The organism is Arthrobacter sp. AOP36-F1-5, assembly GCF_058137995.1.
On the sequence record NZ_CM176892.1, the window covers coordinates 512,248 to 568,404 of the forward strand.

Genomic DNA, 56,157 nt, shown 5'->3' on the forward strand with positions numbered 1-56,157 from the left:
GGACTGGGACGCCTGGCAGGAAATCTCCCGGGTGTTCAGCCGTCTGGCGGAACCGCACCTGGGCAAGCAGACCGACGTCGTCGCGGCGCCGCTGACCCATGACACCCCCGATGCGATGGTTTCCCCACATGGGAAGGTCAGGGACTGGAAATACGGCGAATGTGAGCCCGAGCCCGGGGTCACCATGCCCAAGATCATCGAAGTCGAACGCGACTACACGAAGATCGGCGACATGATGCGCTCGATCGGACCCCTGATGGACACGCTCGGGGCCACGACCAAGGGCATCACCTTTGACGTGAGCCGGGAAATCGAAGAACTAAAGATCAAGAACGGAACCGTGAGGGGAGGTGCGGGCCATGGGCGCCCCGACATCCTCAAGGACTACCAGGCCTGCGAGATGATCCTGACCCTCTCCGGCACCACCAACGGACATTTGGCGACCCAGGGTTTCAAAACGCTGGAGAAACGCACCGGCACCTTGCTGCACGACTTGTCCTCGGAGAACGAAGGCCACCGGGTGACGTTCGCCGATACACAAAACGGTCCGGCGCCGGTGATCACCTCACCCGAATGGTCAGGTTCTGAAACCGGCGGCCGGCGGTACTCCCCGTTTACCATCAACGTTGAACGACTCAAACCGTGGCATACCCTGACCGGCCGGATGCACTTTTATCTGGACCACGACTGGATGACCGAACTGGGTGAGGGATTGCCGATCTTCCGGCCACCGCTGGACATGACGGCGCTATTCGATGAACCGGCCATCGGTTCCACCTCCTCCAAGGGCGTGTCCGTCAGGTACCTGACCCCGCATAATAAGTGGTCCATCCACTCCGAATACCAGGACAACCTGTTCATGCTCTCGCTGTTCAGGGGTGGTCCGGGAATCTGGATGAGTCCGCTGGACGCCGAGAAGATCGGGGTCAAGGACAACGAGTGGATCGAGGCGGTCAACCGCAACGGCACGACCACGGCACGAGCCATCGTCTCGCACCGGATGCCCGAGGGCACCGTGTTCATGTATCACTCGCAGGACCGGCTGATCGATATGCCGCTCTCCGAGACCAGCGGCCAGCGCGGTGGCAACCACAACTCGCTCACCCGCCTGATGATCAAGCCCACGCACATGATCGGCGGTTACGCCCAGCAGACCTACGCCTTCAACTACATGGGGCCGACGGGAAACCAACGCGACGAAGTCACGGTCATTCGCCGCCGCAACCAGGAGGTGACGTACTAATGCGTGTCATGGCTCAAATGGCAATGGTGATGAACCTGGACAAGTGCATCGGTTGCCACACGTGTTCGGTCACGTGCAAGCAGGTCTGGACGAACCGTTCCGGTGCCGAACACATCTGGTTCAACAACGTGGAGACCCGGCCCGGTCTGGGCTATCCGCGTACCTATGAGGACCAGGAGAAGTGGAAGGGCGGCTGGACGCTGACCAAGCGTGGTCGGCTCAAGCTCAAGGCCGGTGGCCGGCTGAAGAACCTGATGACCATCTTCGCCGCACCCAATCTGCCAGGCATCAAGGACTACTACGAGCCGTGGACCTACGACTACGAGAACCTGACCACGGCTCCCGCCCAGGACCATATGCCGGTAGCCCGGCCCAAATCGTTACTCACCGGGCAGGACACCACCGTCACCTGGTCGTCCAACTGGGACGACGACCTGGCCGGGTCCGTGGAGAACACCCACCACGACCCGATCCTGCAGAAGGTCGGGGACAAGATCAAATTCGAATATGAGCAGACGTTCATGTTCTACCTGCCCCGCATCTGCGAACACTGCCTGAACCCCTCCTGTGTTTCCTCCTGCCCCACCGGCGCCATCTACAAGCGCGAAGAGGACGGCATCGTGCTGGTGGACCAGGACCGCTGCCGCGGCTGGCGGCAGTGCGTGGGCGGTTGCCCGTATAAGAAGATGTACTTCAACCACAAGACCGGCAAGGTCGAGAAGTGCACGTTCTGCTATCCGCGCATCGAGATCGGCCAACCCACGATCTGCTCGGAGACCTGCGTGGGTCGTCTGCGCTACCTCGGCCTGATGCTCTATGACGCCGACCGGGTCCTCGAGGCCGCATCCACCCCGGACGAGCACGGCCTGTATGAAGCCCAGCGCGAGGTGTTCCTGGATCCGAACGATCCCGAGGTCATGCGTGAGGCGCTCAAGGCCGGCATCCCCGAGGACTGGGTGGAAGCGGCCCAGCGGTCGCCGATCTACGCGCTGATCAACAAATACAAGGTGGCCCTGCCGCTGCACCCCGAATACCGCACCATGCCGATGGTCTGGTACATTCCGCCGCTCTCCCCGGTGGTGGATGCGGTCAGCGACACCGGCGAGGACGCCGAAAAGCAGGACAACCTGTTCGCGGCCATCGACAAGCTCCGGATTCCCATCGAGTACCTGGCCGGGCTCTTCACGGCCGGGGACACCAAGCCGGTGGATCTGGTGCTGCATAAGCTGGCGGCCATGCGCTCCTACATGCGCGATATCAATATGGGGTGGGAACCCCAGGAGTCCATTGCCGAATCGGTGGGGATGACCGGCCAGGAGGTCCAGGACATGTACCGTCTGTTGGCCATCGCCAAATATGAAGAACGCTATGTCATCCCCTCCGCCCACTACGAAGACGCCCACAAACTGGAGAACATCGCCACCGAGTGCTCGCTCGACGTCGACGGCGGTCCGGGTATGGGCGGCATGGGCGGGATGGACGGCTCCTTCGCCCAGGATCCGGATATGGGCAAGGACCCGGGCCTGGGATCCCCCGATGTGCCGGGACGTCCCGAAGGAGTGCGCATCAACCTGTTGAACTGGGACGGCCAAGGCACCCCCGAGGGGTTGTTCCCCGAATCGTCGTCGGACTCGGCGGCTTCGCCGCAGGGAGGATCCTCCTCATGACACCCCCCAAGGCCCCCGCGCTCAAATACTCCACCGAACAGCTCACCGGGATCTGGCAATCCGCGTCCATCCTGCTGGACTACCCCGATGAGGAACTGTTCTCCCGGCTGGAACTACTCAGTGAAGTGGCCGCCGGCCTGCCCACGAAGGTCGGGGCGGGATTGCAGAAGACCATCCAGCACCTGCAGCAGGGGACGTTGCGCGAGATCCAGAGCGAATATGTCGACACCTTCGACACCCGGCGTCGGGGATGCCTGTTCCTGACGTACTTCTCCAACGGGGAGACCCGGAAACGGGGTCTGGCGCTCCTGCGCATCAAGCAGGTCTATGTGAAGGCCGGACTGACCTTGACCGAGGACCAGCTCCCGGATCATCTGTGCGTGGTCCTGGAGTTCGGGGCCCTGACCGACGTCAAGGCGGGGCTGAAGATCATCTTGGACAACCGTGCGGGTCTGGAGCTGCTGCGGATCCATCTGCGCGAAGTCGAATCCCCCTGGTTCGGGGCCATCGATTCCGTCTGCGCCACCTTGCCAGCACTGAAGGGCAAGGACCATGAGGCCGTGCAACGGCTGATCGCCGAAGGCCCCGAAGAAGAGGAAGTCGGCTTGGACACCTATGGAACGCCGGATCTGGCGCCGATGCCGGGAGGCATGTAATGGACGACCCGTTGAATGTCTTTTTGTGGCTGATCTTTCCCTATATCTGTCTGACCATCTTCATCCTCGGGCACATCTGGCGGTATCGCTATGACAAGTTCGGGTGGACCTCACGGTCGAGCCAGATGTACGAGAGCAGCATCCTGCGCTGGGCGAACCCGATGTTCCACTTCGGGATCCTGGCGGTCTTCCTCGGCCACGTCATGGGTCTGGGGATCCCCCAGGCCTGGACCGATGCCGTCGGGATCTCCGAAGGGATGTACCACTTCATGGCGATCTCGGTCGGAGCCATCGCGGGGGTCTTCACGATCGTCGGATTCATCGGGCTGCTGTATCGGCGACGCTTCACCAAGGCCGTACTGGGCGCCACCACCAAGATGGACAAGACGATGTACTTCACCCTCGGGCTGGTCATCGTGGCAGGACTGGCCAATACCGTTTCGGGCGTGGCTGGAGCCTATAACTACCGCGAAGGCGTTTCCATCTGGTTCCGCAGCATCTTCTATTTCAACCCGCAGCCCGATTTGATGGTCGATGCCCCGTTCACGTTCCAGTTCCACGCCCTGATCGCCATCTTCCTCTTCGCGCTGTGGCCCTTCACCCGCCTGGTGCACGTCTTCACGGCGCCAGTGGGGTACATCTTCCGCCCCTACGTCCTCTACCGCAGCCGTGATGCCCATGCGGGATCGCGGGACGTCCGGCGCGGCTGGGAGAAGGTCGACACCATTCCCAAACGTCGTCCCGACTGATCGGAAAAGGACAACAGCAGATACTCCTCCCGGCGAGGGGGTGCCACGTGCACCCCCTCGCTGTGCTGTCCTATCGCCCCGGACCACTGTCCGGGCACCCACGTCAAGCGCACTTCCGCAGGCAAATCCCTGTTTTCATGCTCTTGAGCCTCGAGGGGCCGGCATTTCCCGCGGGAGTATTTCAGGGACGATTATAGAGTTCGGTACTTCGAACTAGATACTACGAAGCCACGTAGACAAGTGTTTCAATGAGGTGCTATTACTAGATGTAGGCCATGAGGGGTCAACTGACCACAACATCTAGATCCGCCGTCAGGGCGGGAGTCAAGGAGCCTTGCGCATGAAGACGACTGAATCGGGGCGTTTGGACGGGGCCGGGCGCACGGCGTCCACCCCGCTCGACACGGACACCTCGCCGGAGGTGGTGTATTTTTCCAGCGTCTCAGGAAACACCCGACGCTTCATTGAACGGCTGGACCTGCCCGCGGTGCGGATTCCCTTGCGCCCCCGGATCGAGGGAGAGCTGCAGGTCTCCCGCCCGTTCGTCCTGGTGGTGCCCACCTACGGGGGAGGCCACCGTTCCACGGCAGTGCCCAAACAAGTGATCGGCTTCCTCAACGATCCGGTCAACCGTGGCCTACTGCGCGGGGTGATCACCGCCGGGAACACGAACTTCGGCGAGGACTACTGCCTGGCCGGGACGGTCATTTCCGATAAATGCCAGGTGCCCGAACTGTATCGGTTCGAACTGCTGGGCACCGAACGCGATGTACACCGGGTCCGCGAGGGCCTCTCCACCTTCTGGCACGACCACCACGCCACCACACCACTCGAGGAGTACGCATGACCACCGACATCATGGAGCCCACCACCGACGGCATCGGGGCCCGCAAGGACTACCACGCGCTGAACGCGCAATTGAACCTCTTCGCCGCCGATGGTTCGATCCAACTGGGCAAGGACCATGAAGCGGTCGAGGCCTATCTCGCGGGCCACGTCGAACCGCGGATGATCCGCTTCGACGACCTGGAAGCGAAGATCGACTACCTCATCGCCAATGAGTACTACGAGGAAGCGCCGATCCGCGCCTACCCCTGGGCGTTCGTGAAGGAGCTGTATCGCAGTGCCTACGCCCATGGGTACCGCTTTTCGACCTTCCTGGGCGCCTTCAAGTTCCATGCCGGCTACAGCCTGAAGACCTTCGACGGGGACCATTACCTGGAAACCTTCGAGGACCGCGTGGTGTCCACCGCATTGTTCCTGGGCCGCGGGGACGAGGAGCTGGCCGGCAGGCTGGTTCAGGAGATGCTCAGTGGACGGTTCCAGCCGGCCACCCCGACGTTCCTGAATGCCGGAAAGACCCAGCGCGGTGAACTCGTGTCCTGCTTCCTGCTGCGCATCGAGGACAATCTCGAATCCATCGGCCGCAGCGTCAACTCCGCCTTGCAGCTCTCCAAGCGCGGCGGCGGCGTCGCACTGCTGCTGACGAACCTGCGCGAGCAGGGCGCACCGATCAAGAAGATCGAGAACCAGGCCTCCGGCGTCGTCCCGGTCATGAAGATCCTGGAGGACTCCTTCTCCTACGCCAACCAGCTCGGGGCCCGCCAAGGCGCCGGCGCCGCCTACCTGCACGTCCATCACCCCGACATCCTGGCGTTCCTGGACACCAAACGGGAGAACGCCGATGAAAAGATCCGGATCAAGACCCTCTCGCTGGGTGTGGTGATCCCCGATGTGACCTTCGAGCTGGCCAAGCGGGGGGAGGACATGCACCTGTTCTCGCCCTATGACGTCCAGCGGGAGTACGGCACGGCCCTTTCGGATCTGTCGGTGACCGAGCACTATGACGAGATGGTCGCGAACCCGCGGATCGGCAAGAAGACCCTCAGCGCCCGGGCCTTCTTCAGGACCATCGCCGAACTGCAATTCGAATCGGGCTACCCGTACGTGATGTTCGAAGACACGGTCAATGCCGCCAACCCGCTGAAGGGGTGGATCAACATGTCGAACCTGTGCTCGGAGATCCTGCAGGTGAACACCGCGTCGGACTACGACAACGCCATCGGATACCAGCAGGTCGGCCGGGACATCTCCTGCAACCTCGGATCGCTGAACATCGCCGCGGCCATGGCCTCCGGTGACCTGGCGAGCACGGTCGACACCGCGGTACGCGGGCTGACCAGTGTCTCCGAGCTTTCGGACATCGACGCGGTCCCCTCCATCGCCCACGGCAACGAGCTCTCCCATGCGATCGGCCTGGGGCAGATGAACCTGCACGGCTACCTGGCGTCCCAGCGCATCCACTACGGCAGCGAGGAGGGCGTGGATTTCACGAACATGTACTTCTACACGGTCACCTACCACGCACTGCGCGCCTCGAACCGGATCTCGATCCACCGCGGACAGGCCTTCGGGGACTTCGAGAACAGTTCCTATGCCGACGGCTCCTACTTCGAGAAATACACCGAAAGGGTCTGGGAGCCGGCCACGGCGCGGGTGCGTGAGGTCTTCCGTGAAGCCGGCGTGGACATCCCGACCCGGCAGGACTGGCAGGAACTAAGCGAATCCGTGCAGAAGCACGGGATCTACAACGCCTACCTGCAGGCGGTGCCCCCGACCGGATCGATCAGCTACATCAACAACGCCACCGCGTCGATCCACCCCATCGCCTCGAAGATCGAGATCCGCAAGGAAGGCAAGCTCGGACGCGTGTACTTCCCGGCGCCGCATATGGACAACGAGAACCTGGAGTTCTTCAAGGACTCCTACGAGATCGGCTACGAGAAGATCATCGACACCTACGCAGCGGCCACGCAACACGTGGACCAGGGACTGTCCTGCACGTTGTTCTTCCGCGACACCGCCACCACCCGCGACATCAACAAGGCGCAGATCCATGCCTGGCGCCAGGGCATCAAGACGCTCTACTACATCCGGTTGCGGCAGATGGCCCTGACCGGCACCGAAGTCGAGAACTGCGTTTCCTGCGAACTCTGACCCTCCACCCCCGACGAAGGAAGACCCCATACCCATGAGCTTGTCCCCAGAGGCCCCGGTCGCCGAGCACCTGCTGCGCGACTCAGTCACCCCTCCCTCCTACCGGATCGACCCCGCCGCCCGGTTGCGGCCGATCAACTGGAACCGCGTCACCGATGAGAAGGACCTGGAGGTCTGGAACCGTTTGACGGCCAACTTCTGGCTGCCCGAGAAGGTCCCTCTCTCCAACGACATCCCGGCCTGGCAGCGGATGTCCCAGGAGGAACGAACCCTGACCATGCGGGTCTTCACCGGGTTGACCATGCTGGACACCGTCCAGGCGACCGTCGGGGAGATCAGCCAGATCCAGGATGCGCGGACCGAACACGAAGAGGCCGTCTACACCAACATCGCCTTCATGCAGGCCGTGCACGCCCGCTCGTATTCCTCGGTCTTCTCGACGCTGACCAGCACCCGGGAAATCGATGAGGCCTACGCCTGGGCCGTGGGCAACGACCAGCTGCAGGAACGGTGCAAGAAGGTCCTGCACCACTACTACGGGGATGATCCGCTCAAACGCAAGGTCGCCTCCACGTTGCTGTCCTCGCTGCTGCTGTATGCGGGCTTCTATCTGCCCCTGCACTTCTCGGTGCACGCGACGCTGACGAACACCGCGGACATGATCCGCCTGATCCTGCGGGACAAGGCGGTGCACGGGTACTACTCCGGCTATAAGTTCCAGCGCGGGCTGGAAACCCGCAGTCGGGAGGAACAAGAAGAGATCCGCGTGTTCACGTACGAGCTGCTCGAGGAACTCTACGAGTTGGAACTGGACTACTCCGGGGCGCTCTACGAGCCGCTGGGGCTGATGGAGGACGTGGCCGTCTTCGTGCGGTACAACGCCAATAAGGCGCTCATGAACCTGGGCTATCCCGCACGGTTCCCGGCCGAGGAAACCGAGGTCAACCCGGAGATCCTGGCCGCCCTGTCCCCGGGGGCCGATGAGAACCATGACTTCTTCTCCGGCTCAGGTTCCTCCTATGTCATCGGCAAGGGGGAGGACACCACCGACTCCGACTGGGCCTTCTGAGCCAACCATCACGAAGATGCCGGCACCCCTGGAGAGATGGGGGTAGGGGGTGCCGGTCCCGCACCTCAGCGGGGACCGGGCCGCTCCTGCAGGTACTGCGCGAAGGTCTGGTCCCCGTAGGGTTCTCCGGGGACCAGGTTCGCCCCGGCGTCGAGCCCCTTGAAGATCTGGAGGAAGGGCAGGCGCACCTGGAGCGAGGGGCGTCTGCCCCCGCGGGCCGTGCGCCATTGCCGGTACAGCTCACCGATGCCCAGTCGTTCGGGGCCGCCGATGTCAGCCACCCTGCCTTGGGGGACGCCGGCAGCCCAATGCGCCAGCCGGCCGGCCACCTCGGGCACGGCGATGGTCTGGAACCGTGCGGCCGGGGCCAACACGACCGGTAGGTGGCGTTGGGCGGTGAAGAGCCCGTCGATCAATGAGTGGAACTGGGTGGCCCGTTGCACGGTGAACGGCACCCCGGAGGCCTGCACGACCCTTTCGATCGCGAGCCGCTGGTTGTAGTAGGACAGCGGGATGTCCTCGATGCCGACGATCGAGATGAGCACCAGATGTCCGATGCCGGCCCGCTGGACGGCAGCCACCAGGTTCCGGGCGAGCCTCAGATCCCGGGCACCCCCGGTATGGGCGCAATGCACAACCGTCTCCACCCCGCGCAGGGCCTCGTTGAGACCTGCTCCGGTGAACAGGTCGGCCGGGAGCAGGCCGACCCGCCCGGAACTGGAGGTCCCCACGGCCTCGTGGCCGGCGGCCTCCACCGCGGCAAACGTCGGGGCCCCGAGTTGTCCCCCGGCCCCGGTGATCAGGATCTTCATCGTGCGCCCCTTTCCGGCGGGACCAGTGCGTGCACCAGACCCGCGTTGGATCGTGGAACCAGTCTGCCCCGCCGGGCCGGCGAAGGACAGGTGGGCGCCCACCCAACTCCGGGGAAGGGGGGCGTCGGTCAGACTGGAGGCATGACCATCACGAAATCCATCGTCCTCTTCGCCCTGGCAGCCGTCGCCGAAATCGGTGGCGCCTGGCTGATCTGGCAGGCCGTACGCGAGGACCGGGCCTGGTGGCTCGCCGGCCTCGGGGTCATGGCCCTCGGTGTCTACGGGTTCGTGGCGACCTTGCAGCCCGAGGCGAACTTCGGGCGGATCCTGGCTGCTTATGGCGGAGTGTTCGTCGCCGGTTCCCTGCTCTGGGGGATGGCCTTCGACGGGTTCCGTCCCGATCGGTGGGACCTCGTGGGGGCGGCGATCTGCCTGGTGGGCGTCGCGGTCATCATGTTCGTTCCGCGCACGGGAAACTAGGAGGCCCCCGGGGCCTGGCCGAGGCCGCTCCCGACCGCCGGGAACACCGGTCCCCGGGTGACCTCCCGTGACGGCGGAAGACCGAAGGTGACACCCGAGGGGCGTGGTGGCGGGCCGGTGACCGGGGAGGGGCGCCATGTTTCGTCACGGGAGGTCACCGACCGTCAAGCCTGTCGGGGACCGAGGGACGGACGGATAGCTTCGGTCGGGAGGCCCCGATCGCGGGCTTCCGAATCGTTCCCCCCGGCGCCGCCTGGCGCCCGATCCGCAGGAGGGCCCATGAGCCAGCAGACCGTTAAACCCACCGCCGCAGCGGCAGGACAGCCCACCTTCGCCGAACCGGGGCGCCCCGCGGCGGTCATCCACCCCGTAGCCCGACTCGAAACGACCCTGCCGCAGTACCAACAGCTGGCCGCCCGTTTCCGACCGCTCTTCGCTGGGATCGCCGCGGAATCCTCTGCCCGTGAAAAGGACCACCAGCTCCCGGTGGCGCAGATCCGGGAACTGGCCGCGGCCGGGTTCGGGGCCCTGCGGGTGGCCGTGGAGGACGGCGGCTTCGGAGCCAGCCTGCCGCAACTCTTCGCCCTGTTGACCGAACTGGCGGCCGCCGACTCGAACATCCCCCAGGCCCTGCGCGCCCACTTCGCCTTCGTCGAGGACCGGATCCTGGCCGAGCCCGGTGAAGCCCGTGATCGATGGTTGCGCCGTTTCGTGCGCGGTGAACTGGTCGGCAACGCCTGGACCGAGGTCGGAGCCGTCGAAGTCGGGCAGGTCCAGACCACCGTGGACCCGGCCCCCGAGCTGGGCCCCGGCCTCTTCCGGGTCAACGGGACCAAGTACTACTCGACCGGCAGCATCTTCGCCGACTGGATCGATGTCTACTCCGAACGCACCGACACCGGCCGTCGGGTCATCGCCGCCGTCGATGCCCACCAGGCTGGGGTGCGCCACCACGATGACTGGGATGGTTTCGGCCAGCAGACCACCGGCTCGGGAACCTCGATCTTCGTCGACGCCGTCGTGCGCCAGGAGAGCCTGATCGATTTTGAAACCCGCTTCAAATACCAGACGGCGTTCTACCAGACGGTGTTGCTGGCCGTGCAGGCCGGCAGCATCCGTGCCGCCGAACGGGAGTTCGCCGCCGAGGTCCATCGCCGTACCCGCACCTTCAGCCATGCCGCTGCACCGGTCTGGCGCGAAGACCCGCAGATCCTGCAGATCGTCGGGGAGGTCTCCGCCGCAGGGTTCGCGGGGGAGTCCATCGTCGAACGGGTGGCCGCCTCCCTGCAGGAAGCCCACGATGCCGCAGCGGACCTCAGGGCCGGACGGATCGACACCGATCGCGAGGAAGAGCTGAACGACGGCGCCGAACTGGCCTCCGCACAGGGCCAGGTGGCGCTGACCCCGCTTTCGGTGGACGCCCTTTCGCACGCCTTCGACGCGCTGGCGGCCTCGGCCACCTCCACGGTGAAGAACCTGGACCGGCATTGGCGCAATGCCCGCACCGCGGGGAACCACAACCCGGCGGTCTTCAAGGCCCGCCTGATCGGGGACCTGACCGTGAACGGCACCGCCTTGCCCCGGGTGTGGGCCATCGGCAAGTCGAAGAAGCCATGATCACCACCGGATCATTGATTACGCATCATCTTTACAGCCTAATCAAGTAAGGCTAGGCTAATTCTGCTTGGTTGAAGGTGATGCCCGATGGCCGCAGACTCGTCGCAGTAGTCTGCGGCCATCGGTCTGCCAGGGGGCGCCGGTGGTGCAGGCCACCCTTCGTCCGGCATTCCGCCCCGCCACCCACCATGGGCGCCTCGAGCGATCGTCGTCCACCGGATGGTTCCGGGGGCGGCGTGGAACGGAGTTTCTTGACGTGGGCCTCGGTTTCATTACACACTGATGTGACATATCCCACGAGTCGAGGAGCGGCAATGTTCGCCACCCTGTCAGTTGCCGCCATCGTCGCGGAATCCGCCCAACGCTTCGGCGACCGCCCGGCCATGACGTTGGCGGGGGAAACCGTGAGCTATGCGCAGCTATGGGACCAGACCCGCGCCTACGCCGGTGCGCTGCGTGATCGTGGCATCGGCCCCGGCTCCCGGGTGGCCGTATTGATCCCCAACGTCATCGACTTCGCCCGCACCTACTATGCGGTGCTGGCCCTGGGCGCGACCGTCGTGCCCGTGCACGCCCTCTTGAAGCGCCACGAAATCGAATACATCCTCAACGACGCCGAGGCCTCCCTGCTGGTCTGTGCGGCCCCGCTGCTCGGTGAAGGTGCGAAGGCCGCCGCGGCATCCGACGTCGATGTGGTGACCGTTCTCGCCCCGGAAGGCGAGGGGCCGGACCGCCTCGAAGACCTCGCGGGTCAGGCAACACCCATCGACACCTACCTGCCGATGCGCCCCGACGACAACGCGACGATCCTCTACACCTCGGGCACCACCGGCAAACCCAAGGGGGCATTGGGCTGCCACTTCGCCCTCCTGGAGCAGGTCAATGTGCTGCTGACCAGCACCTTCGACTACCGCGAGGGGGACCGCGTCTTCGGCGGATTGCCGCTGTTTCACACCTTCGGACAGACCGTGGTGCTCAATGCCGGGCTCCGCGCCGGAGCGGAGATCATGCTGCTGCCCAAGTTCACCCCGGCCGCCGCCTTGGATCTGCTGCTGGACAACGACGTGGATATCTTCTGCGGGGTGCCCACCATGTACATGGGACTGCTCCAGGCTCATCGGGACCGCCCGGAGAAGCCGGCCAAACTGCGTTACGCAGTGTCCGGCGGCTCCGCGTTGTCGGTGGCAGCACTGCACAACTTCGAGGAGGCCTTCGGCGCACCGGTCCATGAGGGCTGGGGGCTGACCGAGACCTCACCGGTGGCCGCCTTCAACCACGTGGGCGACGTGCCGGTTCCCGGCAGTGTCGGCAAGGCCATCTGGGGTGTGGATATCGAGGTCGCCCGTCCCGAGGTGGCCGAATCCATCGAATTCCTGCCCCGCGGAGAGCTGGGCGAGTTCGTGGTCCGCGGACACAACCTCTTTTCCGGCTACCTCAACCGCCCCGAGGCCACCGCAGAAGCGGTCGTCGACGGCTGGTTCCGTACCGGAGACCTGGGGACCAAGGACGACGACGGCATCCTGCGGATCATGGACCGCAAGAAGGAAATGATCCTGCGCAACGGCTACAACGTGTATCCACGCGAGGTGGAGGAGTTCCTGATGGAACATCCAGACATCGACAGCGTTGCCGTCTTCGGCGTGGAGGATGCAACCCACGGCCAGGAGGTCGCGGCAGCGGTCTCGTTGGTCCCGGGTAGCAAGCTCACCGCCGACGACATCCGCGCCTACGCCAAGGACGGGGTGGCAGCCTATAAGTACCCGCGGATAGTGCAGATCGTCTCCGAGTTCCCGGTCGGACCCAGCGGCAAGATCCTCAAACGCGAACTCGTCGCCCAATACTCCAAGGAGTAAGGACGCAGCGAACGACCGGTGGGGCAGGGGTACAGCGGGTTACCTGTTCCGTCCGGGGTTTTTGGCTATCCACGCCCGACGAACCCGGGCCAGGAGGCCGGTGGCCAAGCTCATCGGCGGGGCAGCCAACCGGGCCTGGACATCCTCGAGTGCCGCGTCGCGTAGCGCCTCGGAATAGGTCGGATACGGATGGATCGTCCCGGCAACCTCCGAGGCACTCAGTCTGGAGTGCACCGCCAAGGTCAGCTCGGCCAGGGTGTCCCCGGCCCGGGGCCCCACGATGGTCCCTCCGACGAGCTTGCCCCGCCGATCCACGACGACCTGCGTATAACCCTGCGTCTGGCCGGCGGTGATGGCCCGATCGAGTTCGCCATGCCAGCTGGTATGCACCCGGTCACCGGGTTGGGACGCGGCGCCGCGTCCGACGGCTGCGACTTCGGGTGAGGTGAAGGTGACGCGGGGCACGACGGCGGGGATCCTGCGGCGCAGGCCCAGCGCCGCATTGGAGGCAGCGACGCTCCCGTGCAAGCCCGCCACGTGGGTGAAGTCCTCGTAGGCGGTGATATCGCCCGCGGCACGAATGAGCGGGTTCGAGGTGCGCAAGGTGGCATCGGTGAGAACGTGTCCGCGCGTATCCAGCTTCACGCCGATGGTTTCCAGCCCGAGTCCGGAGGTCCGGGGGCTGCGGCCGGTGGCCAGGAGCACCAGGTGGGCGACGACGTCTTCTCCGGTGTCCAAATGCAAAGTGGCATCGTCGGGACCACCGGTGGCTTCGGTGATGGCCGCCTCCTCCAGGATCCGTGTCCCGTCGTCCTGCAGGCTCCGGCGCAGGATATCCGCTGCCTCGAGGTCTTCCTTGGGCAGCAGGCGCGAGCGGACCACCAGGGTCACGGCAGATCCGAGTCGGGCGAAGGCCTGACCGATTTCACAAGCGATGGGTCCGCCTCCCACGACGACCAACCGATCCGGCAGCTCGGTGACATCCCAGATGCTGTCAGAGGTCACTGTCAGGCACGGATCGAGGCCCGGAATCAGCGGAGCGGAAGGCGCGCTGCCGGTGGCCAGTAGGGCCTGCCGAAAGCGGATGGTTCGCCCATCGACGTCGGCCCGGCCGGGACCGCGGAACACCAGTGTTCCCTGCATGACCTCGACGCCCGCGGCCCCCAATGCCTCCGGGGTATCTCCCGGTTCGATCGTGGCGATTGCCGCAGCGATCCGTTCGCGCGCCGTGCCGAATTCCAGGCGCTGCCCGCCCGAGCGGTGGCCCTGCACCGATTCCTCGGCAGAGGAAAGCAAGGTCTTCGAGGGGACACATCCGGTGTACAGGCAGTCTCCTCCGGGACGCGCACGCTCCACGAGGAGCGTTTTGACGCCGAAACCGGCAGCGGTCTTCGCGCCGACGATCCCCGCCGAGCCTCCACCAACCACCAGGAACTCGATGGTTCGATCCTTGGGTGACATATCCAGATTTTCGAAGCGTTCCATGATTGGAATAGTACGGCCGCCGGTGCCTGAACCAGCAGGAATCCGGTAGCGGGCCTGCAGCATGACGTTGTGTAGTCCAGTTCACTGAACACCACGGTCCGCGGCGTCTAGCGTGAGGCAATCGAGGACGCACCAACGACTCCGAGAATGGATGGACCCCATGCGGGCAACAGCGCCAGAACGTCAGGGCAGAGCCTCAGCGCCTTGCGGGCGCCTCCTGCTGACTGACACCGCGGGGCAATCCCCGGACGCTGACATCAACCCCCGCGTTGCCGGGCGTTCGTTCGAGGTGCGACCATGACCGATAACTGCTCGCTCGAAATGACGGCAGCCGTTCCGGGCGATCTGCGCCCGTGGGCACCACGCCAACGAGAGGCCGAACCACTAGTGCCCGAGCTCTACGAACACTTCAGTTGCCTGCGCGAGGTCGATCTCTTCGCCGACCTTTCGGCCGCTGAAATTGCTGCCATGGACCGCATGCTTCCCCCACGGACCTATGATCGGGGCACAGTGCTGTTCAGCCCCGGTGAACCGGCGATGGAGCTCTTCGTGCTCAAATCCGGTCGGGTGAGGATCTTCCGCGTCGCCGAGGACGGCAAGGCGCTGACGATGGCCATCCTGGAACCAGGCGCGGTGTTCGGTGAAATGCTGCTGGTGGGCCAGCGCATGTATGACAACTACGCGGAAGCAATCGAGACCTCGAAGGTCTGCACGCTCAGCGTCGGCCAGGTCGAGGGACAACTGCTGGCTGACCCCCGCATCGCCGTCCGCGTATCACGTTTGCTCGGCGAACAGGTGGCCAGACTGGAGCAACGGCTCACCGATCTGGCACTGCTGCCGCTCTCGGCACAAGTGGCCTCCACGCTGCTCAAACTCGACGACGCCACCGGGCCACCGCGTTTCGGCCAGCACCGGACCATTCGTTTGACACACGAACAACTGGCTGGATTGCTCGGTGCCTCCCGGGAGGCGACCAGCAAGATCATGTCCGAATTCGCCGCCGGCGGGATTCTGCGCCAGGGACGGGGGCGGCTGAGCCTTCTTGACCGACCCCGGCTGGACCGTGCCGCCCGCGGCGTGATGTAGACGCCGGACCGCAAGCCCGCCCACCGTGCCCCATCCGAAAAGGACAGCTGCTCCGAATGAAAGACATGAGCTCCTGGAGCCGCCGAAAGTTTCTGGCCGCCGCCGTTATGACCGGTACCGTCGCCGGGCTCTCGGCCTGCTCTGGCGCCGCTCCCACGGCCCGGACGTTCGACGATTGGGCCCAGGTCAGTGACCAGGCACGTGGCCAGACCGTGAAGTTGTGGATGTACGGCGGTGATCAGCAGGGCAACACCTACATCGACCAGCATCTGGTCCCAGCGGCCGCCGAAGTCGGCGTGAAGCTCGAGCGGGTACCGGTGGCGGACACCAAGGACGCCATGAACCGGGTGCTCAGCGAGGTCCAGGCTGGTACCACTGACGGGGCCGTTGACCTGGTGTGGGTCAATGGCGATAACTTCGGCACCGGCAAACAGGCAGGGGCTTGGGCCTGCGGGTGGACCTCGCTGCTGCCGAACATGGCACTGACGGCGCCCCAGGACCCGCTGCTGACGAACGATTTCGGCACCCCGGTCGAAGACTGCGAGGCACCGTGGAACAAGGCCCAGTTCACGGTGGTCTACAACGCGGCCACCGTCGAGCGCCCGCCGGGATCCATCGCAGAGCTGTTGCAATGGGCGCGAAAGAACCCCGGACGATTCACGTATCCGGCACCTCCCGATTTCACCGGATCGGTCTTCACCCGCCAGGTCCTCAACTCGGTCTCCGGAGGATATGAGAACGTGCCCCTGGCCTTCGACCGCTCCGCCTATGAGGACCTCACTCCCGCGCTCTTCGACGCGATGTCGGAAGTGGCCCCCGCGTTATGGCGCGAGGGACGGACCTACCCCAAAAGCGGGGAGGAACTCAATGCGCTCTTCGCCGACGGACAAGTCGACTTCACCATGACCTACGGCCCCGCAACGCTGACGAAGCTGGTCAAGGACGGTACCTACCCGCCGCAAACCACGGTGTTGGAACTCGACGGCGGCACCCTGGGCAACGCCAGCTTCCTGGCCGTCCCCGCCACCTCGGGGAACCAGGCAGGCGCCATGGTGGTCGCCAATATCGCCCTCTCGGCCGAGCAACAGGCCACCAAGGCGGACCCGCGCATCTGGGGCCAGTTCCCCGTCGTCTCCGCGGAGAGGTTGGACCATCGGCAGCAGCAGCTCTTCGAGGCGCTGCCCACCTCGAGTGTGGTTCCTGCCTACGAGGTCCTCTCCCGCAAGGCCAACCCCGAATTATCTGCCGAGTGGGTCAGCGAACTTGACCAGGGATGGCGCCGGGAGCTGCTCGGTGGGAAATAGAAAGGCGACCCTGCTGGTGCTTCCGGCAACGGTGATCAGCTTCTTCGTCGTGGTCGGCGGTCTACTGGCGGCCCTGATGCAAAGCCTGGGCTTGCTGCCCTTTGCGGGGCCGCCCACGCTGAACTCCAGCGCCTATCTCACGGTGGCCCCCGACCTGCCATCGGCCGTCGCACTGTCCTTCGGCATCGCCGCAGCTTCGACACTGATCGCCGTGATCTTCGGTTTCGTCACGGCCATGTTGGTGATGCGCGGACGTTTCGGCGGGCGCCTGATCGCCATGGTCTCGACCTGGAGCATCCCGTTTCCGCATCTGGTCGGTGCCGCCTCAATGGGGCTGCTGCTCGGGGATGCGGGCTTCCTCGCCCGGATCTTCGGCGCCGACTCCTGGCCCGAACTGGTGGGCGGGCCCGCCTGGATCGCGGTCATCGCGGCCTATAGCTGGAAGGAATCGGCGTTCGTCGCCCTCGTCGTGACCGGTGTCCTCCTGACCCGGGCCACCGCCTACGACGAAACGGCCGCGCTCTTGGGCGCCGGCCGATTGCGGCGCCTGCGCCATGTCCTGGTCCCGCTGAGCCTGCCCGCCCTGGGAGTTTCGGCAACGATCGTCTTCGTCTACGTTTTCGGATCCTATGAAGTGGCTTGGCTGCTGGGCCGGCCCTACCCCGAACCGCTACCGGTCATGGCCCTGCGGCTCTTCAGCTCGGCCTCATTGTCCTCACGTCCCGAAGCGGCGGCACTGGCCGTGGTCACGACCATCGTCGCCCTGGGAGCCGCGGGCCTCGCCGCGCTGGCGCTGCGCCGGGTGCCGCTATGGCAGTGATCCTCCCCGCCCCCGCCGAGTCCCGGAAGGAGGCGACGCGCAACGGCCTATTCGCTTCACGACGGCTCGGGCGTTGGGGAAGGTGGCTGCTGGTGCTGGCCATGACCGTCTGGTTCCTGGCCCCCCTGCTGCCCTTGGCTCTGTGGTTCTTCGCCGAGCGCTGGTCCTTTCCGGGCATCCTGCCCCAGGAATGGGGGACCGGGGCAGTACAGGAGGCCCTGGCGCAGGGGGCGGTGCCCGCCTTTGGGCGTTCCTTGGGCGTGGCGCTGGCGGTCATGGCGGTGGCCACCCCGATGGGCCTGCTGGCGGCGCGGGCCTTCGCGTTCCACCGTCCGCACGGCGCAGGGTTCCTCAGTGCCCTGGTGTTCGCGCCGTTGGCCCTGCCACCCTTTGCCGCCGCCTTCGGGCTGAACGTGCTGTTCCTACGCTTGCATCTTCCGCCGATGTTCGGCATCGTTCTGGTTCTTGCCGTTTATGCCTTGCCCTATACGACGTTCACCCTGCGGGTGGCCTACGGCGCCTATGAGTGCGGCTTCGAGGATGAAGCACGTATGCTCGGCGCCTCCCGGTGGCGCGTGCTGAGCCGGGTGCACCTGCCATTACTGGCTCCCGCCCTCATGCGTGCTGCCTTTCTGGCCTTCCTGGTGGGGTGGAGCGATTATGTGGTCACCTTGCTGGTGGGCGGCGGCACGCTGGTGACCGTCCCCCTGCTGGTGGCCTCGGCCGCTGCCGGAACCGGCAATGATGCGATGCTCTCGGTGCTGTCGGTCACCGCCGTCCTGCCTCCGCTGGTCCTGTTGCTGGGAGCGGCAATCCACACCCGTCGACGTCTGGGAGTCCGCTCATGAGTGCAACACTGGTCATCGAAGACCTGATCACCACCTTTCCCGGTACCGTCCGCCCGGCCTTGGCAGGCATCAGCCTGGAGGTCCGTGCTGGTTCCTGCACAGCGGTCTTGGGCCCCTCGGGGTCGGGTAAGAGCACGTTGCTGCGCTCGGTGGCCGGACTTGAGGTCCCCGATGCCGGCCGGGTCGTGCTCGGGGGCACGGACCTCGCCCCGATCCGGCCCGAACAGCGCGGCATTTCCCTGGTGTCCCAACGCCCGTTGCTCTTTCCCCATTTGAACGTCCTGGACAACGTTGCCTTCGCCGCACGGGTGCGCGGTGTCCCCCGCCGAGAGGCCCGCCGCGACGCCGCGGACTTCCTGGACGTCGTCCAGCTCGGTGACTTGGGAAATCGGCGTGCCACCGAGCTCTCCGGGGGACAACAACAGCGGGTGGCCCTGGCCCGCGCCCTGGCCGCTCGGCCGGGCCTGCTCCTCCTCGATGAGCCCTTCAGCGCTCTGGACCCCGGGCTGCGGACCAGCATGCACGATTTGCTGGCCGAGGTGCGTCGCCAACTTTCCCCGACCCTGCTGCTGGTCACCCACGACCGAGACGAGGCCGTTGCCGTCGCCGAACGCGTTGCCCTGCTCGGGAACGGGTGCCTCTTGCAACATGCCGCCGTCCAGGAGATCTACACCCGTCCGGTATCCCTCGAGGTCAACCGGCTGATGGGTGGCCTCAACGAGGTCCCGGGCACGGTCCGCGGCGGTCGGCATGAATCGGAGCTGGGAAGCTTGGCGTTGCCGGAGGACGCTGCCGGTGCCTCCGGGCCGGGAACCCTGATTTTTCGGCAGGAAAGCATCATGGTCAGTGGCGTCGACGGCCCCGGAATACCGGCGATCGTCAGTGCCGTGAAGCCACAGGGGGCCAGACGGATACTCACCGTGCAGGTCGGCGGACAGCTGCTCCACGCCGAAGCCCCCTGGGCGCTGCCGGTGGCGCAGGGGACGCCGGTGCGGTTGCAGATTCCGCGTTCGGCGCTCTGGGTCCTACCCGAGGAACCGACCGCGACGACCACGGGTTCCACTCCCAACGCAACGGGCGACGCCATCGATCAGCTGGTCACCGACCATGTCTAGGCGCGGCGGACCACCGACGCCCTCAGCGCGATACCAGCGCCCGTGGAAGATCCGTCAGCCGGGTGATGGTCAGCTCCGGGGCAATAAAATGTCCGGGGTAGCTGGTGCCGTCCCGATTGAGCCAGGCGGTGCGCAGGCCGGCCCGCGCCGCGCCATGGACGTCCCAGGGATGCACCGCCACCAGCAGCAGGTCCGCCGGATCCGCGGCACAGGCGGAAGCGGCATAAGCGTATGCTGCCGCAGCGGGCTTCCACGCCGGGGCCTGGGCGACCGAGAGCACAAGGTCGAAATACCCGCGCAGGCCGGCGGCCGAGATCATCGATTCGGCCAGGGTGGCGGCGCCGTTGCTGAGCGTGACCAGGCGATGGCCGGCCTCATGCAGAGCTTTCACCCCGTCGGCGACATCCGCGTGCAACCCGAGACCGGAGAGGGTCTCCATGATGGTCTCCACGGCCACCGCCGTGGGACAGGAGAGATCAAGACGGTCGAACAGTGCGTGCAGGTTTCCGCGTCCCAGGACGGCGAAATCGGCGTTGTCGCCGGCGGCGGCCAGCGCGAAACCATCCCGCAGCAGCCGGGCGAACCACTGATCGGCCAGCGCGGCGGGGGCTCCGAGCTGCTCGAAGCTCCACCCCAGCACCGACATATCGGACAGGGTCTCGTTCACATCGAAAACGATGACGGGCAAACGGTCGTTCATGGTTCCTCCGACTGGGTTCTTGAGGGGATGCGGTTAGCTGGTGCCCTGATCCGTGGTGCCGGTCAGGCCCTGGAGTTCATCCAGCCGGACGAGCTTGATCTCACGGATCAGACGCAAGGTGGGTTTGAGTGCGAAGCACACGGAACCGACGAGGAAAAGCCAGGTGGCCAGGATCGTCGTCGACTCCCGGAAGAAGAAGATGCTGCCGACGATGAACAAGACCGCTGCCAGGAAATCGACGGTCGTGTAGGCGATTTCGAAGCGGGCGGAGAGTCGGCTGTGTTGGCCGCTTCGATGCTGGTGGTCGGTGGTGAAGAGCACGACAATCTCCTGATTCTCGGTGGGGTCCGGCCCGGCGGGCCGGCTGTGGACCATTATCCTCCCGGGGCGTGGATTGCCGAGGGGCCCCTGGCCGAGCGGTGCAAGGCATGAACGGTCGGCGTCGTGCCCTGGTCCGGTTGACAGTACTGGTGGTTTTGCTGGCGATCCTGTCCGTGCTGGTCCTGCGCCTTCCCCTGCCGGGGGTGGAGGAGCTGCGGACCTCGTTGCGCGGGACCGGGGGGTGGGGAATGAGCGTGTTCGTGCTCGGGTATGCGGCACTGACCTTGTCGCCGGTGCCCAAAAGTGTTCTCTCGGTGGCCGCGGGCCTGGTCTTTGGTTTCTGGGCGGGAATCGGCTTGGTCTATGGCGGGGCGATGCTGGGTGCCGCGGGCGCTTTCTGGCTGGGCCGCTGGCTGGGCCGGGACGCCGTGGAAAAGTTCACCGGAACCCGGGTCCGCCGCGTTGATGATGCCCTCAGGCGCCGGGGCACGCTGTCGGTGATCGGCCTCCGGCTGGTCCCGGTGCTGCCGTTCACGGCCATCAACTATGCGGCGGGCCTGACCTCGATCAGCTGGGGATCGTATTTCTTGGGGACGGCGTTGGGCATCCTGCCCGGAACCGCCGCGTACGTCACGCTGGGCGCCTATGGCACCGACCCCGGATGGCAATTGGAGCTGGCCGCGGCGGTCCTGGGCGTCCTGATCCTGGGTGGGGTCCTGTTCGCGGCTTGGAAGCACCGGAAGGAACGGAAACCTCATGTTTGACGCACGACTACGCCAGTTCAGTGCCGGTCTCGCGGACCGGACAGCACGGCGGCTGGACGTCCCTTGGATCACCCCGGACCGGCTGACCGGCCTGAACCTGGTCCTCGGCTTGGCCTCGGCCGGGTTCGCTGCGGCTCAATGGTGGACTCCAGCACTCCTGGCCTGGCTCCTGTGCCGGCTGGCCGACGGGCTGGACGGACCGCTGGCACGGATTCGTCGCGCGCGGACCGGTGCCGAAGACACCGGGCAGGGCGGCTTTTGGGATATCTGTGCCGACTTCGTGGTCTACGGGGCCACCGTCATCGGCGTCGGATGGGGTGCCACGGAGGCCTTCGGCGCCCCCTGGTTGCCCTTCCTGCTGGTGGTCTTCGCCTACTACATCAACGGCACCGCCTTCCTGGCCTTCTCCTCGATTGCCGAGAAGACCGGCCGGCGCATTGACGATGGCCGCTCCTTGTCCTTTATCTCGGGGTTAACAGAAGGGACGGAAACCATCGTGGTGCATGTGTTGTGGCTGGTCTTCCCGATGGTGGCGTGGCAGATCGCCGCGGTGTGGGCTGGCCTGGTCTGCCTCAGTGCCACGGAACGAATCATCCGTGGTTACCGTTCGCTGGGGTGACTCCTGTTCCCGGTCGGCAGGGGAATCCTTCCGGCGCGGATCTGTAGATGGCCCCCACGGGCCTGGTCGGGGACGACGTCGGTGCATTGCTCCTCCACGGCGGTCCAGGGGTGGGCGGTGATATCGGAACCACCGAGCCGGCAGGCGGCCTCCGCCAGCCAGCCCAGCGCACGGGCCGCCCCGAGAGGGCGCTGCATATCAACGACGCAGATGGTCCCGCCGGGTACCAACGTCGAGCACACGTGGTCGAAGGCCGTCTGCCAGTGAGGCATCAGCGATAAGGAATAGGTGGCCAGGGCCTTCGCCGAATGCGGGCGGGCCCCCTGGTGGCGCAGCGTTGAGGACAGCTCGGCGGCGGTCATGGTTTGGGCATCGGCCTGGATCAGCGCCACGTTGGTCCACCCCCGGGCTTGCACTCTGCGACGTGCCTGCCGGAGCATCGCCGCGCTGCTGTCGATGCCCACGATGCGTCCGGTCTTCCCGATCCCGGCCTGCAATGAGGCGAAGTTCAATCCGGTGCCGCAACCGATATCGAGGATCTGATCGCCCGGTGCCGGTTGCAGGGCGCGGATTCCGCGGACCCGACCGGCCCGGTAGACCGGCCATTCCCCGGAGAGGGCGTCGTAGAACGGGGCGAACCTGGTGTATTTGTCCGGCATATCAGCTCGTCGCGTCGGGGGATGCGGGCGACGGGTGGCCAGCCCACCCGGAGGGGGCAGGGGCAATGCTCGAAGACCAGGGAGAGGATCCACGAGACCTCGGTCCCCGTCGCGGGGCAGTCCCGACGCATCCTGCGCCAGGCATCCAGGTAGACATCGTGAAGAACTGATTGGGCCCGCAGCGGATCACCGAGGATATGGCAGGCCAAGCCGTAGGCCCGCCGGCACGTCAGTTCATAGAAGGCCTCCATCGCCCCGGTGTCGCCGTTGGCCAACCGCCGAACCAGATCGGTCTCCGTCGTTCCCTCTGCAGGGGAAGGAATCCGGTCTTGAGGAGCATCAGGCATCGAAGCCACCATGAGCAGGGCCCCCTGACGTGAATATGTCCTGCACGCTTCCCCCCGGATGATGACTACCTGTGCTCCACACTAACGCCAGTCGTAAGATTTTCTAGTAACTTTTCAGAAAAGAAGTAGGTTGATTTCCTGGACCGCCGATGCTGCCCGGCTGCCGGCGGGAGGCGATAGCATCAGAACCATGGAAAATCCCAGCGCAGTTCTTCGTGGCATCCGTGAGGTCGTCATCGAGGACCGGCCGGTTCCGGCCCCGGACCATGGCCAGGTCCTGGTCGCGGTGAAGGCCACCGGCATCTGCGGCTCGGATATCCACTATTACGAGCAGGGCCGGATCGGGGATTTCGTGTTGGAGGCCCCGATGGTGATCGGTCATGAGTCGGCGGGCCTCATCACTGCCGTCGGCTCGGGGGTCGATCCGTCGAGGGTGGGCGAGCAGGTCGCCTTGGAGCCCGGGGTGCCCTGCCGGCGCTGTCTCCAGTGCCGGTCTGGACGCTATAACCTGTGCCCCGAGGTCGTCTTCTTCGCGACCCCACCGGTGGACGGTTCCATTTCCAGGTACGTGGTGATCGACGCCGATTTCGCCCACCGGGCTCCGGGGGAAATCTCTCTCGAGCAGGCGGCCCTGGCAGAGCCCGTCTCGGTGGGGGTGTGGGCTGCCCGCAAGGCCTCCATCACCGCGGGGGATCGGGTGCTGGTCGCCGGGGCGGGACCGATCGGCCTGCTCGCGGCGCAGGTCGCCCGCGCCCAGGGAGCGGATGGGGTGACCGTGACGGACGTGAACGAGTATCGACTGTCGGTGGCCAGAGCGATGGGGTTGGAGGCGGTACGGGCCGGGGAGGAACTGCCCGGGGACTTCACCGTTCTGCTGGAATGCTCCGGCGCTGGAGCCGCACTGGATCACGGACTCCGCGCGCTGGCTCCCGCCGGACGGGCCGTGCTGGTCGGGATGGGTACCGACGAGGTTTCCGTGAGTGTGCCGCTCATCCAGGGCCGGGAGCTGACCATCAGCGGGGTCTTCAGGTATGCGAACACCTATCCGACGGCTTTGGGTCTCATCGCCTCCGGTGCCGTCGATGTGGAGGCCGTGATCACCCACCGTTTCGCTCTGGAGGAGACGGAATTCGCGCTGACGTTGGCCGCGCGGGAATCGGATTCCCTCAAGGCAGTGGTGTTGAACTAGCGACTTCCAGGGACGCTGGGCCACAAGAGGCCAGCCGCCACCCCGTGTCGGGGCGTGGCTGGCGTCGTGATCCGTTGACCTGATCCGGCTAGTCTGCGGCGGGCAGGACGAAGGCCGAGTCGACCGTGATGGTGACCTGATCTCCGACCAGGACTCCACCGGCCTCGAGTGCTGCGTTCCAGGTGATGCCGAAGGCCTTGCGGGAGATCTGGGTGGTGGCCGAGAAGCCGGCCCGGGTGGTGCCGAAGGGGTCGACGGCGACTCCGCCGAATTCGACCTCGAGCTCGACGGGCAAGGTCGTCTCCTTGATGGTCAATTCACCGGAGAGGGTGAATTCCTCCGTGGAGCCCTGCGCGCCGGTGGAAACGAACCTCATCTCGGGGAACTCCTCGACGTCGAAGAAGTCAGCGCCTTTGACGTGTCCATCGCGATTGGGGTCCTTGGAATCGAAGGAGTCGGTCTTGATGGAGGCCCTCACGGTGGAGGACGCGAGGGAATCGTGGACTTCCAAGGTGGCGTCGGCGTCGGTGAAAGACCCGCGCACCTTGCTGATGCCGGCATGCCGAACACTGAATCCGATGTCCGTGTGCGCGGTGTCGAGCTGCCAGATGCCGGGGGTCAAGGTTGCTGCCATGTCTGTCTCCTGAGGGGTGTCGATCAAGCAAGTTTTGTATGCGTATGCATCTATCGTGAACGCATATAGTTGATGCGTCAAGTTAATATTTGTTTGATTCCCCAGGTCGGCCTCCGGAAGCGTGTCCGACGGGCGGCAGGGCAAAAACCTACCCGGTGGTAAGGTCGGAGGATTCACGGTGCGGATTCCACGCACCCACCGTCCGTAAGGACCGCAGCGGAACTTCAGCGCGGCAGGCGGGACAGAAGACGACTGAAGCCGTGCGTCGAGGTGTACTACCGGTTACTCCGGGACTCCGTGCGGCCCAGCTGATGCAGGGGCCGAAGAGGCCGGAAGGATGGATTTTCGTGGCACAACGCGTGGCAATTATTGGGGCCGGACCCAGCGGCATGGCACAACTGCGAGCCTTCGAGGCAGCACGACAGGCCGGCAAGGACGTCCCGGAGGTCGTCTGCTACGAAAAGCAGGACGACTGGGGCGGGCAATGGAACTACAACTGGCGCACCGGGATCGATGAGTTCGGCGAGCCGGTGCACTCGAGCATGTATCGCAACCTCTGGTCCAATGGCCCCAAGGAAGCACTGGAATTCAGCGACTACAGCTTCGACGAACATTTCGGCCGCCCGATTTCCTCCTACCCACCACGACCGGTGCTGTGGGACTACATCGACGGGCGGATGGCCCAGTCCGGGCTCAAGGAGCAGGTCCACTTCTGCCATGCGGTGCGGTGGGTCCACTTTAGCGAGCAATCGCAGAAGTTCACGGTGGTCGTGGATGACCTGTCCGCAGGCACCAGCAAGACCGAGGAATTCGACCACGTCGTCGTCGGTTCCGGACACTTCAGTTTCCCCAACGTCCCCGACTTCGCAGGCATCGAGACCTTCCACGGGACCTTGCACCACGCCCACGACTTCCGCGGTGCCGAGAAGCTGGCCGATCAGGACGTCCTGCTGATCGGCGCCAGCTATTCAGCCGAGGACATCGGCGTCCAGGCCTTCAAGATGGGTGCACGTTCGGTGACGCTGAGCTACCGCAGCGGCCCCATGGGCTACGACTGGCCCACCGGGATGCAGGAAGTACCGCTGATCGATCGGTTCGAGGGCCAGATCGTCCACTTCGTCGACGGCACCTCCCGCCACGTTGACGCAGTGATCCTGTGCACCGGCTATCTGCATAAGTACCCGTTCCTTCCTGCCGACGTGGCGCTGAATTCGCCCAATAACGTCTACCCGGACGGCCTGTACCGCGGCGTCGTCTCCGACGTCAACGAGAAGCTCTTCTACCTCGGTGCCCAGGACCAGTGGTTCACCTTCAACATGTTCGACGCCCAAGCCTGGTATGTGCGTGATGTGATCCTCGGGCAAACCCAGCTGCCCTCGGCCCAGGAGCGCACCGAGCATATGCGCCGCTGGCGTGAGAGCTTCCTGGCCATCGACGGCGATGCCGATGAAGTACGGTTCCAGGCCGACTACATCCGTGACCTGCTCGAGGCCACCGACTACCCGCCCTTCGACGTCGATGAGGTCGTGGAGATCTTCCTGGCCTGGAAGGAAGATAAGCAGAAGAACATCCTGACCTACCGGGATAAGACCTACAGATCGGTGAAGACCGGAACGATGGCGGCCACGCACCATACCCCGTGGCTGCGCGAGTTGGATGACAGTCTGGAACGCTACCTTTCGACCCCTGAAGTCGACCCCCTGGAGGAGATGGTGGACGGTGACGTCCAGGAGGCGGGCCGGTAGTCTTTCCGCTGCGGGTCGGGGAACACTGCGCTGGCGTCCAACACCGGAACCCGGAAAGACAAGACACCGGCGCTGTTCCACGGCAAAGTGGGAGGTCAGTGACCACCACGCGCCGTCCCCCGGGCGGCGCACGCAGCATAGGAGCAGCCCATGAGCACGCAGCCGGCCACCGCGACAATGACCTACCAGGATCTGTTGGCCCGGATCGTCGGATCGGGGGAGGGCCGCGCCATCAGCGACCCGGCCACCGGAGAACTCATCGGGCAGACCCCCGTGCAGACCGCCGCCGACCTGGATGCGGCCGTCTCCGTCGCCAGGTCGGCGCAACCGGGGTGGGGCGCGCGCTCCCACGCCGAGCGCAGCGAGTACCTCAACGCGGCGGCCGACGCGGTGGAGGCCTCCGCCGAGGCGTTGGCCGAACTACTCTCCCGCGAACAGGGCAAGCCGCTGAACGGGCCCAACGCCCGCTTCGAAGTGGGGGCGTGTTCGGCCTGGCTGCGGGCCGCAGCCGCTTTCGAACTCGAACCCGAGGTCGTGGTGGACGACGGGGAAACCCATGCCGTGGTGCACTACCGTCCACTGGGGGTCGTGGGGGCCATCGGCCCGTGGAACTGGCCGATGATGATCTCCGTCTGGCAGATCGCCCCGTCATTGCGCATGGGCAACACCGTGGTCCTCAAGCCCAGCGAATACACCCCGCTGTCGGTATTGGCCCTGGCAGCGGTGATGAACCAGGCACTGCCGGAGGGGTTGCTACAGGTGGTCCCCGGCGGCCGCGACGTCGGTGAGGCACTATCCGCCCACAAGGACGTCGACAAGATCATGTTCACCGGATCCACCGCCACGGGCAAGGCGATCATTCGTTCCTCCGCCGACACCGTGAAACGCCTGACCCTGGAACTCGGCGGCAACGACGCGGGGATCGTGCTCGACGACGTCGACCCCCAAGCCATTGCCGAGGACCTCTTCTGGGGGGCCTTCATCAATACCGGGCAAACCTGCGCAGCCATGAAACGGCTCTACGTCCCGGACGCCATCTACGACCAGGTCTGCGATGCCTTGGTCGAGGTGGCGGGGAAGATGCCCATGGGTATCGGGCTGGACGAGGGGAACGTGCTGGGCCCGCTGCAGAACCAGGCCCAATACGACATCGTTGCGAAGCTCGTCGAGGACGCCAGGGCCTCGGGGGCCCGGATGCTCATGGGAGGGAACCCGGAGTCCGGCCAGCCCGGGTATTTCTACCCGACGACCCTGGTCGCCGACATCGACAATGCCAACCCGCTGGTGGCCGAGGAACAGTTCGGTCCTGCCCTGCCGATCATCCGCTACTCGACGATCGACGAAGCCGTGCAGATGGCCAATGGCTTGGACGTGGGCCTCGGTGCCTCCGTCTGGTCGGCCGACCCGGCACGGGCCCGTGAGGTTGCCGCCCGCATCGAAGCCGGCACCGTGTGGATCAACAAGCACGGGGCCGTGGACCCGCGGGTCCCCTTTGGCGGGGTCAAGCAGTCCGGCTACGGACTCGAATTCGGCGTCGCCGGACTCAAGGCCCTGGGCGTCCCGCAGGTCATCGCCGGCTGACCGGCCGAGACCGCGCCCCCACATCGACAACGCCTGGTTGATCGCATCGCGCGTGCCACGGAGAGGAACACATGGAAGACCAGCAATTCGACCACCTTGTCATCGGCGCGGGCTCCGCCGGCAACGTCATCGCCAGACGCCTGCTTGACGCGGGAAAACGGGTCGCCGTGATCGAAGCAGGGGAACAGGACACCAACCCCGACATCGCCAATGTCTGCACGCTCGGTGCCCTCTGGCATAGCGAACAGGATTGGGATTACTACAGCACTGCGCAGGACGGGGCAGCAGGGCGTAGCCTGCACCTGCCGCGGGGCAAGGTCATGGGCGGCTCCCATGCGCTGAACGCCACGATCTGGGTCCGAGGCGCCCGCCAGGACTACGACACCTGGGCCTACCTCGGGTGCCCGGGCTGGTCCTGGAAGGACGTTCTTCCGCTGTTCAAGAAGATCGAAAACTACGATGGCGGGGCCTCGGAGACACGCGGTGGTGACGGGCTGCTGGACGTGAGCACCGGTTACGAGCACAATCCGATCCAGGACTCGATGCTCGAGGCCGCCGTCGAAGCCGGTTTCGAGCTCAACGATGACTACAACTCGGGGAACCCCGAGGGCGTTTCCCGGATGCAGCTCAATGTCCGGGACGGGCAGAGATTCAATACCTGGCACGCCTATCTCAAGCCCGTGGCCGACCACCCGAATCTCACCCTGCTCACCGGGACCCGGGCCCACCGGTTGCTCATCGAAGACGGCACCGTCCTCGGGGTGGAGGTGGAGGATAGCGGTGGCCAGCGGGTGTTGCGCGCGGCGGAGACCATTCTTGCGGCCGGAGTCATCAATTCCCCCGAGCTGCTGCTGCGCTCGGGGATCGGCCCGGCGGATGAACTGGCAGAAGTCGGCATCGACGTCGTCCACGACCTTCCCGGAGTGGGTAAAAACCTCCAAGACCACCTGCTGTCACCCGTGATCTTCTCGAGCGACCGCCCGGTGCCGGAACTGACCGCCGCCCCCGCGGAGGTGCACCTCTTCGCCAAGAGCCGCCCGGACCTGGAAGTCCCTGATACCCAACCGATCTTCTTCTCCGTGCCGATGTACTCGCAGGACTATGCGGGAGGGGAGATGACCGGTGCCGACGGGGGATTCTCGATGCTTGGCGGTCTGGTCCGTCCGCACAGCCGGGGAGAGGTCCGTCTGACCGGGCCGGAAGCATCGGATCCGGTCAGCATCGACCTGCGGGCACTCTCCGAACGAGCCGATGTCGATGCCCTCGTGGCCTCGGTGGTCCACTGTCGGAGGATCGGTCGCACGGAGGCCTTGGCTGCCTGGGGTGCCACCGAGGTCTACCCGGGACCTCAGGTCGCCGACGAGGACCTGGAGCAGTACGTACGCGACTCGGTGGTGACCTATCACCACCAGGTCGGCACCTGCCGCATGGGTTTGGACGCCGAGGCCGTCGTGGATCCGCGCACCCTGAAGGTCCGCGGTCTCGACGGCGTGCGCATCGCCGATGCCTCGGTCATGCCATTGGTTCCCACCGGCAACACCAACGCACCCTCGGTGATGATCGGTGAACGGGCGGCGCTGATGTTGCTCCAGGAGTGAGTCCACGCCGGACGGCGGCGGGCTGGAACGCCGGCCGTGATCAGCTTCGCCGTCGGCGTGAGGTCCAGGCCAGGTAGCCGCCCAGGGCGCCTACCCCACCCACGCCGGCGGTGAAGAGGGCCTGGGGCCAGCGATGCCAACGCGTCGGCTGGCTGCCCACCAGCCCGCCGACCGCCGTGATGAGTGCGGCGGTGACCAGCCCGGCCACGATCCGGTTGCCGGTATGGTCCAACCGGTCCATGAGCTCGTCGAGTTCCTCGGTGCGGATGCGTACGTCCACGCCTCCGCTTTCCAGGATTTCGGTGGCCCGGCGAATCAGTTCCGGCGCTTCCGACCCGAGGTTCAGTGCCTCCGAGGCGATCAGCTTGAGCTGTTCGGCGATGGCGGAGGGGGAGACCGAAGCCAGCATGAGTCGGCGCGCGTAGGGCGAGACCTCGGAGAGCAGGTCGAAGGCCGGGTCGATCTCCTGGCCCAGTCCCTCGGCCATGGCCAGCATCTTGATGAGCAAGGCGGTATCGGGTGGGAGTCGGAGCTGGTGGCGACGCAACATGGCGACCACGTCGTTGACGATGAGCGTCAGCGGGACCTGGGCCAACGGCTGATCGGCGTAGCGGTCCAGCAACCGGGCCAGATGTGCTTGGAGTTCCGCCCGCCGCGTGCTCTGCCCGCCCCCGCAGAGCCGCAACAGGGCGGTGGTCATCCGGTGGGGGTCCCGGACCACGATGGCCTGCAGCAGCTTCACGAGTTGGCGTTTCAGGTCGTCGCTGACGTGTCCGACCATGCCGAAGTCGATGATGCCGAATCGTCCGTCGTCCTCGACGAAGAAGTTCCCCGGATGCGGATCGGCATGGAAGAACCCGTGTTCGAAAACCATGCGCAGCAGCACGTTGCACGCCCGGGAGGCCACGTCCGTGGGGTCCAACCCGGTGTCACGCAGTCCCTGGACATCGGTGATCTTCAGCCCGCGCATGCGCTCAAGGGTCAACACCCGCGACGTCGTCGTGCTCCAGAAGACCTCGGGGATGTGGACCTTCTGATCGGTGGCGAAATCCTTGGCGAACCGTTCGGCGTTGCGGCCCTCGGCGAGGTAGTCCAGTTCCCCGCGCAGCGTCCGGGCGAACTCGTCGACGGTATCGGCCAGATGCAGCCCCCGGGCGGTGGCCGAGGCCTGTTCGGCCAGCTTGGCGATTTCTGCCATGATCTCCAGGTCGTTGTTGACCTGTTCCACGATGCCGGGGCGGCGGATCTTGACGACGACGTCGCGGCCCTTCACCGTCGCCAGATGCGCCTGGCCGATGGAACCGGTGGCCAGCGGACTCGGATCCATGGTGGCCAGCAGCTTCGGGGCCTCGGGCCCCAGCTCGGCCTCGATGACCTCGCGGATTCCGTCGAAGGGCACCGAGGGGGTCCCGTCCTGGAGTTTGGCCAGTTCCGTCACGTACTCGGCCGGCAGGAGATCGGAGCGGGTGGAAAGGACCTGGCCGAACTTCACATACACGGCCCCCAGCTCCTCCAGGGCCAGGCGTAGTCGTTGGGGCAGCCCCTGGTTCTGGCCTTGGCCTGCGGGGAACCGGGCCGCGGGACCCAGGATGCGGGCGTCCACGCCCAAGGCGGCGAGCAGGAAGCCCAAACCGTGCCGGCTGAAGGTCTCGGCAATATCGCGGAAGCGTTCGCGGCGACCGGTCATGGCATTCCACGGTGTGAGGAGGTTCCCATGTCGGTCATGCTATCCTCCCGTGCAACCACCCCGACCGCCCCCGACCATCCAGGAGAGTCATGGCCACCCCGCATATCTCAGCAGAACCCGGCGACTTCGCACCCCACGTGCTGATGCCCGGGGATCCGCGACGCGCCCAGCGCATCGCCGAGACCTTCCTGGAGGACCCGCGCCTGGTCACCGAGGTCCGTGGCATCCAGGGCTACACCGGAACCGTCGACGGCCAGCCGGTGTCGGTGATGGCCTCGGGCATGGGAAGCCCCTCGATCAGCATCTATGCCACCGAACTGGCCAGGTTCTACGGGGTGAAGCGGATCATCCGGGTCGGCACCGTGGGCAGCATGCAACCGCAGCTGAAGGTCGGGGACGTCATCGCCGCCGCCGCAGCCCACACCACCTCGGCGATGACCGCGGTGCGTTTCCCCGGTGTCCACATCAGCCACACCCCCGATTTCGGGTTGTTGCGTGCCGCCGTCGCCCATGGGGAGGACAGCGGGAAGACGGTCCATGTCGGCTCCGTGCTGACCAGCGACGACTTCTACAACGGCGACCCCGAGGCCATGGCCCGGCTCGTCGAGGCCGGCACCCTGGCGGTCGAGATGGAAGCCGCCGCCCTGTATGCGGTGGGCATGCGGGAAAAGATCGAGACCCTGATGCTGGGCACCGTCTCCGATGGCAGCCCGGGCAGCTCTGATCTCACTGCGCAGGAACGCGAGGAGACCTTCACCGAGATGGTGGGGTTCGCGTTGGCGGCATTGCGTTCCTGAAGTCCGCGCCGGCCCGCGTGGTGCTCTGGGCAGAAGAGCCCGTATCGGAGATAGTGGGCGGACGGGACCGAACCATCCCGTCCGCGCCAGCAGAAGGACCGTGATGACAACGCCGTCAAACGAACCGGATACCCGTCCGAACGATGCCCCGGACGCCACTGCGGAGGACGACGCCGAACAGGCGCCCGGGCTGCGCGAATCCGCCCAAAGCCCGGCCGTGTTGATGCGCAAGCGGATCGGTCTCTTCGCCGGGCCGGTGCTGGCCGTCGTCGTCTTCTTCCTGCTGCCCGGCGATCTGGCCCAACCCGCCCGGTTCACCGCCGCGGTGGCGACCGTGATGGCCCTGTGGTGGATGACCGAGGCGATCCCGTTGGCCGCCACCGCGCTGCTTCCGCTCGTGTTGTTCCCCATGCTCAACGTCGCCGGAATGGGCGATGCCGCGGCACCGTATGCGAATCCGATCATCTTCCTGTTCATGGGTGGCTTCATGCTCGCCCTGGCCCTGCAACGGTGGAACCTGCACCGGCGGATCGCGCTGGCCACCGTGCTGCTGGTGGGGACCAAGCCCCGCCAGCTGATCGGCGGGTTCATGATCGCCACCGGGTTCATGAGCATGTGGGTGTCCAACACCGCCACGGCGGTGATGATGCTGCCCATCGGGATGTCGGTGCTGGCGTTGACCGCGCGGATGAGCGATGAGAAGAAGGTACCCCCGAAATTCGGGATCGCCCTGATGCTCGGCATCGCCTACTCCGCCTCCATCGGCTCGCTGGGCACCGTCATCGGGACCCCGCCCAACGCCCTGATGGTGGGTTATCTGCAACAGGCCCACGACATCCATGTCGGTTTCGGACAGTGGATGCTGGTGGGCGTTCCCATGTCGGTCGTCTTCATGGCGGTGGCCTGGTACCTGCTGACCTTCGTGATCTTCAAGCCCGAGATCAGCGAGATCCCCGGCGGCCGCCAGCTCATCTCCGATGAGTACAAGAAGCTGGGCCGGATGAACGTCGGGGAGAAACTGGTCCTGGCGATCTTCGTGCTCGCCGCGGCCTCCTGGATCACCGTGCCGCTGCTGTGGCCCGATACCTCCATCGAGGATGCCGTCATTGCGATGTGCGTCGCCGTGGCCCTGTTCATCATCCCGGCGAACCTGCGCAAGGGCGTCCCGCTGCTGAACTGGGGCAGTGCCAAGGAACTGCCCTGGGACATCCTGCTGCTCTTCGGCGGCGGGCTGGCCCTGTCGGCTCAATTCACCGAAACCGGCCTAAGCAAATGGGTCGGCGAACAAGTGGACGGCCTGGGCTTCCTGCCGGTGGTGGTCCTGATCGCCGCCGTGGCCCTGATCGTGTTGGGGCTGACGGAACTGACCAGCAACACGGCCACCGCGGCCGCGTTCCTGCCGCTGATCGGAGGGGTCGCCGTCGGGCTGGGATTGGACCCGATGCTCCTGGTGGTTCCCGTCGCCATCGCCGCCACCTGTGCTTTCATGTTGCCGGTGGCCACCCCGCCCAATGCCATCGCCTACTCCAGCGGCTACGTCGAGATCTCCGACATGCTCAAGGCCGGCATCTGGCTGAACGTCATCTCGCTGGTCCTGACCACTTTGACCACCATGACGTTGGCGGTCTGGGTCTTCGACGTCGTCTATTAGCCGCCAGCGGCCCCGGTAGGGTGGGGCCATGAGTTCCACGGACGTCACCATTGCCTTGCGCTGGTCGGATCAGGATGCCAACGGCCACCTGAACCACGCCCGCATCGTCACCCTCATGGAGGAAGCCAGGGTGCGGTGGATCCGCACCGAGGACGGGTTCGCCCGGTTGCTGATGGGGGTGGTCGTCGCCTCGATGACCGTGGACTACCTGGCCCAGGCCGAATACATCCCGTCGATGACCATCGGCCTGGGCATCGAGCGCATCGGGACGAAATCCTTCACCCTGCGACACACCGGCGTCCAGGACGGGACGACCGTGTTCGTGGGCACCACGGTCATCGTCCCGTTGGCGGCCGACGGTGCGGCCTCCCGCGCGTTGACCGATGACGAGCGCGAGGCATTGGGCAGGCATCTGGTGCAGGACCCCGCCGAATAACCGGTCCACCGCACGATTCCTCCTCCGGAAGCGCGCGGGGTCGCTGCTGCGCGGGGCCCGACGGCGGCGTAGCGCCGAAGCGGTGGTAAAGTCGAGGTAGATATGCTTCTGCCGCCCGTGGGTCGCTGAAGCCCTTGATTTTCCCGGTTCGCTCCGGCGTCGACTGTTCACCTGACGCTGCCGGCCGGATACCGAAGAAACCAGAACAGCACAGAGAACGGACACTCTTGAGAAAAAAGCAGCACCAGACCCCGCCCGCACTCGCCAAGGGAGCCCTGCGTGTCATGCCGTTGGGCGGCCTGGGAGAGATCGGCCGCAACATGACCGTCTTCGAATACGGTGGCAAGTTGCTCATCGTCGACTGCGGCGTCCTCTTCCCCGAGGAACAGCACCCCGGCGTCGACGTCATCCTCCCGGACTTCTCGGCGATCCGCGACCGCCTGGACGATGTGGTGGGCCTCGTGCTCACCCACGGCCACGAGGACCACATCGGCGGCATCCCGTACCTGCTGCGTGAACGCGCCGACATCCCCTTGATCTCCGCCCGGCTGACGCTGGCCTTCGTGAAGACCAAGCTGCAGGAACACCGGATCAAGCCCAACGTGGTCCAGGTCAAGGAAGGCGAACGCAAGAAGTTCGGTCCCTTCGACCTCGAGTTCCTGGCCGTGAACCACTCCATCCCCGACGGCCTGGCCGTGGCGATCCGCACCGGTGCCGGCACCGTGCTGGCCACGGGCGACTTCAAGATGGACCAGTTCCCGCTGGACCGCCGCATCACCGACCTGGCCGGCTTCGCCCGGTTGGGCGAGGAAGGCGTGGACCTGTTCCTGCCGGACTCCACCAACGCCGAGGTCCCGGGCTTCATGGCCGCCGAAGCCGATCTGCTGCCGGCCATCGACAACGTCATGCGTACCGCCCCGCGCCGCGTGATCGTCTCCTCCTTCGCCTCGCATGTGCACCGCATCCAGCAGGTCATCGACTCCGCCCATAAGTACGGCCGCAAGGTCGCCTTCGTGGGCCGTTCGATGGTCCGCAACATGGGCACGGCCCGCGAGCTGGGCTACCTGAAGATCCCGCGCAACGTGCTCGTGGACTTCAAGGAGGTCGACAAGATGGCGCCGGAGAAGGTCGTCATCATCTGCACCGGTTCGCAGGGTGAACCGATGGCCGCACTGGCCCGCATGGCCAACCAGGACCACATCATCGACCTCATCGAAGGCGATACCGTCCTGCTGGCCTCCTCGCTGGTCCCGGGCAACGAGACCTCGATCTACCGCCTGATCAACGACCTGACGAAGCTCGGCGCCAACGTGGTGCACAAGGGCAACGCGAAGGTCCACGTCTCCGGGCACGCCTCGGCCGGCGAACTGGTGTACTGCTACAATCTGGTGCGCCCGAAGAACGTCATGCCGGTCCACGGCGAACACCGCCACCTGAAGGCCAACGCCGAACTGGCGGTGCGCACCGGGGTGGATCCCAAGAATGCACTGGTCCTCGAGGACGGCGTGACCGTCGACCTCAAGGACGGCGTCGCCCGCGTCTCGGGCAACGTCGCCGCCGACTACGTCTACGTCGAGAACATGGTCGCCGGCGCGGCCACGGAGGAGTCCCTGCAGGACCGCATCCGTCTGGCCGAGGACGGCGCGCTGACCGTGCTGGCCATCGTGGACCCGGCGACCGGCGCCCTGGAGGAGGACCCCGAGTTCTTCCCGGTGGGCTTCAGCTTCTCCAATAAGGACCTCGGCAAGGCCGTGGGCATCGTGGAGAAGACCCTCAACGGACTCAAGGGCGTCAAGACCGGGCCGGACGCGGAACGGGCGATCTCCCAGGCCCTGGTGCGCTGGTCCGACCGCGCCTTGCGCCGCAAGCCCGTCGTCACGGTCATCACCGTCGACGCCTAGGCTCCGCCGCCCACCAAACCGGTTCCGATCCCTGCGATCGGGACCGGTTTTTTGGTGCCCGACGGCGGCTCGGGAACCGGGGCCGGTGATGCTACGCTGGTCATCGAAAGTTTGTTCTATTCCAGGGGGGTGTCGTGTTCGGTCAGGAGCCCGTGCATGTCCCGCCGCCCGGCACCTTCGGCGGGGATGAGGCCACCGGCGGGCCGACGGCGGAACGCCAGGCCAGCGGCTTCCCGTCCCCGGCCCGCGACTACTTCCACGGTGGGATCGACCTGAACCGGCATCTGATCCGCGATAGGACGTCCACGTTCATCATGCGTGTGGCGGGGAACTCGATGGCCGCCTCGGGCATCTGCGACGGGGACGAGGTGATCGTGGACCGCTCCCTTCCGGTGCGCGACGGCCGGGTCGTCATCGCCGTCCTGGAGGCCGAAATGGTCATCCGGCGCCTGGGCATCGACGCCGATGGGGTCTGGCTGCGCACCGACGACCCCGCGACCGGTCCGGTCATGGTCCGGGCGTTGGAGGACCTCACCGTCTGGGGCGTGGTCACCCGCTGCCTGCACCATGTCTGAGCCGGGTCCCGGACGCGGGCGCATGGCACTGGTGGACGTGAACAATTTCTATGTCTCCTGCGAGCGGGCCTTCGACCCGCGACTGGAAGGCCGTCCCGTCGTCGTGCTCTCGAACAACGACGGCTGCGTGGTCGCCCGGTCACCCGAAGCCAAGCAGCTCGGCATCAAGACCGGCACCCCGTGGTTCCAGGTCGCCGGGAGCGCGGAGGGCATGGGGCTGGTGGCCCGCTCCAGCAACTACGAGCTCTACGGTGACATGTCGTCCCGCGTGATGGAGGTCATCGGACGGTTCGGCGCCTGGCAGGAGGTCTACTCGATCGACGAGTCGTTCATCGGGCTACCGGGGGACGAATCGTGGCTGCGGGACAGCGCGCGCCGGATCCGGGAAGCGGTGTGGCGCAACGTCGGGGTCCCGGTCTGCGTGGGGGTCGCCCCGACCAAGACCCTGGCGAAGTTCGCCAACCACGTGGCCAAGCACAACCCCGGTCTGGGTGGGGTCTGTTCACTCGACAGCGTCCCGCCGGAGGAGATCCACCGCATCCAATCACGCGTCCCCGTCACCGGGCTGTGGGGTGTCGGGGCCAGAAACGGGCAACGCCTCAACGCCCTGGGCATCGAAACGATCGCCGATCTGCGGGCGGCGGACCCGCTGGTGATCCGCAAGAAGTTCTCGGTGGTGCTGCAGCGCACCGTGCTTGAACTCAACGGCACACCGTGCATTCCCGAGGTCGAGGAGCGGGCGGACAAGGCGCAGATCATGTTCTCGCGTAGTTTCTCCACCCCGGTGACCACCGCCTCGGACATGGACCAGGTGATGGCGCTCTACGCCCAACGCGGGGCCGCGCGGATGGCTGCCGAGGGATTGCGGGCCACGATGCTCACCGTCAGTGCCGGGGTCAGCCGCTTTGCCGGATCCGCGGAAGCACCGGGGGCGAATCCGGTGGTGGGCGTGAGGTTGTCGGCGCCGACGCAGGATCCGATCGTGCTCACCCGGACCGCCGTCGCGGCGATGCGGGAACGGTTGGTCCCCGGGATGCGGTACGTGCGGGCCGGGGTGGTGCTCTCGGGCCTGGAGCCGGCGGATGGCCAGGCGGCTTTCGAGGCCTTCACGGCCGAGGGGGAGGAGCGCCGGATGGGGACGCTGCTCGGGGATGTGCGCGCCCGTTTCGGACAGGCGGCGATCGGGTTGGGCCATGCCGGGCTGGCCGAACCGGCGGCCTGGACGATGAAACGCGAATTCGCTTCGCCCCGCTACACCACCGAATGGTCCGACCTGCCCGTGGTCACCGCGTGAATCCGGCCCCGGCCTCCCCGCGGTGGGGAGGCCGGGGCCCCGGGATGGTGTCGGCTAGAGCTTGACGACCATCTTGCCGGTGTTGGCGCCGCGCATCAGGTCCAGGAACGCGTCGACCGCGTGATCCAGTCCCTCGACCACGGTCTCGTCGAAGACGAGCTCCCCGGCCGCCAGCCTGGCCCCTGCCTGTTCGGCGAAGGCCGGGAGGTGCTCGGTGTAGTTCCCGACCGTGAAGCCCTGCAGGCGCAGGCCCTTGGTGATCAGGTTGGCCATGTTCCGTGGGCCGGCCTCGGGCTCGGTGATGTTGTACTGCGAGATGGCCCCGCACAGGGCCACCCGTCCACCGGTCTTCAGGGTGCCGAGGGCTGCTTCGAGGTGCTCGCCGCCGACGTTGTCGAAGTAGACGTCGATGCCTTCGGGGGCGGCTGCTGCCAGCTGGCCGGCGATATCGCCGTCCTTGTAGTTGAAGGCGGTATCGAACCCGTACTTGGAGGTCAGCAGTTCGATCTTCTCGGGGCTGCCCGCCGAACCGATGACCCGGGCCGCGCCCTTGAGCCGGGCGATCTGGCCGACCATCGTCCCCACGGCCCCGGCGGCACCGGAGACGAAGACGGTGTCACCTTCCTTCATGGAGGCGATCTCGAGCAGGCCGACCCAGGCGGTCAGGCCGGTCATGCCCAACGCGCCCAGGTAGACCGACGCCGGCAGGCCCGGCAGTTCCTGTACGGCGCGGAATCCTGCGGCAGGGCCCTGGGCGACATCCCGCCAGCCCAGGTCGTGCAGGACCAGGGTGCCTTCGGCCAGCGAATCGTCGCGGCTCTCGATGACGCGGCCGACGGCCCCGCCTCCCATGACCTCGCCGACGTTGAACGGGGGGATGTAGGATCCGGTGTTGTCGTTCATCCGGCCGCGCATGTAGGGGTCGACGGAGATGAAGTCGTTGGCGACCCGTACCTCGCCTTCGCCCAATGCCGGAAGATCGACGACGGCGGTGCGGAAGTTCTCGTGGTCGGGCCACCCGGTGGGGCGCTGGGCGAGCTGGATCTGTGTACTGGAAGTCATGGAATTGCTCCCTTGAAGTCGGTGGTATCGCTGACTGCGATAGGTCTATAATATTAGAACGATCGATACAAAATAAACATTTTGAGGCGAAGTTCACCCCGAGCGCAATGCCGGGGGATTCGACGGGGCCGGAAGGAGACACATGGCACGGAGCAAGGCATTCGACGTGGATGAGGTCATCCAAGCGGCCCGGGACGTCTTCTGGGTCGCGGGTTACGATGCCGCGGCCATGCCCGAACTGGAGCGGGCCACGGGGTTGGGCCGCTCGAGCATCTACAACGCCTTCGGCTCCAAGCGGGGGCTCTTCGACGCGGCAGTGCAGAGCTATCTGGACCAGGTGGTCCGGCCCCGGCTCGAGGTCCTGGTCACGGCCCGGGACGGGGCCGCGGGGCTTGGCGCCTACTTCGATTCCCTGGCCGATGCCGTGTGCGGGGAAGTCGGCCCACAGCGCGGATGCCTGTTGCTCACCGCCTCATCGGGACGCAACAGCCGTGACGAAGCGGTGCGTACCGCCATGGAGGCCTACCGGGTCGAAGTGACCGGGGCCTTCGCTGCCGCCTTGCGCCGTGACCTGCCGGCGCCCGCCGTGGATCAGGCCCCGCCGGAGGGACCGGACGCCCAGGCCGAAACCCGGATCGACGAGCGGGCCCGTCTGCTCTTCGCCTTGTTGACCGCGGGGATGACCCTGGCGCGGATCAACCCCGTGGAGGCGGAAGCCACGCTGCGTTCGGCGGCCGCCTTCAGCACCCCGGCCCATGCCTCCTGAGGGCGGCGCACCATGCCGATGTGGGGTTGTCGGTCGATCCACGGTAAAATCCTTGTGGAATGTCATCCCGGCTGTGCCCCGCTCCGACGCCCGGGATGCGCGGAAACGGGGTCCAACCCCGCCCCTCCGCAACCATTAGCGCCATCGGCGCGCCTCGGACGATAGATCCGGGTGGCCCACCGGGCCGCCGTCGTACTTGTTGGGTGGCCTTGGCCTATCCCGGTCCGTGGTACTACATTCGGTAGTCCACGGCCCGTGGTCACACCACCCGCAACCCACTGGAGGCCAGCGCATGGTGGATCCATCGCTTTTGAACAACCGCCCCTTGAAGAGGGCCGCGGCCGTTGTCGTCGGAGTCTTCGTCGTCACGTCGTCGTTGGCCGGCTGCCGCATCAATTTCAAGGACAACCACGTCCCTGAATTCGGCGGGGTCGTCGTCCGGGTGCTCGACGGCGATACCTTCATCGCCGACGTCGACGGCAAGGAAAAGACGGTTGATCTGCTCAACGTCCTGGCCCCGGCCGCCGGCGATGATGCCGAATGCCTCGGTGACCAGGCCACCGAACACCTGAAGACGATGCTGCCGGAGGGCAAGAAGGTCCGTCTGGAATACGACGACGACATGCCTCCCAAGCGCAGGAAGAACATGGCGGCGGCGTTCTCCGCCGGCAACTTCGTCAACGCGGAGATGGCCAAGGCAGGATTTGCCGTCGCGGAAAAGCAAAGCCCCAACAACCCCTACTACGACCGCGTCCTGGAGGCCCAGGATTCCGCCCAGGAGCAGGGCAAGGGACTGTTCGACGGTTCCAAAAAATGCACCATCGCCGCCACGGTGGAACCGGCCATGAAGCGGATGCAGTCCGTGTCGAAGGCCCCGCCGAGCAGCATCGAATCCGCCGAGGACATGATCGACGACCTGAAATCGGTGCTCAAGGACGGCGAATCGGCCAAGGAATCGCTGACCGGCATGGACGTCAAGGAAGGTACCGCGCAGGCCGTGGTCTATGCCTCCGAGAAGGCCCGGTGGGAAAAGGAGATCTCCGGAACCGTCAGCGCGGCGAAGAAGCGCCTGGGTGAAGTCGAAGGCGTCCACACCAAGCTGGTGGCCAAGAAGAAGGCCGAGGACAAGAAGAAGAAGGAAGAAGCCAAACTCGCTGCCGAACGACGCGCGGCCGAGCAGAAGGCCGCCGCAGAACGCGCCGCCGCGGAACAGCGGGCTGCCGAGCAGCGGGCCGCCCAGGAGCGTGCGGCCGCGTCGCAGAAGGCCAAGGCAGACGCTGAAAAGAGCAAGGCGGCGGAGAAGAGCAAGGCCGCCGAGAAGAGCAAGGCCGCCGAAAAGAGCAAGGCGGCCGAGAAGAAGGCCGAGCAGAAAAAGAAGGCCGAACAGAAGAAGAAGGAAGAAGCCAAGAAGAAGAAGGAAAAAGAGAAGAAGCACGGCAGGAGCCATGACGGGGGCGGCAAGAACAAGAAGCCGTGATCGGTCGCACCGGGGTTATGCTTTGAACCATTCGAAGCGTGCGGGCAATCCTGGGGGGAGACCAATGTCGGTCCGGAATCCGGTGACCCCGTCGCCATGGCGGAAGAGCCCGCGGTTCGTCGTGGCTGCCGTGGCGGTCGCCGTTGCCCTGTCGGGCTGCACCTCCGGCGGGTCGGCGGCGGTGGACACCCCGTCCAGCTCCGGGGCGGATGCCACCGTGGTCCGGGTGGTCGACGGCGATACCCTCGTGGCCTCACTCGACGGAACCGAGGAGACCATCCGACTGCTGAACGTCGACACCCCCGAGACCAAGAAGCCCAACACCCCGGTGCAGTGCCTGGGCCCCGAGGCCACCGAGTATCTGCGCCAGCGGCTTCCTGCCGGAACCGGGGTCCACCTCGAGTACGACGTCGAACGTACCGATCGCTACGATCGCACCCTGGCCGGCGTCTATCTGGACGGGGACCTGGTCAATGCGGACATCGCCCGCGAAGGCCTGGGGGTGGCCGTCCTGTTCGAGCCCAACCACCGCTTCCACGACGAGGTCCTCGCGGCCCAACAGGAAGCGCTCGAGGAGGAAACGGGACTTTTTAGTGCAACGGTCGAATGCACCGTTCCCGCTCAGATCGAATCGGCCATCGACCAGCTGGCAACGGTTCCGACGGCGACCGCGCAAACCTCTGCCGAGGCCTCGGGGCTCCTGTCCGGTGCGGCAACGGCCCTTGCTGCGGGAAAGGCGGCCGATCTGCTGCTGGGCCGGACCGATGACTCCGGAGACGCGGTCCGTGCCGTCGTTGGTTCCGTGGTGGCCGGGAAACTGGCTCCGCGGCTATCCAAGGCCACGGCGGCAGCCACCCGGCAGGAGGGCATCCTGAAGGAACGCCGGCAGCTGCTGGTGACCCGGGAACACGAAGCCGCCGTGAAGGCCAAGGCCAAGGCCAAAGCCGAAGCACGGAAGAAGACCGAGGCCAAGGCAGCGGCGGTTGCCGCGCAACAGGCCGCTGCGGCGAGCCGGGCTGCCGCCGCGGAGGCAGCCCGGCAGGAGAAGGCCCGGATCGCCGAACGACAACGGGTGGCCCGCCAGGCTGCCCAGGCCAAGGAAGCCCGCGAGGCAGCGAAGCGGAGAACGCGGAAGGCGCCGGCGCAGGCTCCTGCTGCGCCTCCGGCCACCAGGAAGGTGCCGAAGAAGACCGGCACCCCCTATCCGGGATATACCGGACCTCGTTGCTACGCGCCCGGTGGCAGGACCTGGAAGCCCTGCCCCTGAGCCGTCGCTCACGACGGAACCCGCCGGGCCTCGGCGCCCTTGGACGAAGCCGGGCGGAACCCGCGGCTAGCCGGCCGTGAGGTTGATGACCTGCTCACCGAGCAACAAGGCGCCCAGGCCCAGCATGATCACGCCACTGGAGAGCGTGACGATGCGGGCTGCTGTCGGGCGGCTGGCCAGCAGACGGCGGGCGCCGAGGGCGACGCCGGTGTAGACGACGGCGGAAACCAGGATATGGGAGATCCCCAGGATGCCGGTTTGCACCGGCGCCGGCAGCCCGGCATTCAAATCGATGAATTGCGGGATGAGGGCCAGATAGAGCAACAGGGCCTTGGGGTTGGTTCCGCTGGTGCCCAGCCCGCGCAGGAAGCTGCTGCCGTTCCCGGGCGGGGGCTGGGCCCCCTCGGCGGCACTGGTGTAGCCGGCGTCGCGCCAGGAGCGGGTGGTCGAGACACCGAGCCAGATCAAATAGGCGGCACCGACAAGCGTCAGGGCGGCCAGCAACTGGGGCAGGGCAATGACCAATGCCGCAAGACCAGCGACGATGAGCAGGGTGTGGACCATGAACCCGCTGAGCAGGCCACCCACGGCAGGGGCGATCCTTCGCCCGCTGAGTCCGGAGGAAATCGCATACGCCCAGTCGGCGCCCGGCGTCAGGGCCAGGGCGACGGACATGGCGGCGAATCCGAGGATCAGATGTGGGTCCATGAGGCGCTCCTGGTGGTCGTGTTGCTCTTCGGGGAAAGCTTAGGAAACTCCGCCCCAAAAGTGCTTACCGTTTTTCGAGGAAACGACGCGCCTCACGATAAGGTTCTTGCGTGATTGACGATATAGATAGAAATATTTTGCGCCTGCTTCAACAGGATGGTCGGATGACCGTCACGGCCCTGGCCGCGGAAGTGGGTCTGACCGTCGCCCCTTGTCACCGTCGACTTCGTGACCTTGAAGCCGCCGGAGTCGTTTCGGGCTACCGGGCGATCCTCGACGCGCCCCGGATCGGGCTGGGCTTCCAGGCCCTGGTGTTCGTCACCCTGAAGGATCGGCAGAACATGTATGCCTTCGAGGACGAGGTGGCATCCATCCCGGAAATCGTTGAGGGCTCACGACTATTCGGGGAACCTGACTTCCTGCTCAAGGTCATGGCCACCGACCTCTCCAGCTACCAGCAGTTCTATGACGAGGTCCTGGTGGGGCTGGCCGGAGTGGAGAAGCTGACCTCGACGATCGTGATGAAGAGCCTGAAGGGGGCGGGGGAACTTCCGGTCTAAGGGTGGCCAGGGGATCCGGCCGCGAGCGAAATGACTGGACGTTGGTCGACGGGCGGCGTAGTTTGGCCGGTTCAAGCACGTTGAGTATTGGAGGGCGAAATGTCCAAGGATCTTGAGAGCATTCAGGCCGGAGCGCCACGCACCACGGCACGGCTTCGGGGCCCCCGGCAGCTCGTCGCAGTCTCGGCCGTCACCATGCTCGCACTGGCCGGTTGTTCCGGTGGTGGCTCCGGAGATGACGGTTCCGCCGCACCCAGCCCGGAAGCGGAGTCCTCCAGCCAGCCGGCCATGTCCCCATCCTCGGACGCCGGCAATGAAGCGGGCGCTTCGGGCAGCAGCACCGACAGCGAGGGCATCTCCTTGGAGGACGCCGGCGACGCCGCCCTCGAGGAAGTCTCCGACAGTACGGTGATATCGATTGAAACCGAGGAGAACGGGACCCGGTGGGAAGTCCAGGTCGTGACCTCCGATGGCACCGAACACGAAGTCGACATCTCCGCCGACGACGGCAGCGTGATCGGCTCGCCTTCCACGGAAGACGACGACGAGCAGGATCGGCAAAAGCACCAGGATCGGGTCGACGCCGCCAAGGTTGACTTCAAGGAGGCTGCCGCGAAGTTCCGCGATGCCGTCCCGGATGCCCGCATCACCGAACTCGGCCTCGATGACGAGCACGGCACGACCGTCTGGGAAGGCGATTTGATCGACGACGCCGGCGCCAAGCACGAGGTGCAGATCGATGCCGGTAGCGGGGACGTCCTGACGAACTCCAAGGATGCGGACGACTAACCCGGTACCACTGCCGGATGGACACCCGCCCCCCGGAGGCGGCGGCGTCATGAAGGGCCCTGCCGCGCTGACCCCGGGGGAGGGTCAGGACCGGAGCGCCTGGCGACGGCCCCGGGTCTCTGTCAGGAGCGCCTCGACGACCGCCTTCACGCCGGGCGAGCGCAGCGACTCCGTACGGGCCACCGCCGAGTAGGTGATGCCCCGTTCGAAGTCATCGGCCAGGACCGGAACGAACCCCGGGTCCTGGTGGACCACGTAGGAAGGCAGCATGCCGATGCCCCCGCCGGCGCGCACCGCCTGCAGCTGGGCGAAGATGCTGGTGGCCTGGAAGGCCGCCGCCGGGACCGGTAGCCCGGAGGAGCGGTAGTCCAGCTCCGCGACCTGCAGCTCCGAATCGACGTAGGAGACGAAACGGTGCCGGGCCAGGTCCGTCAGGGTCGCCGGTTCTCCGGCGTCGTGCAGGTACGCGGGGCTGGCGAACAACCGGAGGAAGTATCTGGTGAGGACCATGACTTCGGCCCGCGAATCCTCCACCCGCCCGGCGACGACCTCCAGATCGACCCCCGAACGGTTGCGGCTGGCCCGACGGGTGGCACTGAGCAGTTCGACCTTCAGCCGCGGGTGCTCCTGCTGGAGTCGGGCGATCGCCGGTGCGGCGATATAAGCACCGAAGGCATCGGAGGCATGGACGCGCACGACGCCGGACACCTCCTCCCCGCGCTGGCTGACCGCCGATTTGAGCTCCGTCAGGCTCGACTCGATCGATTCCGCGGCCCGGAGCGCATGGTGCCCCAGATCGGTCAGCTCCCACCCGGTGGAGGTCCGATCCAGGGTCCGGCCATCCAGTTGCCGGTCCAGGGCGGCGATGCGGCGGGACACCGTGGTGTGTGTGGTCTCCAGGGCCTCGGCCACCGCGGTGAAGCGACCCAACCGCGCGACCGTCAGCAGGATCAGCAGGTCATCGGGGCTGGGGGATCTGTTCATGGGGGCTCGTATCCATCGGGTATGTGCATATCTGCACAACGCTTATGCCTTTTTGGTGCTTGAGTGCACCGTAGCAGCATGTGATGCTGGTCATGGGCGGGGGACTCTCTCCGCATCACCGCTGACAGGCAGGCAGGCCAACACCGAGCGGGTGCTGACCGAACAGGTCTCGTCAATGTCCGAGACTCTGATGCAGGATGGGACGCAGGGGTTGGACTGTTCGGCGATCGTCCAGCTCGTCGACGGGACCCATCACGACACAACCGGCGATAACGACACATCGACCATCGGAGGCGCAGCATGAGCCAGAACACCACCCCGCCCACCACGAACGGCGCCGCCGGCACCGACCCCCAGGCGGCTGCCCGCGCGGCCACGAACGAGGCCGCCGGCACCTCCGTGGAGGCCTCGCGCTCCACGGGCGCCGACATCCTGGACTGGCCGCAGTGGATCGACGGGGAGCGCGTGGACTCGGTCTCCGGGCAGTGGCGCGACGTCACCAACCCGGCCTTGCGTGAATCGGTCATCGCCCGGGTGCCCGCCTCCACCGTGGACGACGTCGAACGCGTGGTGGGTGCCGCACGCCGGGCATTCGGGGGATGGGCCGCCCAGCACTTCACCAGGCGGGCCCGCCCGCTGGCACTGATCGCCGATGACATCGAGGCGGAGACCGAGGAATTCGCGCGGCTGACCGCCCTGGACACCGGCAATGCGATCCGCACCCAGGCCCGTCCCGAAGTCGCTTCCCTGGTCTCCCTCTTCCGCTACTTCTCCGGCGTGGCCGGCGAATCCAAGGGCACCACCCTGCCCGCAGGCGATGACCAGCTGCAATACACCCGGCGCGAACCGCTGGGGGTCGTCGCCGCGATCCTGCCGTGGAACTCGCCGCTGATGATCGCCGGCTTCAAGATCCCGGCGGCCCTGGCCGCCGGGAACACCGTGATCCTCAAGGCCGCCGACGACGCCCCGCTGACGATCCTGAAACTGGCCGAGGTCTGCAACCGGCACCTGCCCGCCGGTGTGCTCAATGCGCTGACCGGTCGCGGGGCGGTCATCGGCGACGCGCTGGCCAAACATCCGGGGGTGGACAAGGTCTCCTTCACCGGATCCACCGAAGTCGGCCGCGGCGTCGCCGCCCAGGCCGGGGAACGGTTGGCCCACATGTCCATGGAGCTCGGCGGCAAGAACCCCTCGATCGTCTTCCCCGATGCCGTGGACGACCAGCTGGTGGACCAGCTGTTGCTCGCCTCGCGGTTCGCCCGCCAGGGCCAGAGCTGCACGGCCGGATCGCGGCTGTTCATCCACCGGGAGGTGTACGACGAGGTGCTCTCCGAACTGGTGCCGCGACTGGGCGCCATGAAGGTCGGGGACCCGCTGGAGGAAGCCAGCGACATGGGTGCGGTCATCAACGCCAAACAGCATGCCGGGATCACGGGGTACCTCGACGAGGGCCGCTCGATGGGCGGGTTGGAAACGCTCCTGGGCGGCAGCGCCCCCACCGAAGGTGAACTGACCCGTGGTTTCTACCATGTGCCCACCGTCTTCGGCGGGGGACGCAACGACTTCCGGCTGGCCCGTGAAGAGATCTTCGGGCCGGTGCTCATGGCTATCCCCTTCGACACCCGCGAGGAAGTCATCGAAATGGCCAACGACACCCACTTCGGGCTGGCCGCCTATGTCTTCAGCCACGATCTGGACCGCGCCCTGGACACCGCACATTCGCTGCAGGCCGGCTGGGTCCAGGTCAACCAGGGCGGAGGCCAGGTAGTCGGACAGACCTACGGCGGGTATAAGCAGTCGGGCATGGGACGCGAGGTCTCGTTGGAGGGCATGCTCGAAGGCTTCACCCAGACCAAGCAGATCAACGTGAAGCTGCGCCCGTCCAGCACCAGGTCATGAAGACCCCCGAGAAGGCCGCGGCGCCGAGCGGTCCAGGGATCACCGTCGGCGTCGAGGCAGGGGTCGGCACGATCACGCTGGTCAACCCCACCAAGCGCAACGCCCTGACCCGGGGCATGTGCCAGGACATCGCCGCCGCGGCGGCCGATCTGGATGACCGCCCCGATGTGGATGTGGTCGCCGTACGAGGGACCGGGGGAACCTTCAGCGCCGGGGTGTTCATCGGGGAGCTGCGCGACGTCATCCTGGACCAGGACGGCAGGACCGACCACCTCACCGCCGCGGACCAGGCACTCGCCCGGGTCGGCAAGCCGACCATCGCCGTCGTCCAGGGCCACTGCATGGGTGGGGGATGGCAGCTGGCCTCGGCCTGCGATTTCATTTTCGCCTCCACCGACGCCTCCTTCGGGATCACCCCCGCCAAACTGGGGATCATCTACCCGCGGGCCGGCATCGACCGCCTGGTGCGGCTGCTGGGCCCGGCCACGGCGAAATACGTGCTGATGAGCGCCCGGACGTTCGGGGCCCCGCGGGCCCGGGAGATGGGACTGGTCGCCGAGGTCGTACCCGCCGACGGGTTCGAGGACTCCGTCAGGGAGCTGTTCACCGAGCTCACCGCACGGTCGCGGTACTCGATGCACACCACCAAGGAGCTCATCGACCGGGCCACCGACCCGGCCACGGACCCGGCGGAGCTGGCCGGTGCCTGGGAGACGGCCTGGACGGAAATGGCCGCCGGGCCCGATATCGACGAGGGGGTGGCCGCGTTCCTGGAACGCCGGGACCCGGACTTCGGCTGGAGGCCCGGCCGCTGAGCTGTCCCCGGCAGGCAACGCGGGTCGGCCGGATCCAACGCAACACAGCAGGTGCTCATGAAGGAGGGGCCGGCGGATCGAAATCCGCCGGCCCCTGCTTTCATGTAGCCGTTACTTCTTGGTGAAGGTCACGACCTGGGCCTTCTTGCCCGTCTTGTTGTGCAGGTGCAGGAACAAGCCCTCTTCCTGGTTGGCCTTCTTCTTCGCCATCATCCGCTTCTTCGGGAAGGCGTTGGAGTAGTCCTGGACGTGTGCCGTGAGCTTCTGGCCCGGCAGGTCGGCAAAGGCCGTCCCGGTTCCGGCGCCCTCGAACCACAGATCCGGATCGACCGCGTTGTAGGCGATCCAGTCGGTGGTGTCGACCGGGACCTGGGCCCCGGACTCATCGGCGTTGTACTGGCTCCACGTGCTGACCCGGTACTGGACCTGGCCCGAAGAATCCTCGGACACCCCGAGGGCATCCAACGAAACCGGCAGGCTCACGGCACTGGTGTCGAACGTGTTGGAGTCCGTCTCACCGGTCAGGCCGTTGGTCGGCCAGAGGTCGACCTGCTCACCGGTCTTCAGGTCCTGCGTTGCCGCCAGATCGAGATCGAGGCCATCGACGTTGGTGTTGAACGTGACGAAGTCGGGCTTGCCGTCCCCGTTGGTGTCGATTTCCACGTTGATCTCCGTCCCGCCGGCCAGGTGGGCCCAGTTGCCGTAGGTGCTGATACCGAAGTTCAGCAGACCGTCGGAGACCCCGTTGGTCGGGGCATCGGAGGCGGCACCGACATACTGCAGATCCATGGCGCGGGCGCCCGGGATCTCGTCGATGGCCTTGGGCAGCTTCTTGCTGGTGGCACCGAGCTCGAACGCCGAGACCAGGGACAGGACGCGCTCGTCACCGTTGCCGGTGAGCAGGCCCTTGCCCTTGAGCTTCACCGGGGCGGTGACCTTGCCCTTCTTGGTCTTGATGTTGTTGCCCTTCACCCGCATGTTGCTGGACGCCTTGGGCGCGGCTTGGACGGGAACGCGCAGTGCCGGCTGGCCCTTGGCGCGCAGTTCGATGCGACCGGTGGCGTCGGCGAGGTACTGGCGGTTCAGGCCCAGCTGCTGCTTCTCCATGGTCGGATCCATGGTCTTGGCGAACTTCTGGGGCTTGATCGTCAGGGTGACCTTGACCTTCTTGGACTTGCCCGGCTGGATGCTGACCTTATCGGTGCTCAGTGAATACGAAGCGCCGGGGATCGTGGTCGAGGGCACGTAGTCCAGACGGTAGTGCTGGGTCCACTTGGAGGTGTTCTGCACGGTGATCGAGCTGGTCTTCTTGATCTTCTTCTTGCCCATCTCCACGACGCCGAACGAGAGCGTCGTCAGATCCGGGGCATCCGTGGCGAACGCGTAGGCGGGGGTCTTGATCGCCGCATCGGCGATCACCCGACCGGAGCCGACGCGGTTCGGACCAAAGGTCTCGCCGTTATCGGCGGTGACGTCGGCCGTGGCCGTGTTCATCACCATCGACTTGACCTGGTAGGCGCTGTAGTTGCCGGAGCCGGCCACCAGGGCGGCGATGCCCGCGGTCAGCGGGGTGGACATCGAGGTGCCGGTCATCACGGCCGGGCCGTTTCCGGTACCCACGCCTGCCGAGCCGATGAGCGTGCCCGGTGCGGCGACGTCGGGCTTGACGACGCCGTTTGAACCGTGGACCCCGCGAGAGGAGCTGGAGTTCAAGGTGTCCAAGGCACCGGATTCGCCGGAGGCGGTTCCGATGAGGTCCTTGTCGAGCTCGAGCTTCAGCGTGCCGGCTTCGGCGGCCGGACGCAGCTTCTCGGAGTAGTCCTTATTGAGCTGCATGCCCGGGATCTTGTCGTTGCCGGCAATACCGGCGTCGAACACGCTGCGCGGTGAATCCAGGACGACGCCGGCGCCGCCGGCGGCCTCGATGTTGTTGAAGCGTGCTGCCGAACCGCAGGGGAAGTCGCCGTCTTCCTCCCACTGGATCCAGACCCACTTGCCGTCGAAGTCGGTGTCGGCCGGGAAGGCGTCGCAACCGAACTTATTCGAGGGGTCGGCCATGACGACTTCACCGGTGAGCTGCTCCTTGGAGGCATCGGTGTAGTCGAAGCTGGCCGAATACTGTCCGGCGGCGGTGCCGGCCACGTCATCGGGGGTCAGGACGTTGGCCCCGTCGAGGGTGATCTTCGAGCCCACCGTGTTGGCCACGGTCAGCGAGGAGCGGGCGTTGCCCGGTGAGCCGCCGACGTCGGTCACGTCACCGGCGTTGCCGGAGGCGACGACCGAGAGGATCCCCAGTTCCGCCAGTGCATCGACGATGTCGTTCTCCGGATCGTCCACGGGGGAGTGGTCCGAGCCGAGGGACATGTTCACGATCTGGGCGCGGTCGCTGAAGTCGCCGTCGCCGTTGGGGTCCAGGACGTAGTCCAGGGCCTGGCCCACCACGGAGGAGGATCCTCCGCAGCCGAAGACGCGGATGCCCACGAGCTGGGCCTCCGGGGCCGAGCCGGGGCCGATCTTCATCGAGGAGACGCCCTTGGCATCGAGCGTGGAGTAGTCCCCGTCGAACGTCCCGCCCTCGGCGTCCACCCCGTAGCCGGCGGCACTGCCGGAAACGTGGGTGCCGTGCCCTGCCGCCTGGCAGTCCAGCGGGTTGGCGTCCGGCTTCGGGACTGGCTGGTAGGTCGGGGAGGAGGGATCGGCGTTGTAGTCGTCACCGACCAGGTCCCAACCGCCGATGAACTTATCCGGATCGATCAGCCCCGAGTCGGGGCCGGGCAGGTCGTCGGAGGCCTGTGCCTTCTTATAGGCCTCCACGGTGCCGGGACCACCGAAGTCCGCATGCGTGTAGTCGACGCCGGTGTCGAGCACGGCGATGGTGACCCCGTCGCCGGTCTGGTCCAGACCCGACCAGGCGTTGAGTGCCTTGGTGTCGATGACCGAGCCCTTGTTGGTCGGGGACTTCGGCACGATCGCGGTGATCTTCACGACGTCGGAACGTTTGGACAGGGCGCGCAGGGCGTCGGCGTCCCCGCGCAGGGCGACGCCGGGAAGGGCGTTCGTGGTGGTGTAGACGACCTTCGATTTGGAGGCCTTCGCCGCGGAGGCACCCTGCGACTCGATGTTCTTGCGGATCTGCTTGACCTTGGTCTTGTTCTTGACCGGGGCCGACTTGCTGCGGGCCACGTTCGAGGGCTGGGTGGCCGCGAAGGCGCCTTCGCCACTGAACTGGACGTAGGCGGTGACCTCGCCCTTCTTGCTGACCATGGGCCCTGAAACCTTCAGGTCCTGCAGCGTTTTGATGTCCTGTTGATCCAATGAGGAACCCCCGAAGGCCTCTGCTTGGCTTCCGGGGGTTGAATTGATGTCTTTCGGTGCGGCATTGGCGGGAACCGACATGGTGGCGGCCAGGGCCAAGCCTGAGACCGCAGCCACGACGGAACGGGCCAGCCGTGGCCGATGCGAGTGATTCATGATGCTCCTTGTAACCGATTGGGCGGTTTCGGGGCACCGATGGGGCTGTTACCCCGGAGCGCCCCACGCCATAGCCTAAGTGAGTGTCGTCACAAGTCAAGGAGTTGCTTTAGAGTTTCCATCGCGCCGGAACGGCGCTGTTGGCGCGGTTTTGGTGTCAAAAAAGAGCGGGTGCGCGAGCGGCTCGGGCAGGCCCTTGCTGCTACCGGATGGTAGTCGGGGCGGGGCTATGACACCCCAGATCTCGGCAGGTCGGCACTGGAGGGTCCGAGGGCTGGTCGCCGCAAACTTTCAATGAGTCGGTGTCACGAAACCACACGAAGTGTGGACTTCCGCGGAAAGTGTTCACTGGAGGGACCTCGAGGACCGGTGCGGCCGCCAAAAAAGTCGTGGCGACGACCCCTCGATGAGGTGTCGTCGCCACGACCGTGCCGCGGGGCCGGTCAGGCGGTGATGCCTCCCTGCCAGAGGGCGTCGAACGGCGCGTGGGAGGCCATCCGGTGTTCGATACCTGCGGTGACGAAGGTCTTGGCGGCCCGGGCGGCTTCCAGCGGGGTGGCCCCCTTGGCCAGCTCGGCGGTGACGGCGGCAGCCAGCGAGCATCCGGCACCGGAAACGGCGACTTCGCCGATCTTGGGGGTGGACAGGACCTCGGTGGTCGTCCCGTCGTGGAATACGTCGACGGCGTCGCTGCCGGCCAGGCGGATTCCGCCCTTGGCCAGGACCGCGGCACCACTGGCCTCGTGGATGATGCGGGCGGCACGCTCGAGGTCCTCGACGCTGTCGATGGTGATGCCCGACAGGGATTCGGCCTCGAAATGGTTCGGGGTCACGAAGGTGGCCAGCGGCAGCAACGTGGATTTCAGTGCCTGGTCGGTATCCAGGGCATGTCCGGGCTCCTGGCCCTTGCAGATCAAGACGGGATCGAGCACGACGTTCTTCCACTGCTGGGCCCGCAGTGCGGTCGCGACCGTGTCGATCGTGGTCGGGCTGCCCATCATGCCCAGCTTCACCGTATCGAGCTGACCGGAATAGCAGGTCTGGATGGCCTCGAGCTGGTCGGCGATCACCTGGGGCTCCACGGGAACGAAACGGTGATCCCACCCCTGTTTCGGGTCGAAGGAGACGATGCAGGTCAGGGCCGTGATCCCGAAGGTTCCCAGCTGCTGGAAGGTCTTCAGGTCGGCCTGTGCCCCTGCCCCGCCGGTGGCTTCGGAACCGGCGATGGTCAGCGTGATGGCCGGGGAGGAATGCTGTTGCGTGGAAGTCATGCTCTCATTTTAGGGTGTTTCGTCGCGTTGCACGTTGCGGACGACCCCGATCACGTCATCGATGATGTGCCGGACCACCGGAAGCCTGGACAGAACGGCCAGGCGGGCCATCAGGGCCGCCGCATTCGCGGCCAGCCGGCGACTGCGATCGGCGTCGGGCGAGGAATCGTAGGCCCAGAAGATGATCAGGCCGCGTTGGACCAACCAGAGCAGCTCGGGCAGGTCGTCGCGGATCGCCAGGGGCGGTCGGGGCAGTGATGCGGCGACCGCCTGGCGCCACAGGGCGAACTCCTTGGCCCGGGTGACACCCGCCGTGGTGGTGGTGTCGGGGCTCATCGCCGCGCGGATCAACACGGAACCGAAATCGTGGAACGGGGCCACCGCGTCCAAGGCCGCATCCAGCACGATCCGGATGTTGTCCTGCAGGTTGTTGCCCGACAGCAGTAGTGGGCGGGCGGCACGCAACTGTTCATCGATCAGCCCGCGGGCCAGCTCCTGGACCAGATCCTCCTTGGAGGAGAAGTGGTAGTAGGCGTTGCCCGGGGAGACCCCGGCTTCCGCCGCGATGGCACGCATCGTGGTGCGGTGGAAGCCGTCGCGCGAGAACAATGCGAGGGCGGCTGTCTGGATCCGGGCCCGGGTGAGGGCTGATTTATGGGTCTTCGGTTCCATCGTTGCCTCGTCATCGCCGGGATCAAGCCCACCATAGCAAGTTTTGAACATGTTCAAAATATATTTCGTCCACGGCTTGCGACCGGAATCCCGGGCCGGCCGTGGACATGGGAGAATGGGAGGCGTCAAGTGCTAATACAGCGGGCGGCGGACCCGGGGCGACCCGGAGCACCCTGCCTGGCGAACCACTTCCAGAAGGGGAACCACCTCATGCCCGCCACCTCCGGCGACTCCGTCAACACCATGCCCACCGAACCGACGACGGGACGCGCCCGCCAGGCCGTCTTCGCCTCCGCCGGAAGCCCCTACTTCTCGGCCGTGCTGGCCCTGATGGCCGTGGTGGTCATCCTGTCCAACATCGGCGCGACCAAGGGGGTGAGTTTCGGACCGATCATCACCGACGGGGGTTTCTTCCTCTTCCCGCTGGCGTACATCCTCGGCGACGTCGTCAGCGAGGTCTATGGCTTCAAGGCGGCCCGTCGGGCGATCATCATCACCTTCCTGCTGGCGGCGTTCGCGACCTTCTGCTTCTGGGTGATCATCATGTTGCCCGCCGCGGATTTCTACCACGGTCAACAGGAGCTGGAACGGACCCTGGGCCCGGTCTGGCGGATCGTGGCCGCCTCGCTGTGCGGGTTCCTGGTCGGCCAGACCCTGAACTCATATGTCCTGGTGAAGATGAAGGACCGCTTCGGGGAAAAGGGGCTGGTGGGACGGCTGATGGGCTCCACCGGGGTGGGGGAATTCGCCGACACCCTGATCTTCTGCTCGATCGCCGCCTCGGTGATCGGCATCGCCGACGCCGGACAGTTCATCAACTACGTCCTGGTGGGGTTCGTCTACAAGACGGGGGTGGAGTTCCTCTTTGTGCCGATCACCACGCTGGTGATCCGCTGGTTCAAGCGCCACGAACCCACCTACGGCCAGAGCCGGAGCTGAGACGGGGGCCGGTACGCTGGGCGGTATGGATACGCAGGACGCCCCATTGCTGACCGCCCGGGAACTGGTCGCCGGTTACGGCGAATTCGAAGTCTGCGGACCCCTGGATCTGGTGTTCGACCGGGGAGACGCCCTGGGGATCGTCGGGCTGAATGCCGCGGGGAAGTCCACCCTGTTGCGCACCCTCATCGGCCGTCAGCCCCCACTGGCCGGTACGGCCTCGGTGCTGGGGGTCTTCACCGACGACACCTCCCACATCCACCGCCGGATGATCTCCGCGGTCTTCGACGAGGACGCGTTCTTCGATTCGCTCACCGTGGAGGAACACCTGCAGCTCATCGCCTCGGGGCACGAGGTCCCCGACGGGCAGGAAGCCGTGGAGCGGGAACTGGAATTCTTCGAACTCACCACGGCCCGCCACGCCCTGCCCGGGGCCCTGTCCTCGGGCCAACGCCGCCGCCTGCTGCTGGCCGCCGGGATGATCCGGCCCAGCGAACTACTGGTCCTGGACGAGCCGGAACAACGACTGGACCCGCCGATGCGCGCGAAACTCGCGGTGAGGTTGCGGGCCCGGATCGACGATGGCGGGGCGGTCCTGCTGGTCACCCACGACGCCATCCTGCTCACCACGGTGGTGGACCATTGCCTGATCGTCGACGAGGGACTGCGTTTCGCCACCGCAGCCGAAGGCGCCGCGGCCATCGGCGGAGCATGAGCGTCCACGCCTCCGGGGCGGGACGGTCCCTTCCAGCATGGGTCCCCGGGGGCCCACCCTCGGACTTCGACCCGGTCGCGGCCACCCACCGGCTGCGCCGGGATCGCCGTCGGGCGCAGCGGCCCGACCGCTGGAGCGATTTCTACATCACCTTCTTCGGGGCCGTCATCCTGTTGGCCTACCTCTCCGGCGTCGTCCAATTCCTGGCCCAGGGCATGCGCGCATCGGCCGCCGGATCCCTGGTCCGCGAGGGCATCGCCGTCGTCCCGGGGGCCGACGCCGGCTCGGCCCTGCTGCTGCTGGCCCTGCTGGGGGTGGCGTCCCTGCTGAGCCGGATGGGGCCGGTGGCCGTGGACCGGGCCCAGGGCCTGTGGTGGTTCTCGCTGCCGGTGGACCGGGTGCCGATGCTCGCCCGGCAGCTGCGGAACCGGTTGGTCTGGGTCTTCATCGTCGGCGCCGTGCT

50 protein-coding genes and 1 pseudogene (2 of these 51 cut by a window edge) are annotated in these 56,157 nt (G+C 66.2%); 38 read left to right on the forward strand and 13 right to left on the reverse strand.

Going from position 1 to position 56,157, the window contains the following annotated elements; all coding sequences use genetic code 11:
* The 7 genes and pseudogenes from AC3ZI9_RS02375 to nrdF form a co-directional block, all read left to right on the forward strand.
* Positions 1-1,243: pseudogene (locus tag AC3ZI9_RS02375) on the forward strand (molybdopterin-dependent oxidoreductase); its annotated part reaches 1,520 nt to the left of the window's first position; the annotation flags it as partial.
* Positions 1,243-2,910 (forward strand): nitrate reductase subunit beta, encoded by a 1,668-nt coding sequence (gene narH / locus AC3ZI9_RS02380; RefSeq protein ID WP_443384206.1) that lies wholly within the window; start codon positions 1,243-1,245, stop codon positions 2,908-2,910. The pseudogene AC3ZI9_RS02375 and the gene narH, both read left to right, overlap by 1 nt.
* Positions 2,907-3,566: a nitrate reductase molybdenum cofactor assembly chaperone gene (gene narJ, locus AC3ZI9_RS02385; RefSeq protein ID WP_443384207.1), complete on the forward strand. Its 660-nt coding sequence runs from the start codon at positions 2,907-2,909 to the stop codon at positions 3,564-3,566. The genes narH and narJ overlap by 4 nt, the downstream gene beginning before the upstream one ends.
* Positions 3,566-4,315: a respiratory nitrate reductase subunit gamma gene (narI, locus tag AC3ZI9_RS02390; protein ID WP_443384208.1), complete on the forward strand. Its 750-nt coding sequence runs from the start codon at positions 3,566-3,568 to the stop codon at positions 4,313-4,315. Before narJ ends, narI begins: the two co-directional genes overlap by 1 nt.
* A 340-nt stretch (positions 4,316-4,655) precedes the next feature.
* Positions 4,656-5,162, forward strand: coding sequence for a class Ib ribonucleoside-diphosphate reductase assembly flavoprotein NrdI (gene nrdI, locus AC3ZI9_RS02395; RefSeq protein WP_444554212.1), 507 nt, complete (start codon positions 4,656-4,658; stop codon positions 5,160-5,162).
* Complete coding sequence (gene nrdE / locus AC3ZI9_RS02400; protein ID WP_443384210.1) at positions 5,159-7,312, forward strand: class 1b ribonucleoside-diphosphate reductase subunit alpha; 2,154 nt, start codon at positions 5,159-5,161, stop codon at positions 7,310-7,312. The genes nrdI and nrdE overlap by 4 nt, the downstream gene beginning before the upstream one ends.
* Before the next feature lie 34 nt (positions 7,313-7,346).
* Positions 7,347-8,381: a class 1b ribonucleoside-diphosphate reductase subunit beta gene (nrdF, locus tag AC3ZI9_RS02405; protein WP_443384211.1), complete on the forward strand. Its 1,035-nt coding sequence runs from the start codon at positions 7,347-7,349 to the stop codon at positions 8,379-8,381.
* A 65-nt stretch (positions 8,382-8,446) separates the two neighbouring features.
* Here nrdF and AC3ZI9_RS02410 read toward each other — a convergent pair whose 3' ends face one another.
* Positions 8,447-9,193, reverse strand: a complete 747-nt coding sequence (locus AC3ZI9_RS02410; RefSeq protein ID WP_444554211.1) for an SDR family oxidoreductase — start codon at positions 9,191-9,193, stop codon at positions 8,447-8,449.
* Positions 9,194-9,334: 141 nt separating this feature from the next.
* Here AC3ZI9_RS02410 and AC3ZI9_RS02415 point away from each other — a divergent pair, with 141 nt between their 5' ends.
* The 3 genes from AC3ZI9_RS02415 to AC3ZI9_RS02425 all read left to right on the forward strand — a co-directional run bounded on the left by AC3ZI9_RS02415 (position 9,335) and on the right by AC3ZI9_RS02425 (position 13,143).
* Positions 9,335-9,673, forward strand: a complete 339-nt coding sequence (locus AC3ZI9_RS02415) for a YnfA family protein (protein WP_443384213.1) — start codon at positions 9,335-9,337, stop codon at positions 9,671-9,673.
* A gap of 279 nt (positions 9,674-9,952) precedes the next feature.
* Entirely contained in the window at positions 9,953-11,290 is a 1,338-nt protein-coding gene (locus AC3ZI9_RS02420; RefSeq protein WP_444566610.1) for an acyl-CoA dehydrogenase family protein, read from the forward strand.
* 314 nt (positions 11,291-11,604) lie between these two features.
* The gene (locus AC3ZI9_RS02425) at positions 11,605-13,143 is read left to right on the forward strand and encodes an AMP-binding protein (RefSeq protein WP_444566611.1); all 1,539 of its coding nucleotides are present in this window, start codon (positions 11,605-11,607) and stop codon (positions 13,141-13,143) included.
* A 39-nt stretch (positions 13,144-13,182) separates the two neighbouring features.
* On the opposite strand, the gene AC3ZI9_RS02430 is transcribed toward AC3ZI9_RS02425, so the two are convergent.
* Positions 13,183-14,628 carry a dihydrolipoyl dehydrogenase family protein gene (locus AC3ZI9_RS02430; RefSeq protein ID WP_444566612.1) on the reverse strand — a complete coding sequence of 482 codons (1,446 nt, stop codon included), beginning with the start codon at positions 14,626-14,628 and terminating at the stop codon, positions 13,183-13,185.
* Between the two features lie 297 nt (positions 14,629-14,925).
* On the opposite strand from AC3ZI9_RS02430, the gene AC3ZI9_RS02435 reads away from it, so the two are divergent.
* The 5 genes from AC3ZI9_RS02435 (at position 14,926) to AC3ZI9_RS02455 (ending at position 19,801) form a co-directional block, all read left to right on the forward strand.
* Positions 14,926-15,714, forward strand: coding sequence for a Crp/Fnr family transcriptional regulator (locus AC3ZI9_RS02435; RefSeq protein WP_444554208.1), 789 nt, complete (start codon positions 14,926-14,928; stop codon positions 15,712-15,714).
* Positions 15,715-15,779: 65 nt separating this feature from the next.
* The gene (locus AC3ZI9_RS02440) at positions 15,780-17,018 is read left to right on the forward strand and encodes an ABC transporter substrate-binding protein (RefSeq protein WP_443348175.1); all 1,239 of its coding nucleotides are present in this window, start codon (positions 15,780-15,782) and stop codon (positions 17,016-17,018) included.
* Positions 17,008-17,838: an ABC transporter permease gene (locus AC3ZI9_RS02445; protein ID WP_444566613.1), complete on the forward strand. Its 831-nt coding sequence runs from the start codon at positions 17,008-17,010 to the stop codon at positions 17,836-17,838. Before AC3ZI9_RS02440 ends, AC3ZI9_RS02445 begins: the two co-directional genes overlap by 11 nt.
* Entirely contained in the window at positions 17,829-18,686 is an 858-nt protein-coding gene (locus AC3ZI9_RS02450; protein WP_444554205.1) for an ABC transporter permease, read from the forward strand. The genes AC3ZI9_RS02445 and AC3ZI9_RS02450 overlap by 10 nt, the downstream gene beginning before the upstream one ends.
* On the forward strand, positions 18,683-19,801 hold the full coding sequence (locus AC3ZI9_RS02455; RefSeq protein ID WP_444554204.1) for an ABC transporter ATP-binding protein: 1,119 nt from the start codon (positions 18,683-18,685) through the stop codon (positions 19,799-19,801). Before AC3ZI9_RS02450 ends, AC3ZI9_RS02455 begins: the two co-directional genes overlap by 4 nt.
* 22 nt (positions 19,802-19,823) lie before the next feature.
* Here AC3ZI9_RS02455 and AC3ZI9_RS02460 read toward each other — a convergent pair whose 3' ends face one another.
* Positions 19,824-20,501, reverse strand: a complete 678-nt coding sequence (locus AC3ZI9_RS02460) for a haloacid dehalogenase type II (RefSeq protein ID WP_444554203.1) — start codon at positions 20,499-20,501, stop codon at positions 19,824-19,826.
* Between the two features lie 33 nt (positions 20,502-20,534).
* Positions 20,535-20,822: a YrhK family protein gene (locus AC3ZI9_RS02465; protein ID WP_443384045.1), complete on the reverse strand. Its 288-nt coding sequence runs from the start codon at positions 20,820-20,822 to the stop codon at positions 20,535-20,537.
* A 107-nt stretch (positions 20,823-20,929) separates the two neighbouring features.
* Here AC3ZI9_RS02465 and AC3ZI9_RS02470 point away from each other — a divergent pair, with 107 nt between their 5' ends.
* Positions 20,930-21,586 (forward strand): TVP38/TMEM64 family protein, encoded by a 657-nt coding sequence (locus tag AC3ZI9_RS02470; RefSeq protein ID WP_443384046.1) that lies wholly within the window; start codon positions 20,930-20,932, stop codon positions 21,584-21,586.
* Positions 21,579-22,205: a CDP-alcohol phosphatidyltransferase family protein gene (locus AC3ZI9_RS02475; RefSeq protein ID WP_443348183.1), complete on the forward strand. Its 627-nt coding sequence runs from the start codon at positions 21,579-21,581 to the stop codon at positions 22,203-22,205. The genes AC3ZI9_RS02470 and AC3ZI9_RS02475 overlap by 8 nt, the downstream gene beginning before the upstream one ends.
* Here the strand turns inward: AC3ZI9_RS02475 and AC3ZI9_RS02480 are convergent.
* A complete protein-coding gene (locus AC3ZI9_RS02480; protein WP_444566615.1) occupies positions 22,187-22,864 on the reverse strand; it encodes a class I SAM-dependent methyltransferase in 678 nt (225 codons plus the stop codon). The two genes, AC3ZI9_RS02475 and AC3ZI9_RS02480, sit on opposite strands and share 19 nt — an antisense overlap.
* A 537-nt stretch (positions 22,865-23,401) precedes the next feature.
* On the opposite strand from AC3ZI9_RS02480, the gene AC3ZI9_RS02485 reads away from it, so the two are divergent.
* The gene (locus AC3ZI9_RS02485; protein ID WP_444566616.1) at positions 23,402-24,400 is read left to right on the forward strand and encodes an NAD(P)-dependent alcohol dehydrogenase; all 999 of its coding nucleotides are present in this window, start codon (positions 23,402-23,404) and stop codon (positions 24,398-24,400) included.
* Between the two features lie 88 nt (positions 24,401-24,488).
* Here AC3ZI9_RS02485 and AC3ZI9_RS02490 read toward each other — a convergent pair whose 3' ends face one another.
* Positions 24,489-25,034, reverse strand: a complete 546-nt coding sequence (locus AC3ZI9_RS02490) for a YceI family protein (protein ID WP_444566617.1) — start codon at positions 25,032-25,034, stop codon at positions 24,489-24,491.
* A gap of 347 nt (positions 25,035-25,381) precedes the next feature.
* Between AC3ZI9_RS02490 and AC3ZI9_RS02495 the strand changes: the two genes are divergently transcribed.
* The 3 genes from AC3ZI9_RS02495 (at position 25,382) to AC3ZI9_RS02505 (ending at position 29,958) form a co-directional block, all read left to right on the forward strand.
* A complete protein-coding gene (locus AC3ZI9_RS02495) occupies positions 25,382-26,779 on the forward strand; it encodes a trimethylamine monooxygenase (RefSeq protein WP_489923807.1) in 1,398 nt (465 codons plus the stop codon).
* A 150-nt stretch (positions 26,780-26,929) separates the two neighbouring features.
* Positions 26,930-28,360, forward strand: coding sequence for an aldehyde dehydrogenase family protein (locus AC3ZI9_RS02500; protein ID WP_444566618.1), 1,431 nt, complete (start codon positions 26,930-26,932; stop codon positions 28,358-28,360).
* 71 nt (positions 28,361-28,431) lie between these two features.
* Entirely contained in the window at positions 28,432-29,958 is a 1,527-nt protein-coding gene (locus AC3ZI9_RS02505; RefSeq protein WP_444566619.1) for a GMC family oxidoreductase, read from the forward strand.
* A gap of 40 nt (positions 29,959-29,998) precedes the next feature.
* Here the strand turns inward: AC3ZI9_RS02505 and AC3ZI9_RS02510 are convergent, their stop codons facing one another.
* Positions 29,999-31,645: an ABC1 kinase family protein gene (locus tag AC3ZI9_RS02510; protein WP_444566620.1), complete on the reverse strand. Its 1,647-nt coding sequence runs from the start codon at positions 31,643-31,645 to the stop codon at positions 29,999-30,001.
* 89 nt (positions 31,646-31,734) lie between these two features.
* Here AC3ZI9_RS02510 and deoD point away from each other — a divergent pair, with 89 nt between their 5' ends.
* From deoD to AC3ZI9_RS02540, 6 genes are all read left to right on the forward strand, one after another.
* The gene (gene deoD, locus AC3ZI9_RS02515; RefSeq protein ID WP_444566621.1) at positions 31,735-32,442 is read left to right on the forward strand and encodes a purine-nucleoside phosphorylase; all 708 of its coding nucleotides are present in this window, start codon (positions 31,735-31,737) and stop codon (positions 32,440-32,442) included.
* A 103-nt stretch (positions 32,443-32,545) separates the two neighbouring features.
* On the forward strand, positions 32,546-34,093 hold the full coding sequence (locus AC3ZI9_RS02520; RefSeq protein WP_444566622.1) for an SLC13 family permease: 1,548 nt from the start codon (positions 32,546-32,548) through the stop codon (positions 34,091-34,093).
* 28 nt (positions 34,094-34,121) lie between these two features.
* Positions 34,122-34,529, forward strand: a complete 408-nt coding sequence (locus AC3ZI9_RS02525; protein WP_444561328.1) for an acyl-CoA thioesterase — start codon at positions 34,122-34,124, stop codon at positions 34,527-34,529.
* Positions 34,530-34,813: 284 nt separating this feature from the next.
* Positions 34,814-36,430 carry a ribonuclease J gene (locus AC3ZI9_RS02530; protein WP_443384069.1) on the forward strand — a complete coding sequence of 539 codons (1,617 nt, stop codon included), beginning with the start codon at positions 34,814-34,816 and terminating at the stop codon, positions 36,428-36,430.
* Positions 36,431-36,582: 152 nt separating this feature from the next.
* Positions 36,583-37,005, forward strand: coding sequence for a LexA family protein (locus tag AC3ZI9_RS02535; protein WP_443384055.1), 423 nt, complete (start codon positions 36,583-36,585; stop codon positions 37,003-37,005).
* A complete protein-coding gene (locus AC3ZI9_RS02540; protein ID WP_444566624.1) occupies positions 36,998-38,299 on the forward strand; it encodes a Y-family DNA polymerase in 1,302 nt (433 codons plus the stop codon). The genes AC3ZI9_RS02535 and AC3ZI9_RS02540 overlap by 8 nt, the downstream gene beginning before the upstream one ends.
* 54 nt (positions 38,300-38,353) lie before the next feature.
* Here AC3ZI9_RS02540 and AC3ZI9_RS02545 read toward each other — a convergent pair whose 3' ends face one another.
* The gene (locus AC3ZI9_RS02545) at positions 38,354-39,361 is read right to left on the reverse strand and encodes an NADP-dependent oxidoreductase (protein ID WP_444566625.1); all 1,008 of its coding nucleotides are present in this window, start codon (positions 39,359-39,361) and stop codon (positions 38,354-38,356) included.
* Between the two features lie 142 nt (positions 39,362-39,503).
* Here AC3ZI9_RS02545 and AC3ZI9_RS02550 point away from each other — a divergent pair, with 142 nt between their 5' ends.
* From AC3ZI9_RS02550 to AC3ZI9_RS02560, 3 genes are all read left to right on the forward strand, one after another.
* On the forward strand, positions 39,504-40,127 hold the full coding sequence (locus AC3ZI9_RS02550; protein ID WP_443384058.1) for a TetR/AcrR family transcriptional regulator: 624 nt from the start codon (positions 39,504-39,506) through the stop codon (positions 40,125-40,127).
* A 292-nt stretch (positions 40,128-40,419) separates the two neighbouring features.
* Entirely contained in the window at positions 40,420-41,604 is a 1,185-nt protein-coding gene (locus tag AC3ZI9_RS02555; protein WP_444566626.1) for a thermonuclease family protein, read from the forward strand.
* Between the two features lie 64 nt (positions 41,605-41,668).
* The gene (locus AC3ZI9_RS02560; RefSeq protein ID WP_489923808.1) at positions 41,669-42,871 is read left to right on the forward strand and encodes a thermonuclease family protein; all 1,203 of its coding nucleotides are present in this window, start codon (positions 41,669-41,671) and stop codon (positions 42,869-42,871) included.
* A 66-nt stretch (positions 42,872-42,937) separates the two neighbouring features.
* Here AC3ZI9_RS02560 and AC3ZI9_RS02565 read toward each other — a convergent pair whose 3' ends face one another.
* Entirely contained in the window at positions 42,938-43,579 is a 642-nt protein-coding gene (locus AC3ZI9_RS02565) for a LysE family translocator (protein ID WP_444566628.1), read from the reverse strand.
* A gap of 110 nt (positions 43,580-43,689) precedes the next feature.
* Between AC3ZI9_RS02565 and AC3ZI9_RS02570 the strand changes: the two genes are divergently transcribed.
* Complete coding sequence (locus tag AC3ZI9_RS02570; RefSeq protein ID WP_443384062.1) at positions 43,690-44,139, forward strand: Lrp/AsnC family transcriptional regulator; 450 nt, start codon at positions 43,690-43,692, stop codon at positions 44,137-44,139.
* 99 nt (positions 44,140-44,238) lie between these two features.
* Positions 44,239-44,928: a PepSY domain-containing protein gene (locus AC3ZI9_RS02575; protein WP_443384063.1), complete on the forward strand. Its 690-nt coding sequence runs from the start codon at positions 44,239-44,241 to the stop codon at positions 44,926-44,928.
* 84 nt (positions 44,929-45,012) lie between these two features.
* Here the strand turns inward: AC3ZI9_RS02575 and AC3ZI9_RS02580 are convergent, their stop codons facing one another.
* Positions 45,013-45,912 (reverse strand): LysR family transcriptional regulator, encoded by a 900-nt coding sequence (locus tag AC3ZI9_RS02580; protein ID WP_443384064.1) that lies wholly within the window; start codon positions 45,910-45,912, stop codon positions 45,013-45,015.
* A gap of 175 nt (positions 45,913-46,087) precedes the next feature.
* Between AC3ZI9_RS02580 and AC3ZI9_RS02585 the strand changes: the two genes are divergently transcribed.
* From AC3ZI9_RS02585 to AC3ZI9_RS02595, 3 genes are read left to right on the forward strand one after another with little or no spacing between them, the layout of a single operon-like run.
* Positions 46,088-46,216, forward strand: a complete 129-nt coding sequence (locus AC3ZI9_RS02585) for a hypothetical protein (protein ID WP_443384065.1) — start codon at positions 46,088-46,090, stop codon at positions 46,214-46,216.
* Positions 46,213-47,811, forward strand: coding sequence for an aldehyde dehydrogenase family protein (locus AC3ZI9_RS02590; RefSeq protein ID WP_444566630.1), 1,599 nt, complete (start codon positions 46,213-46,215; stop codon positions 47,809-47,811). The genes AC3ZI9_RS02585 and AC3ZI9_RS02590 overlap by 4 nt, the downstream gene beginning before the upstream one ends.
* Entirely contained in the window at positions 47,808-48,626 is an 819-nt protein-coding gene (locus tag AC3ZI9_RS02595; RefSeq protein WP_444566631.1) for an enoyl-CoA hydratase/isomerase family protein, read from the forward strand. The genes AC3ZI9_RS02590 and AC3ZI9_RS02595 overlap by 4 nt, the downstream gene beginning before the upstream one ends.
* Positions 48,627-48,737: 111 nt before the next feature.
* Here AC3ZI9_RS02595 and AC3ZI9_RS02600 read toward each other — a convergent pair whose 3' ends face one another.
* The 3 genes from AC3ZI9_RS02600 to AC3ZI9_RS02610 all read right to left on the reverse strand — a co-directional run bounded on the left by AC3ZI9_RS02600 (position 48,738) and on the right by AC3ZI9_RS02610 (position 54,091).
* A complete protein-coding gene (locus tag AC3ZI9_RS02600; protein ID WP_444554193.1) occupies positions 48,738-52,097 on the reverse strand; it encodes a S8 family peptidase in 3,360 nt (1,119 codons plus the stop codon).
* Positions 52,098-52,540: 443 nt separating this feature from the next.
* Positions 52,541-53,368 carry a hydroxymethylpyrimidine/phosphomethylpyrimidine kinase gene (locus tag AC3ZI9_RS02605; protein ID WP_443384286.1) on the reverse strand — a complete coding sequence of 276 codons (828 nt, stop codon included), beginning with the start codon at positions 53,366-53,368 and terminating at the stop codon, positions 52,541-52,543.
* A 9-nt stretch (positions 53,369-53,377) separates the two neighbouring features.
* Positions 53,378-54,091, reverse strand: coding sequence for a TetR/AcrR family transcriptional regulator (locus tag AC3ZI9_RS02610; protein ID WP_443384287.1), 714 nt, complete (start codon positions 54,089-54,091; stop codon positions 53,378-53,380).
* A gap of 159 nt (positions 54,092-54,250) precedes the next feature.
* On the opposite strand from AC3ZI9_RS02610, the gene AC3ZI9_RS02615 reads away from it, so the two are divergent.
* The 3 genes in view from AC3ZI9_RS02615 to AC3ZI9_RS02625 are tightly spaced (at most 25 nt apart) and all read left to right on the forward strand, a layout consistent with a single transcriptional unit that may run on beyond the window.
* The gene (locus AC3ZI9_RS02615; RefSeq protein WP_443384288.1) at positions 54,251-54,979 is read left to right on the forward strand and encodes a queuosine precursor transporter; all 729 of its coding nucleotides are present in this window, start codon (positions 54,251-54,253) and stop codon (positions 54,977-54,979) included.
* Positions 54,980-55,004: 25 nt separating this feature from the next.
* The gene (locus AC3ZI9_RS02620; RefSeq protein ID WP_443384289.1) at positions 55,005-55,694 is read left to right on the forward strand and encodes an ABC transporter ATP-binding protein; all 690 of its coding nucleotides are present in this window, start codon (positions 55,005-55,007) and stop codon (positions 55,692-55,694) included.
* Positions 55,691-56,157, forward strand: partial view of a DUF6297 family protein gene (locus AC3ZI9_RS02625; protein ID WP_444554192.1) — the 5' portion only. The gene runs 1,204 nt beyond the window's last position; 467 of the gene's 1,671 nt are visible here — the first part of the coding sequence; the start codon lies at positions 55,691-55,693; the stop codon falls past the right edge of the window. Before AC3ZI9_RS02620 ends, AC3ZI9_RS02625 begins: the two co-directional genes overlap by 4 nt.

What these genes read in the sequence shown, in the direction of transcription:
- AC3ZI9_RS02575 (WP_443384063.1), top strand. Translation starts at nt 44,239, where the DNA reads ATGTCCAAGGATCTTGAGAGCATTCAGGCCGGAGCGCCACGCACCACG.
- AC3ZI9_RS02420 (WP_444566610.1), top strand. Translation starts at nt 9,953, where the DNA reads ATGAGCCAGCAGACCGTTAAACCCACCGCCGCAGCGGCAGGACAGCCC.
- AC3ZI9_RS02520 (WP_444566622.1), top strand. Translation starts at nt 32,546, where the DNA reads ATGACAACGCCGTCAAACGAACCGGATACCCGTCCGAACGATGCCCCG.
- AC3ZI9_RS02470 (WP_443384046.1), top strand. Translation starts at nt 20,930, where the DNA reads ATGAACGGTCGGCGTCGTGCCCTGGTCCGGTTGACAGTACTGGTGGTT.
- AC3ZI9_RS02545 (WP_444566625.1), bottom strand. Translation starts at nt 39,361, where the DNA reads ATGACTTCCAGTACACAGATCCAGCTCGCCCAGCGCCCCACCGGGTGG.
- AC3ZI9_RS02480 (WP_444566615.1), bottom strand. Translation starts at nt 22,864, where the DNA reads ATGCCGGACAAATACACCAGGTTCGCCCCGTTCTACGACGCCCTCTCC.
- AC3ZI9_RS02490 (WP_444566617.1), bottom strand. Translation starts at nt 25,034, where the DNA reads ATGGCAGCAACCTTGACCCCCGGCATCTGGCAGCTCGACACCGCGCAC.
- nrdE (WP_443384210.1), top strand. Translation starts at nt 5,159, where the DNA reads ATGACCACCGACATCATGGAGCCCACCACCGACGGCATCGGGGCCCGC.
- narJ (WP_443384207.1), top strand. Translation starts at nt 2,907, where the DNA reads ATGACACCCCCCAAGGCCCCCGCGCTCAAATACTCCACCGAACAGCTC.
- AC3ZI9_RS02410 (WP_444554211.1), bottom strand. Translation starts at nt 9,193, where the DNA reads ATGAAGATCCTGATCACCGGGGCCGGGGGACAACTCGGGGCCCCGACG.
- AC3ZI9_RS02500 (WP_444566618.1), top strand. Translation starts at nt 26,930, where the DNA reads ATGAGCACGCAGCCGGCCACCGCGACAATGACCTACCAGGATCTGTTG.
- AC3ZI9_RS02510 (WP_444566620.1), bottom strand. Translation starts at nt 31,645, where the DNA reads ATGACCGGTCGCCGCGAACGCTTCCGCGATATTGCCGAGACCTTCAGC.
- deoD (WP_444566621.1), top strand. Translation starts at nt 31,735, where the DNA reads ATGGCCACCCCGCATATCTCAGCAGAACCCGGCGACTTCGCACCCCAC.
- AC3ZI9_RS02415 (WP_443384213.1), top strand. Translation starts at nt 9,335, where the DNA reads ATGACCATCACGAAATCCATCGTCCTCTTCGCCCTGGCAGCCGTCGCC.
- narI (WP_443384208.1), top strand. Translation starts at nt 3,566, where the DNA reads ATGGACGACCCGTTGAATGTCTTTTTGTGGCTGATCTTTCCCTATATC.
- AC3ZI9_RS02560 (WP_489923808.1), top strand. Translation starts at nt 41,669, where the DNA reads ATGTCGGTCCGGAATCCGGTGACCCCGTCGCCATGGCGGAAGAGCCCG.
- AC3ZI9_RS02610 (WP_443384287.1), bottom strand. Translation starts at nt 54,091, where the DNA reads ATGTTCAAAACTTGCTATGGTGGGCTTGATCCCGGCGATGACGAGGCA.
- nrdF (WP_443384211.1), top strand. Translation starts at nt 7,347, where the DNA reads ATGAGCTTGTCCCCAGAGGCCCCGGTCGCCGAGCACCTGCTGCGCGAC.
- AC3ZI9_RS02505 (WP_444566619.1), top strand. Translation starts at nt 28,432, where the DNA reads ATGGAAGACCAGCAATTCGACCACCTTGTCATCGGCGCGGGCTCCGCC.
- AC3ZI9_RS02525 (WP_444561328.1), top strand. Translation starts at nt 34,122, where the DNA reads ATGAGTTCCACGGACGTCACCATTGCCTTGCGCTGGTCGGATCAGGAT.
- AC3ZI9_RS02485 (WP_444566616.1), top strand. Translation starts at nt 23,402, where the DNA reads ATGGAAAATCCCAGCGCAGTTCTTCGTGGCATCCGTGAGGTCGTCATC.
- AC3ZI9_RS02475 (WP_443348183.1), top strand. Translation starts at nt 21,579, where the DNA reads ATGTTTGACGCACGACTACGCCAGTTCAGTGCCGGTCTCGCGGACCGG.
- AC3ZI9_RS02585 (WP_443384065.1), top strand. Translation starts at nt 46,088, where the DNA reads ATGTCCGAGACTCTGATGCAGGATGGGACGCAGGGGTTGGACTGTTCG.
- AC3ZI9_RS02620 (WP_443384289.1), top strand. Translation starts at nt 55,005, where the DNA reads ATGGATACGCAGGACGCCCCATTGCTGACCGCCCGGGAACTGGTCGCC.
- AC3ZI9_RS02435 (WP_444554208.1), top strand. Translation starts at nt 14,926, where the DNA reads ATGACCGATAACTGCTCGCTCGAAATGACGGCAGCCGTTCCGGGCGAT.
- AC3ZI9_RS02615 (WP_443384288.1), top strand. Translation starts at nt 54,251, where the DNA reads ATGCCCGCCACCTCCGGCGACTCCGTCAACACCATGCCCACCGAACCG.
- AC3ZI9_RS02550 (WP_443384058.1), top strand. Translation starts at nt 39,504, where the DNA reads ATGGCACGGAGCAAGGCATTCGACGTGGATGAGGTCATCCAAGCGGCC.
- AC3ZI9_RS02580 (WP_443384064.1), bottom strand. Translation starts at nt 45,912, where the DNA reads ATGAACAGATCCCCCAGCCCCGATGACCTGCTGATCCTGCTGACGGTC.
- AC3ZI9_RS02555 (WP_444566626.1), top strand. Translation starts at nt 40,420, where the DNA reads ATGGTGGATCCATCGCTTTTGAACAACCGCCCCTTGAAGAGGGCCGCG.
- AC3ZI9_RS02605 (WP_443384286.1), bottom strand. Translation starts at nt 53,368, where the DNA reads ATGACTTCCACGCAACAGCATTCCTCCCCGGCCATCACGCTGACCATC.
- AC3ZI9_RS02590 (WP_444566630.1), top strand. Translation starts at nt 46,213, where the DNA reads ATGAGCCAGAACACCACCCCGCCCACCACGAACGGCGCCGCCGGCACC.
- AC3ZI9_RS02595 (WP_444566631.1), top strand. Translation starts at nt 47,808, where the DNA reads ATGAAGACCCCCGAGAAGGCCGCGGCGCCGAGCGGTCCAGGGATCACC.
- AC3ZI9_RS02455 (WP_444554204.1), top strand. Translation starts at nt 18,683, where the DNA reads ATGAGTGCAACACTGGTCATCGAAGACCTGATCACCACCTTTCCCGGT.
- nrdI (WP_444554212.1), top strand. Translation starts at nt 4,656, where the DNA reads ATGAAGACGACTGAATCGGGGCGTTTGGACGGGGCCGGGCGCACGGCG.
- AC3ZI9_RS02540 (WP_444566624.1), top strand. Translation starts at nt 36,998, where the DNA reads ATGTCTGAGCCGGGTCCCGGACGCGGGCGCATGGCACTGGTGGACGTG.
- AC3ZI9_RS02440 (WP_443348175.1), top strand. Translation starts at nt 15,780, where the DNA reads ATGAGCTCCTGGAGCCGCCGAAAGTTTCTGGCCGCCGCCGTTATGACC.
- AC3ZI9_RS02600 (WP_444554193.1), bottom strand. Translation starts at nt 52,097, where the DNA reads ATGAATCACTCGCATCGGCCACGGCTGGCCCGTTCCGTCGTGGCTGCG.
- AC3ZI9_RS02565 (WP_444566628.1), bottom strand. Translation starts at nt 43,579, where the DNA reads ATGGACCCACATCTGATCCTCGGATTCGCCGCCATGTCCGTCGCCCTG.
- AC3ZI9_RS02430 (WP_444566612.1), bottom strand. Translation starts at nt 14,628, where the DNA reads ATGGAACGCTTCGAAAATCTGGATATGTCACCCAAGGATCGAACCATC.
- AC3ZI9_RS02460 (WP_444554203.1), bottom strand. Translation starts at nt 20,501, where the DNA reads ATGAACGACCGTTTGCCCGTCATCGTTTTCGATGTGAACGAGACCCTG.
- narH (WP_443384206.1), top strand. Translation starts at nt 1,243, where the DNA reads ATGCGTGTCATGGCTCAAATGGCAATGGTGATGAACCTGGACAAGTGC.
- AC3ZI9_RS02450 (WP_444554205.1), top strand. Translation starts at nt 17,829, where the DNA reads ATGGCAGTGATCCTCCCCGCCCCCGCCGAGTCCCGGAAGGAGGCGACG.
- AC3ZI9_RS02425 (WP_444566611.1), top strand. Translation starts at nt 11,605, where the DNA reads ATGTTCGCCACCCTGTCAGTTGCCGCCATCGTCGCGGAATCCGCCCAA.
- AC3ZI9_RS02530 (WP_443384069.1), top strand. Translation starts at nt 34,814, where the DNA reads ATGCCGTTGGGCGGCCTGGGAGAGATCGGCCGCAACATGACCGTCTTC.